Below are 57671 nucleotides of genomic sequence, written 5' to 3'. Positions count from 1 at the left end.
GGTTACCCCTCAAATTTCAAAGGCACAAAAAAGTGATAGTCCTATTTGGGCGAAATTCACCATTACAAGAGCAATAACAGGCAAGAAGGATTCCTCGAAAGAATTAGTCAAGGCCGGTGCATATACTGCATTTTATACCAAAAAAAATAACGATTCACTTTATATGGCCAATGTTTTCTCAAAGCGAAGTTCTGAAAGTTATGGCCCCATTGAGAATATTAAAATCATTCAGAAAAGCAACTTAGAAGAATATAAATATGAAGGAGTTCATATGTCCTTCAAGTGGCATTATAAAAACTCCTATGATGACAACCAAGGCATAGCGAAAGTCAGTGTTATTATGGTGAAGGATAAACCAAAAGGTTCTGCTTTTATCATGAGGATACTTGCCGATAATAATCAATTTTTAGAGTATGAAGGTGAAGTAGATGGTGTAATCAACGACCGACTATTCGAATACCTTGAAGAGAAAAACCATAGTGCTGAAAATCTATAAAGCGTTTAAACATCCCCCAGATCAGCTAAAGTTCTTTGGGTTTCTCCTTTTTCCAATTAAACATACATGGATTAACCCCTATTGGTTTTGCCGTTTCGGTAAATGATGTCTCTAGGTTTAAAAGAAGAATAGAGGCGTTTGGTTTTCAAACCAATGGCATCAACAACTGGTTGAGAAAAAAAACAGAGCCCAAAGAGTTTCAATGTAATTTTATAATGACGAACGACCCCCAGTTAACCATGAATCCGTTATTCGTTAATTGGTCAGAAAGTGCCGAACCGTCCTCCCTAGAAAGTGATGGCAGCTCTTATTTAAAATCTTTAGAACTGGCAACACCCTATAAAGAAGAGGTTGAACAATTATTTGTTTCCAATCGCACTCTTTTTCAACAGTTGAAATTTAGTAAGCACCAACAAGCGAAAATAAGATTTGCTCTACAAACCCCTAAGGGACTCATTAAATTTGGGGAGTGATGTGTTAAGGAGGTGGTTTAACCGCTTGTTAAAATAGAGATTGGTTATTGCAGGAAGTATCTTTTTCTTTAATGATTCTTATAATTAATTGTTTTTTTACTAATTACTCAAGTTTATACACTGATGCCGCACCATAATAACTATCTGTAACTTCTAAAATGCATTCTTCACCATAGCCTGCATATCCATAATAACCAATAAATGTCACAAATAAATCCGTTCCTTTTATTTCATATAAATCTCCTGGGCCATCAGTTATCTCTATTTCATATAGACCCTCATCTAAATTCAAATCTGTTTTAATAAAAATAAAATCAATATCATCGCCATCTTCATCTAGACTTTCAGAATCCAATTCTACTTTCTTATAAAAATCATCTACGGTATATGATTCTAAGTCATCAAGATTTTGTGCTTTGATACTTTGTGACATTAGTAATACAACACCTAAAAAAAGAAGCTTTATCATATCTTAATTTATAATTTAACTCGCTTGACCATCATATAACCTAGCCTGAAACCCAATAAAAGTTTCTCTAATCGATTTAATCTCCCCCAATTCTCTTTTGGCGTCCGCTATGGCTTTGTATTTCAATTCCAATAGTTCTGGAAGCTTTGAATCGTCCAACTCGTCTACACCTTCTTTTACGTATTGATCCAATACAAAATTCAAAAACTCCTGTTGCTTGGGGTTGTAGTCGTCCAGCTGAATTTTTGCTTTTTCCGCACGTTCCAATCTTAGTACAAGCTCTTTGTGATAGGCCACATAACCCAATACATCAAAAAGATCACTGTCTTCTCCGTGTATTAAGTTCCTTAAATCTTCCAGTTGACTTTCGGTATAGCCTTTATCCTTTAATTCTTCCAATAGTTTTTTTCGGGTACTAGGTAAACTCCAAATTTTACGCAATTCTTCCTCATCTTTAATGATTCCGGTAATGTCTCCAAATAACTGCTGCATAAATTCTTCTTGGCTAATTTGACTACCGTCAGAGCCCCAAAAAGTAGTTTTTACCGTGGCATCTATTTCACGTTCTTTACCATCAGACAACTTCACCTTTACTATTTGCCTTGGTGGTGTTTCGCAAACACAAGGGTCGTTTTCACATTCAGGACAAGGTTCGGAGTCCGGTTTTTTGCAAACGCAAGGTCTTTTTCCACAAACATTGCAAGGTCTTGGTGTTCCCCCTGTCGGTTCTTCTGGTTCTAAAGGTTCGCCATCCCACTCCGGGTCTTTAAAATGCTTGTGTGCCCTTACAAAATCATAAATAGTGAAATAATCTTTTCCATCAAACAAACGGGTTCCCCTACCTACGATCTGCTTAAATTCTACCATCGAATTTACGGGACGGAGCAAGACAATGTTCCGTACCTCTGGGGCATCTACACCTGTGCTCAATTTCTGTGAAGTAGTGAGGACCGTGGGAATGCTTTTTTCATTGTCCTGAAAATCCGCCAGGGCCTGTTCGCCTATTTTACCGTCTTCGGCAGTTACACGTTTACAATAGTCGGGGTTTTTGCTATCGCATTCTTGGTTAATGATATCCCGAATTGCAGCGGCATGGTCTTGAGTGGCGCAAAACACAAGGGTTTTATGGTTTTGATTAATTTCTTCAAGAAATTTTTTTACCCTAAAACGCTCTATTTGAGCTACCATTATTTTTCTGCCATAATCCTTATAGGTAAAATGGTCGCCGATCTCAGCTTCCCCACTTATTATGGTGTCATCTGCCGTAAGGGTGTATTCATCGTAGTTGGTCTGTATTTGTTTTACCCTAAAGGGCGTTAAAAACCCATCGTTAATGCCTTCTTTTAGCGCATAGGTGTAAATGGGCTCCCCAAAATAGGCGTAGGTATCGGCATTGACATCGCGTTTAGGGGTGGCTGTTAACCCTAATTGAACAGCTGGGGAGAAATGTTTTAAAATTTCCCGCCAACTGCTTTCGTCATTGGCTCCCCCTCGGTGACATTCGTCTATAATGATAAAATCAAAAAAATCGGAAGGATATTCCCCGAAGTTAAAATGATTCTTTTTGTATTCCTCTTGGGGTTCTGCAGCACGGGAAAGGTCTAGGTTTTCTTCTATTTCTTCTTCCGTTTGGGCCTCTGTCATAAAGGTTTGGAAAATGGTAAAAAAGATACTGCCATTTTTAGGGACTTTACCCGTTTTTCTGATTTCGTCAGGACTAATGCGTTTGAGGATGTTTTCATCGATATTCGCAAAGTCGATAAAGGAATTAAATGCCTGATCGGCCAATACGTTTCTATCGGCCAAAAACAAAATACGTGGACTACGTGAAGCATCTCGTTGTAAATTCCACTTGGTATGGAATAGCTTCCAGCAAAGGTGAAAGGCCGTAGCTGTTTTTCCTGTTCCCGTGGCCATGGTAAGCAGTAAGCGGTCTTTTTTCTCGGCAATGGCATCGAGGCATTTTTCCACGGCCGTACGTTGGTAGTAACGGGGTTTGTATTGCCCTTTAAACAATGGAAAGGCTTCGTTTCTAAAGCGTTCTTTCCAGTTTTCAATTTCTATTTTATACGCTTCTTTGGGTTGTGGATAGGTCATTCCCCATAGTTCATCCGGACTTGGGAATTTCGCCACATCACCTTCGGTGCCTTCTTGCAAGTCGGCTCCATAGATCTGTAAACCGTTGGTGCAATAGGTAAAGCGAATGTTTAAACGCTGGGCATAATCCTTGGCTTGCCCTAAGCCATCGGTATAGTATTTATCTCTTGCCTTGGCCTCTACTACACCAATGCGTCGGTTCTTATAAACCAAAACATAATCTGCCTTTAAAGGCTTGGTGCGTCTATTATGGCCTAATATACGCCCTTGGGTAATCGGGAACTCCAATACCAAACGGCTGCCTTCTACAACGCCCCAACCAACGGCACGCAATGCGGGCTCTATTAGATCGTGTTTGGTTTGTGCTTCGTTCATACTAATATTATTTCGTCCTTATATGGCTATTTTAATGGTGTTCAATCGGGGTGGATTATTATCCAACTCTTGCGTATATGGGGTAGGATTGTCATCCAACCCTAGATTATACCGTCCCTTCGGGACTTGGTAGCGAAATCCCGAAGGGATGTAATTTTTTAAGGTAGGACGAAGTCCTGCCGAATAGTATATAGCTTCATAAAGCCCTGAAGGGGCGATATAATTTTCAATCCCAAACATAGTCTTCATTATAATCAACGTTATACTTGGTCAAAAATGCTCGGTACTCTTCTTTAAAATCTTTTTTTCGGTGGTGCTCGTGCTGGTTTTTAATGTAGTTAATTACCACATCAACCTCACTTGGGTTTACCGAAAATGCTCCGTATCCATCTTGCCAAAAAAAGTTGGCTAAACGCGCATCTTTCGTTTTTATCCATTTACTGGAGTATGCCTTTACCTTTTGTACCAAGGTCATCAGGGCTATTTTTTTACTAAGCATGCACAAAATATGAATGTGATCGGTATAGCCACCAACGATTAAAACCGGGCAATCTAACTCCTTACATACACCGCCTATATAGGCATGTAGTTCTTGCTCATAGGGTGGAAATATAAGTTCCTCTCTGTGCTTGGTGCTGAAAACGATGTGTATGTAGTTTTGTACGAGTGACTGTCCCATACTTTTTATATCGCCCTTTCAGGGCTTTTTTTGTTGGTTATGCGTTCGGAAGCACTACGTGCTTCCTTACTATGTTTTGTTCCCTTTTTATCGGAAGCACTACGTACTTCCTTCTCGTACCGCGTCCCTTCGGGACGGGTTAACTCTCCCGAAAACGCTTTTTGTAAAATGGATTTTTTAAGCTCTTCTAAGTTGGTGAGGTTTTTTTGGTAGTGGGATTCGATGTTATAAGTTTTTTTCTTTAACTCATTTAGCGAGTTTACAATCTCAGCCTGTTTGCTTTCACTCGGTACAGGAATGCTATATTTTTTCAATGTTGAAATAGTAAGTGCACTATATGCTGAACCTTTTGACATTGAGTTAAGTTGCTCCACATAATTACTTAGGGCATATTTTAAGTAATAAGAATTCAAAGTGTCGAAGTCTTTCAACCACATGATATTTCCATCTTTAAAATAGAACTTATCATCTTTTTGCACTACATACATTTCTCCTATTGTACCAACAGCAGTAAGCAAAACATCGCCTTGTTTTGGTATGCCAAATTTTTCTTTTATCTCATTATATCTTTCTTCTGAAATAAAGAGTTCTAATGATATTTCTTTACGATTACCCAATTCCTTTATCTCTTTAGAACGATAAAAAGGAACTCCTTCTTTCACATATTCCTTTTTGAAGATTCTTTTACTGGAAGTTAAAGTTCCTATTTCTCCCAAAGTCTTCTCCTCCCATCCTTCTCCTTTCTGTGAAAATATTTCATTGAGTTTAGATTGAAACAACTCTTTGTCGTTGGCTATATTTTTCTCAATATTGGCTTTGGCTTGGTCTATGGCGGCAAAGGCTTTATCGAGTATCGCTACGATTTGTTTTTGTTCGGGAAGGGGTGGGATGGGGATTGGGAAGTTAATAACTTCATTCATGTTTGCTCTGGGCATTCTTGCCCCAGTCCAAGTAGAGTTTATTTTAGAAACCGTAGTTTCCATAATTAACCAATAAAACAGGTATTCCCTTGTTATGTTTTCATTTGTTTTGATAGGAAATATTTCAGTTGAGCAATGCCCTTCAAAATATGGAATAAGAACTTTATTCAAATAAGGTCTAAGTCGACCATATAGTATGTGATTTGAAGAAAATTTAAAAGTTGAACTTTTTACGTTAGTTATACTGAAATCACCAATGTATTTTCCAGTATTTGACTCAATATGTTCTAATCCAACATAAGGTAAATTGTTTCCTTTGTATTTGTTTTTCTCGTAAGTACAAACATCACCCAACTTTTTCATTTCCCAACCCTTCGGCAGGCTCAGTGCATCGCCTTTCTTCATATCAACTCTTTAATTTGGTTAAAAATACTAACAGAAGCCTTTTCCAATTTAGAAAAAGCAAACCATTTTTTACCTAAATCTTTAAGGCTGGCTCCTATATGGTACACTTCTGTTTGGTCTATAATTAAAAACCTATCGTGGGCATTTGCAAATTTTACTGCTTTAAAGCTTGGGTATTGTGTATTGGCTTTTGTAATATCTAATTGCAGCTTTTTACTTATCGTTTTGCTAAGCAATAAAACTTCTACACTTTTTTGTTTTTTGGTCAATTGCGTTATTACAGTATCATCTATGTAGTTATCTATAAGTATGATTTGCTTTTTGGCCTTTTTAATCAAGGTATTTATAAAATTATAGGCATCATAGGTTTGTCCGTTAAAAAAAACACCTTGTTTGTGTTCCATTTCTGGTGCTTCAAGAGCTTTAAATACTTGTTCAAATTTGTTGTCGGTTTCTAGTTTATGTTGCTTAAAATCTTGAGATAATTGCAAAAGTGTAAGGTTATTGCCTATGGTTTTACGCATTTGTACAAAGGCATTCATTATCTGTATGCTTACTTGTATGGCCACATCGCTTCGCAATACGGCAGAAAGCATGGCTACACCTTGCTCGGTAAATGCGTAAGGATTATTACTGGAATGTTTCAGTTTTTCAAACCGGTCACAATTTGTGACCAGTTCAATTCTTTCACTATCATTTAATTGAAATCTAAAGGCTTGTGGAAACCGTTCTGAATTTCGCTTCACAGCCTGATTGAGTACTTTGGTTTCTACTTGGTACATTTCTGCTAAATCCCTGTCTATCATTACAGGTTCGTCCCGAAAAGTAAAAATTCTATTTTCTATCAAAATTAAATTACTCATATCAGCTCTTTAATTTGTTAGTGTTGCCTTCGAGAGCCTCAGGCAACAAATTAGCCTCAGGCAACGGTTTCGCCTCAGGCAACGGGTTCACTTTCGAATCGGCGGCTGAGCACTTCGGTGAACTCAGCATACCAGCTCTCAAAACGGTGGCTGAGGCACTCGAAGCCACCGTTTTCAAATCCCTATACGCCAAAGAAAGTTCAGGTAATTTTTCATGAAACCCATTGATTAAGGCTTCTTTCTTTTTTCTGCTCCACCCTTGTACTTGTTTTTCTCTGTAAAAAGCCTCATCAATGCGTTGAAACTCTTCAAAGTAGACTAATTTAACAGGCAATCTTTTTTTAGTATGGTTAGCTCCTTCTCCGTTTTGGTGTTGTTGTATGCGCAAGTCCAAATTATTGGTGCTACCTGTATAGTAGCTTCCATCAGTACATTCAAGGATATACATCCATCCCCTCATATCAACTCCTTTATTTGATTCAAAATTGAGCTGGTCTCTTTATCCAACCTCTGCATTTCCTCCAAGATTTCTGCTGGGCTTCGCAGTGGTGCTTCTTCGGGTGTGTTGGGGTTTTTTGGGGATAGATCTAAGGTGTCTTCGACAAGCCCAGACACCGAGATGTTCCAACTTTTTTCGGTTTCAGCACCTTTAACGCCCGCAGAGGTTCTCGAAGCGGCCAAAGTCACGAACTCTTCCATATCCTTATCGTTCAAAGGATTGGTTTTACCCATGTTTCTGCCTGGGTCTAATTGATAGTACCAGATATTTTTGGTGGGTTCGCCTTTGGTAAAAAACAAGACAACCGTTTTTACGCCTGCTCCTGTAAAGGTACCTGCCGGCATATCCAATATAGTATGTAGGTTGCAGCTTTCCAATAAATGCTTGCGCAATGAAACAGAAGCGTTATCGGTGTTGCTCAAAAAGGTGTTTTTGATAACAATGGCCGCTCGTCCGCCCGTTTTTAAACTCTTGATAAAGTGTTGTAAAAAGAGGGAAGCTGTTTCGCCCGTTTTTATATCAAAGTTTTGTTGTACCTCTTTGCGTTCTTTTCCGCCAAAAGGTGGATTGGCCAAAATAACATGGTAACGGTCTTTTTCCTGTATGTCGCGTATGTTCTCGCCAAGCGTATTGGTGTGAATAATGTTGGGCGCTTCAATACCATGCAGAATCATGTTCATAATACCGATGACATAGGCCAAGTTCTTTTTTTCTTTGCCGTAAAAGGTGTCTTCTTGAAGTGTTTTAAGGTTATCGGTGGTTTTGTCCATGCGCTCGTACATATACTCGTAAGCTTCGCACAAGAAACCACAAGAACCTGCCGCACCGTCATATACTTTTTCGCCGATTTGTGGGTCGATTACTTGAATCATGGCACGAATAAGCGGTCGTGGGGTGTAGTATTGTCCCCCATTTCGCCCGGCATTGCCCATGTTCTTAATCTTGGTTTCGTACAAGTGGCTCAACTCGTGCTTGTCGGTACTGGCACGAAAGGGCAATTCGTCTGCATATTCTAAAATTTCGCGCAGTATGTAACCACTTTGAATTTTATTGTTCAGTTCAGAGAAAATTTCGCCAATCTTATATTCAATGGTTTTAGGGTTATCGGCTTTCTGTTTGAATCCGGCCAAGTATGGAAACAATTGGTTGTTCACAAACTGCACCAAGTCCGTTCCCGTTTTGGCCTTGTGGTGGTCCAGTTTTCCGTCTTCTCCTTTTGGCATTGCCCAATTTGGCCAACGGTATGCTTCATCTAAAATGAAGTTGTATTCCCCTCCACGCAGTGCTGCTTCGTCCGCCTTGTCTCGTTCCAATTCGTCCAAGTAGCGTAAGAACATGATCCAAGAGGTTTGTCCTATGTAATCTAATTCGCTGTCTGCTCCCGAATCTTTATAGAGCAGGTCATCTATATTTTTAAAAGTCTGTTCGAACATTTCTAGTATTTATTTCTTCCTAAAAATAGAAAAAGGCAGTCTCTTGACCTCTTTTAAACAACTCTTTTTTGAAATGGAGCACAGGTCCATTTTTAGAAACCTGTAATTTAATAAAAGATGTTCAAATGGAGTTACGGTTTTCCGTAAAGCGGCCCTACTAATTGGGGAATGAACAGTCTTGTCTTTAAAGTATTATGGATATAAATATTATATTTATTAACGCATAAAACGTATTAGCCATAATTTGATGAACGGAAATAAGAAAAAGATTCTTATTGTTTTAATTTCCATGCTGTTTATTACACTAACGGTCAATGGACAAAATTTCTTCTTTATTGGCGAAAATAGTTACCCCTGTACCGAAGAATCTTTTGCGCTACAATCTAACTCAGATGACGGGGAAGACTTGAATGTATTATTTGCCAAGGATGGCGCAACGGCTATTATTGCCCTAACCACAAAGTCATCACTATCAGGAACATTATTTAGTGGAAAACTAATAATTTATCTTGATGATGGAACTGTTATCACTTGTATGGACAGGGGAGAATCCTTCTACGTAGATGATACTGCCCAAGCAGTATACTCTTTGACAAATGAACAAGTGAATAAAATGAAAAACAGTAATATTAATACTGTTAGATATACACTAAAAATATACAATATTAAAGAAGTGAATCGGTCAGCTTCAAATAAGGCCTTCTCGACTAAGGATCTAATCTCTAAATTTTACAACAATCTTGATAGTGTCAATGAAGTTGCCGATAAAAAGGAGCAGAATCCCAAGAAGACAAAATTGGATGCCCTGATGGGAGGACTTAACAATGAAAAAGGTCAGTCAAATGGGGATTCGTACGCAACAAGTTATTATGGTAGTCCCGGATCTGGTAATGGAACCGATGGGTATGGGTTAAGTGGACGATCCTTGGTAAGTAAAGGTAAAGTGCAGCAAGAATGTAATGAATCAGGCAGGGTTGTGGTTAAAATAGTAGTAGATAGAAATGGCAAAGTAATAAGTGCAACTCCAAGTGTTCGCGGTACTACCAATAACAACCCTTGTTTATTAGAACCCGCAAAGAAAACAGCTTTTACCTATAAATGGAACACAGATTCCAATGCCCCCAATCAACAGATAGGTTATGTTGTGGTTAATTACACATTAGTAGAGTGACAGGTTGACTTTTGTTATAAATACACTAAATGCAACTAGTGCAGTCTTTATAGGGCTTAAACAAAAAAAGCAACCTAAACGATTGAATTAAATTTTTATAGAGGTAGTCCCACCTAGGTTAGCTCGCTGTGCTCGTGGACCAGTAGTGCCCGCTCCTGCAAATAGAAAACCACGCTACGCTAGCGTGAATCGTTCTTTTTCATTTCGGGGTAGAAGCCCGAGCAAGCTCGGCTTACTACCTAAAAATGAAAAACCCACACCATAGGCGTGGGTTTTCTGCTTGATGTGGTCCCACATGGGCTCGAACCATGGAAACCAATTTGTTAATATCCAACCTTTTGCAAACTAGTTAACTTAATAGGTATCCGAATTGTATGCCTTATTTTTTATTTCTTTGATATTTGAAATTACCATTACAACCTTATAATCCTAAAAACACTATTATTAACCTTCAACTGAAATTGAAACACAATAATCTTTTGGCTCCAATTTAAAATAAGATTTATTCCACAGTAATGGTGCTTTAATCAGTTTTATTTGTACTTCACACTATATCTCATTAATTATATAAATATAATAAAGAGCCAAAGATTACATTAATTGAAATTTACAATATAGTGATAGAGATTGATATAGTTCGTGTTCATGCACAAGCAGGTCATATTATCTCAATGCCCTTGTATTTTAAAAACAATATGGAAAAGGTCCTATACCTATTATAGAGAATTGTATAAAAAGCCTAACATATAAAATAGATTCTGAATTTAGTAATAACCATAATAAATACTGACATTCAAGGTTTTAAATAAATATGTTTCGATAAGTATTACATAGGACAGAACAAGCTCGGTAAATCATTTTCCAAATCTTAATATTCCATATTTTCTTTTTTATTTAAATCCTTTTTTCCATGGTATTTAAGGCGCCTCTTGAGATTCTTACCATATAAATATTAAGATTATTTAAAATAATAACATAAAGCTATAGTACGCACTGCATGATTATGCTAACTATAGTATGTAGTACAATTTGCATACTATAGGTAGCTTTATTTGTTAATTGATTTTTATGGATTTAGCGCCTGAAATACTTAAGAAATTTGGTGAAAAAGTACGCATGTTGCGAAAAAGGAAAGGAATCTCCCAAGAAGAGCTTGCGTTTAGAGCTGATTTACATAGGACTTACATTGGTATGATAGAAAGAGCAGAAAAAAATATAACACTAATAAATATTGAAAAAATTGCAAAAGCCTTAGAAGTTAAAATCGCAGAACTTTTTTAGTTGATAAATCAATACCAATAAAACTAGAATCTCTATATAATGTTTAAAAAACTAAATCAAAACGGGAATAGTTATATAATAAACAATAAACGAGTTTTCAAGCCAAGGCAAATTTCACGAGGGACCATTACAAAAGTTTTTGAATTTGCATATCAAATGACATTTGGCAAGAAAGGTGAACACCGTGGTTATCGAACAGGTGGCCAATACTCAAGGAGAAATGGTGAATTGTTCTGTAATACTTTTCAAGGAAAACTTGCTGAATTTGTTGTTTACAAATACCTGAAAGAAAATGGGATATTTACAAATGAACCTGATTTAGAGACATGGAAATTAGGGCTCTGGGACGACACTGATCTAACCTATAAAGGCTTTAAAATAAGCATAAAGTCAGCTGCCTTTTTTTCAAACTTGTTACTTCTAGAAACTAATGATTGGTCTAGAAATGGCATGTATCTACCCAATAATTGTATTTATGATTTTACATTATTAGTAAGATTAAAACCAGATATAAAAAAAGTCTTTAAGCAAAAAAGAATATTTTTTTCAGACACTATTGCTTTGCAAGCATTAAAAGAGATCGTTTTAAATCAACTTTTTTCCGCTGATATATGTGGCTTTATTACAAATACTGATTTCGTTGAAATCATTGACAAAGGACATATTCTTCCTCAAAATAGCTTATTAAATGGCAGAATATCAATGGATGCTGAGAACTATTATATACAATCAGGTGATTTAAAAGAAATCGAAGAATTAATTCCTTTGTTAAAATAAATGAGTTTTTTAAAAACAAGGTCAAAAAAAGATATTGATCAATACTGTAGTTATTTAAGAGCAATTGGAGCATTTTCTAATCTTTATAGTTCATCTGACAAACCTTTTATTCAATATAGAGTTGCTGAGAATGCCTTTTGTAAGGCTTTTGATGCTAAAAATTTGGCTAGGGCTGATGTCGCCTACGATGCTGTTATAAGTGGCTTTGGCATTGGGATCAAAACATTTATATTGTCTGGAAACTCTAAAATTGAAAAAGTTGCTGAGTTCAATTCATTGAGTATAGAATTAAGAAACCTTAAGGGCCTTGAACTAGCTAACCGCCTTTCAGATTATCGGAATGAAAGAATATCATTTGCGGATAGAGCATATGGAATTGATAAACGGATTTATCATATTGTGGGACGAGATAAAGGAGTGATCAAAATATTTGAAGTTGGTTATGATTTAATTGACAAAGCATCCATTGAAATTATAAGTGAAAATAAAAGTTCTTTAAAATTTAAAGATTTAAATAATGAATATAATTTCAATTTTTCTAAAAGTGTTTTAATGAAACGCTTTGTAGTGCCAGAAGATTGTATTGAAATTGATGTCGAAATTATAGATGAGCCCATTGAAGCACTGTTAGATTTAACATCTAAAAAGGTTGAACTACTAACAGATAATTTGCGGGTATCTAATTTGACATTATTAGAAGATGAAGAACTTATCCCGGGTAAAGATTATGTAATCTTGCCTTTATACTCTCCAAATGCTAAAAATAAAAACAAGGAGCCTATTGTTCCTTTAAAGAGTCAATTGAATCAGTGGAATGCAGGAGGTAGAGATAGAGATCCAGGAGAAGTTTATATAGCTATCCCTAAAATAATTCATGAATTAGCACCAGGCTTTTTACCAAAAAGTAATGTTGTTTTTACACTAAAAGTTCCGAGTGGTGAAGCTCTAAACGCAAAAGTTTGCCAAGCTGGTGATAAGGCTTTAATGACAAACCCTAATAATGCAATGGCTGATTGGATGTTAAGAAAAGTCCTGAATCTTCAGCCAAGAGAATTGTTGACATACAGCAAATTAAAAAATGTTGGCTATGATTCAGTAAAAATTACAAAAATAACGAATGCGGAATTTTTAATTGATTTTGCCCAATTGGATGAATATGAAAATTTCTTAGACAAAGCAATAAATCATGTATAAGGAACAGTTAATGTACGCATTTATTGAGTGGTTTTATAAATCATAAAACTTTAAAAAGAGTTATAATTCTTATATAGCACCAAAGAATCTAGAATACTGGGATTCAACTTATTTTGATGGGAAGATGGAATATATTTGATAAAACATTTACATCGGGAGGTACATTCATACCAGATATTACTAGTGAAGATTCCGAATCATGTAAATTCTTCCTTTTTGACGCAAAATATTATTCTTTGAAATTTAAAGAAGGCCTTACAGTGTAACACGTTACAAGGACATTCTAAAACTACTTCTATACCAGTCACATATTGAAAAGGGGATTGAAAAACCGATAAGTAATGCCTTCCATTTACCTGTCCATGATGTTGACTTCGATAGATTAATAGACAATCAAGACACAATATTTTTAATAATAAAACCGCTGTTATTGGCTCAATAGAATATAATCTTTATCCTGATAAAAAAATATGGGTGATAATGTGTCCTTTTACTTAATGACAAACCAGGTATATTCAAAATAATTCGATTGAATATTTTGAAATGTTCTGGAAAGTTTAAGTATTAAGTTTTTGATACTTTAGGAAATTTCTATATTGAAATAGTTTTCAATAATAATTACTTCTCGAGCTTATCCAATTACTATAAAATAGAAAAAGGTGACTTGTAAGAGTCGCCTTGAATAAAAAAATACTTTTAAGCTATTTTTTTTAGGGATTCTTGTTCTTTTTTTTCTTGTTCCACACATCTTAGAACTGACATTATATTACGAGCAACACCCCTTACCACGGGTACGCTGACCGAATTTCCAGATTGTTTATACAAATGCGAATTGGCTAACTTCGGTAATTTAAAATCTTCTGGAAAACCTTGAAATCTAAAACATTCCCTTGGGGTTAATTTCCTAAATCCGTATCGTGTTTTAACAAGTGGCACATTATGTCCACCAGTGCCCATATTTGCAGTTAGGGTAGGACACACATTCGACTTATTCTCTCTAACATATTGTCGACGAAATTGGTATACAGTATCTTCCCTTGTCATGCTTTTTTGTAGCATTTCATACATATACTTATCAGGGCCATAGTAGAAGTATTCATCAACCTTTTCCTTAATAAGCAAGTCTTCGATAGTCTTTGTAAGTTTTTCCTTTTTAGGAAATTCAAATGAGGAAATTTCCCTCTCTAAATAAAGTTTGTCGAAAGCAACTATAAAGATTCTTTCCCTATTGTGGGGGATATTTCCGAAATCCTTGGTGTTCAGTATTTCTTGATTGAATGTGTATTTTCTTTTATCCAGTTCATTATGTATAACTTTAAACGTGTTTCCATTATCGTGACCCACCAGATTCTTTACGTTTTCAAGAAAAACAACCTTGGGCCTTATTTCATCAATAAAATCGAGTATTCTAAAAAAATGATTTCCTCTATTGTCATCGAACCCTTTTCTATAACCAGCAACGGAAAAAGGTTGACACGGAAAACCCGCGGTTAATACGTCCACTTTATTCAATTCAGAAATATCAACATCCATTACGTCACCTTCTAAAAGATGATGGTCAAAGTTTTCCCTATATGTAATGCAGGCATTCTTGTCATACTCGTTGGCCCATTCCATTTCAAAACCGGCTTGTTTAAATCCTAAACAAATCCCTCCAACACCAGCATAAAGACTGCCTACGGTAAATTTTTCCTTTTTCATTTTATATAATAAATACTGGAATTGCGTACTATCGGAAAACTAATTTTCAACAATTAGTTCCTTGAGTTCTTCAATGTTACTGAAATATTTTAATTTATTAAATCCTGTAAAAGTTGTTTTTGATTCAATGTTTCGCGTCATAACCCCTTTAATGTATTTATCATCTTGATTATTATCTAATATTTCAATACTAGCATAACCACATATCCAAATATTCTGTTTGTCCCTTTTACAAGCAAATATTGCAGGCTTTGAACTTTTCTTATCAATGACAGGAAATTCCCCATATTCGAAATTAATAACATCAATTAATTTGCCCTCTATACTGACAATTGCTTCATAATTCCTGGGTTCAATCTCATCCCAATTTACTAAATCTATTTTTAACAGATTACCTAGTGCGATGACACCAAAAGATTTTAGGGTAAAAGAATCATAAAATTTAAGACCCTCAAATTTATCTCTGAGGTCTTTTAAATTCGTTAGATTTAAAGTGGTCATTACGGCTTTTTCAATTTTCTTAATATCCGTGTAACTTATATAAATATTAGTGTAATTTTCTCTGGATGATAGCACATGGGTAATAAAATCTCTCATTTATATTACAATAATTAATTAATTGGAGCCAAAAATACAAATTAATAACCTGTGGTTAAATACAATGAAAAGTTTGAAATAAAAAATATGAGCATAAATGAAAAAAGGGCAACATTTCTGTCGCCCTTTTTAAGTTATTATATAATTAAAGAAAACAACGCCCTCTCTAATTACTTATATAAGAAAAAGCAACCGTGTAAACATAGGTGTCTCCACCATCTGTATATGCCGAAGTAACGGTAGCCGAAGTAGGGTAGTCCCCGTCATACACATAGCTTATGTTCACAACATATTCTACTTCCCCTTCTTCATTCTTATAAATAATCTGTGATGGGTTGTTATTGGGGAATAAAGCCTTTGCCTTTACTATATCCTGAGATTGAGGTGCTATGTTAAAATTAAAGCGAACACCATCCATTACCTCTATTAAGCCACCTGCTTCCGCGGTCTTGTAAAATAAGTTTGGTTTGTCATCATAGGTCACTTGTGCCGTATAATAATATGGTTCCATATCCCGTGTTTCATAATTATACTTTTCTTCTATAAATTGTAGTTTATAGGGGTTTCCGTTATCATCATATTCCAACACTTCACCGTACTCAAAAGCATCATACGGTGAATGATATAATTCTTCTATGGATACATTGTCACTGCCACCGGTAATATTTGCTAACTCTCCGTTCTCATAGGTAAAAATACTGGTCTCGTTGCCATCGGTAACCGTGGTAAGTTTATTATCGCCATCATAAAGAAAAAGAACATTGCTATTTTCATCTGAATCTTGTGCGGAAACTACAGAAATAGCGCTCAATAATCTAGTTTCAACATTTCCGTTCACCTCTTCAAATTCATCTGAGGTAGATTTATCACAACTATAGTTGAATACAGTAATCAATGACAATAAAATCAGTTGCTTTTTAAAACTCATAATTAAGGTTTTTGGTTTGTAAGATTTATTATTGGTCGCAATTTAGAACAGAAGAATCATTGTGTTTTACGGTTTTCCGTAAGGCAAAAAAAAAAGGGCAACATCACTGTCGCCCTCTAATTTTAGGTGTATTTCCAAAGAAACCCACCCGATTGTTCTCTCTCACCCCTACAACATCTTGAAATACAAGTTTTTGAATTTCCTGTAATCCGAGATGCTTCAGAAACAGATTTAAATTCTGCAATCAAATCTAAATCTAATGAGTACTGAAAAACTTTCTTTTTTCTTTTATCAAAATCACCACTGTATACATCTTCCTTGCAATAACTCCAATAAAAACCTTTTGCTGTTTTAGTGTAGTTCAAACATGCATTACTTATGGTAGTAATACCCGCATTAACTGCACTAGCTGCACTTTTTAGGTTTTTAAAGGAATTTATCAATTTGCCAGTTAGAATATCAAACTGATAAACCGTTTTGGCCATACCACCACCACTGTCAGAATTGTAGCCATTTTGGAAACAATCATATTTTAAAATATAAGTTTTTTCTTTTTTAGCTAATTCATCAAGATTCATAGCGGTGTCTATTTTAGTCCACTCAAATGACCCCACTCCATAAGTAGCTATAGATTCTTGAAAATAGCTTCCAGTATCATTACGCGCCTTTTGAATATGGTCATTCTTACGTTCCTCAATAGATTTCGATGTTGCCCCTATGTAGATTTCACCAGTTACAATGTTTTCGGCTTTATAAATAATATGATTACTATTCATTATTCACTCGATTATTTGGTGCCACATAATTGACCGAGCAATAAATACCTCCATCTAAACTTTGGATTTTGTTACTTCGGGTTATTTCGGAAAGGTAGGTTTGAGCCTGCCTTTTCTTAACGCCCACTAAATCCATAACGTACTTCAAAGCTTCAGGACTCGTATACGTAGTTTGATAATTCTTGTCGAAGAAATTTACAATAACATCCCTTTTGTCATCTTTCCTTCTTCTATCGCTTCGTTGGATAATTTCATTCTCATCCACTTCTTCAATATACTCCAGCCATGTGCTTTCGGGGGTAATAAACTCCTTTACAAATTCATCATCATCACTCGCATATCTGAAAAATACATTTTTCATGTATCGGTAATTCTTGTCCGTGCGATTAATGCCAATTGCAAAATCAGCCTCCTGAGCAAATGTTGAACTTCCCTTTATGCTGTCAATACCTATTGGTTTTCCAAACATTTTAGGAGTGTGGTGTATTGCAAATAAAGTAATGTTTAACTCTTGTGCAATTGTGCGCAACCTAACCATTATCTTTTCTGCCGTAACACTATCCTCTAAATTACCATGGTTCATTCTGGTGATACTATCTATAAAGACTACTTCGGCTCCAGAATCAGCTATAGTTTTACGAAGATTTTTCCAGTCTTCAGGCTTTACAACTAGTTTAGAGAAGTCTATGGATTGATATAGGTAATTCGTTTCCATAACCAGTTGTTCCTCTTGATTAAGAGTTTCAAACTGTTTAATGTTGCGTTCAACCCTGTTTTCCCAATGCTCCTCAAGTCCAATAAACAAGACCTTTTTTGGAATACCTTCCAAAGGATAATCAAAAAACTCTTTTTTTCCGACTGCTATTGATATTCCCAAGTTTTCACAGAAAATTGTTTTCCCTGATTTACTTGGTCCAAAAACAAGCCCAAAAGACTTTTCCTTTACACCACTCCACAACATTTTTTTAGGTGGCATTTCACGATACAATTTCGTGATTTCTTTAAAATTAATAATTTTTCTCATAATTTTATTCATGAGACAATTACGCTCAAAATTATCTCTCCTTTTTTAATGAAAATTTGAAAAACAGGAGCGTATCTCTAAGAAATAAATCAGTATATCAAAGAACGACATGTTCTCTACTTCAATACTTCCAAGGCTGTTATCCGTCTTTCCATTAAGGATAATTCTTGAAGTAATGCTCATAAAAAACACTTGCTTACCAAGTTACATTAAAACAACTTATTTATGAAATTTTATAATGTAGTTAATGCACCTAGTGCAATTAACAATGAGCTCAATTCATTTTCAGGGGTTTCTTTTTAAAGAAGGAAACCGTCTCAAAACATACTAATATTTAGTATGGAAAATTCAGCATAGACTTCTCTTAGTTTAGATGACTATATCAAAATGATAATAGTGATATGCCTTTTTTTGTATGATGTAAACGGTAACCAAATGCTTAGTAACCTTCACTTCTTCTACCCAAACTAAATTTCCCTTTCTTAAACTACCTACGGAATACGCTACTTTCACTTTAAAAGGACAAAAAAGGACTTTTAACAGGTTGTTCCATGCGACGATATAAAGTTCTTTAGGAGAACTATACTTTAATAATTCAGCAAGTTCATTATCTTTCATTCGTTAACTATTTAGATTAATTTGAAATGTGTTGATTACTCCCTAAGTTCTCATAATAGCTATGTATTAATGTTGGAGAAACCAATTAGAGATATTATTTTCTATGCAATAACTTAGGTTTTTTACTAGTTCATATGCGCAAACATTACGCTCCAAATTTTTATCTATATAGGATGATTTGTTAGCCTCCGTGAACAAATTGTACAATCTCCAAAAATCAATAGAACCATCCACATCTCTATTAAAATTTGGACACTTATAATAATTCTCCACCACATTGTTGATTTGACCATCGTTTAATTGAATAGGGAATAGCTCCTTTTGTTTTGCTTTATCCATATGGTGATACATCCTTAACTTACCTATAAAATGAGCAAATTGGCTTTCCGTTAACCTGTAGCTTTTCATATCCGACATCACCTCAAAGTGTTGCTCTTGATTATAGGAAGAAAATAAGTTGGTGATTTGTTCCTTTAAATCGCCAATGGTCGCGCTTCTGATTTCATTGGAAAATCCATCCGTACTGATGCATAAGTTTGTACATACTAAATTTTTGAAACCTATAAAAACCTTAAATTTCTCCAATGTTTTATTACTATAAAGGTTCTCTTGATTTAGGGACCTAACCCCTCCAACTGAAAGGTTTAAGGTGTTTCCATTTATGGTTTGAGTAATGTCTGGCAAATCAATTATAAAGGCACAGCGTTCATAATAAATCGTCTTTTCATTTTCCAGTAATTCTTTTGCAGGTTTTCCTATTGCCGAAGGAATCCTGCCTTTTACCACATGACTTACCCTAATCTCTGGTTGCCGTACATCTATTTGAGGAAAAAGTTCCTGTGCCGCTTCATAAGCCTTTCCTATAAATTGTGAATGGCTAATAGTTGATTCATTATCCTTTGAGAAAACAGGTATTATGCAGTCCTTTTTTAAATGCTCCAAGGTAACTTGTTCTGTATTCGCCTCAATAAAAGGACTTTTTGAAATTGTGATGGGCTCAACAATATCCTGTATCATAGATTGGAGATTTTGATTAGTTACTAGTTCCATGTTCTTTTGTTTTTGATGGGTTGATAATTTGTTTGTTGGGTACCACTTGACGGGTAATGGATTCCAAAACGGCCTTTCGTTCCAGAATTAAAGGGTGCACTTTTTCTTTCAACCCTATGTATTTCTGATATAAGTGACGCAACCCTTCTATAGTTGAACATGACTCTATTTCTTTACTAGCTTGGTCCATGGACAATCCTTGATTGCACCACTGCATTAACTTTCTGCCTGTTGATGAGTTAATAACAAACTCGGGTTTATTCATAAACAATCCCGTTCTGTCCTTTGAAGCCTTTGCCATATGATTCTCATTTATAAGTTCAAAATTTGCTGTTAACTCATACTCAAACCCTTCTCTTGTAATGGATTTTAAACCGTGTTTAACCACTTTTGTCTTTCCGTTGGAACTTGTGTCCATTGAATAGTCTATTTTGCTTCTAACGGTCGTTATAACATGTGCTTTAGAATGTAGAATCGCATCAATAAAAGCTTGATGTCTTGGAGATACTTTAGCCCAATCTTGGAACCTACCTCCTAATTGCTCATGAATGTGTAAGCACCCACCTGTACCTTGCCATTCATGGGTGATACTATCACAGATTATTACTTCCATATTGGCTTCTTCACAAGTATTGATAGCCCTGATATAACGTTCTGGACTATATGGCTCACTAAAGGTTATCACATTATAATTTCCAAGATCAGAGTACAAGCTAGCACTGTTGTTTTCTGTATCTATTATGGCAATCTTTGTCCAGTCATTGGTTATACCATAAGCCAGTAACAATGCTGAATAGGTTTTCCCGAATCCGCTTGCCCCGCTCAGGCCTATTCTAAGTTTTACTTGATGTCTTTGTGCTGTTTGTAGTTTCATGTTTTTAATATTTGATTAATAGTTTTTGTTCATTTTTGAGCATAAAAAAAGAGGCTCAATATGAGCCCCTTGTTCGATACTACTTGAAAGTGGTTAAGCTACTACCGTTTCTGAAACCAGATGATTGTCCAATGTTTCTTCCTCTGCACCGATATACTCATACCTATGCGAAAGTGTCATAATCTCACCTGTTTCCGGATTGATATATTCATAAGGTTCCACTTCAATTCGTTTCACTTTCCCATCAATTTCATTTCCAATCAATGATTGGCACATTTCCGAATTGAACGTACATGCAACTTGGGCTTTCTTTGCAGTAAAATAGGTTCTGCCTGTCTCTTTGCTTTTTATGGCTTCCATTCCTCCTTGCACGACTAAAGCGCAGAAATTTGTCCCATCTTCCTTTTGATACTCCTTGTAATCCACAATTGTAACCATGGTTTTAATAATTTAAGATTAAACAATAATTATGGGGGGACTCCCCAAAATTGAAAAGGAGTGGGGGCTGATTCATAGGTTATCAAGCATGCTAGATTGAAAAAAACCTGAAAAAAATCTGAAAAAAATTTTTTTTCAATCAACTTCATTTAGCCACTTTTAAAACAATGTAAATTATAAATGCAGCAATGGGAATAAGGACTATGTTAATCCAAACCTCTTGGAGTCCTCCCATAAAATTTCCTCCGGAATGTATAAGACCCGAAGTAAACCATAATAAAACGGGTATTGAGAATACTACAACCAAAGCTCTAAACGGTGTTGCTTCTTTCTTTGTTTGTAGGTGGTTTTTCAATTGTTCATGATTATTCTTTTGTGACTCAATATTTGACATTAACCAAGTTTCATCGTCTAAATCTAACAAAACCTCAATGTATTCTAAAAAAGCATCCTGGTTTTCTATTTCATTGTTCTCAATAATTTCAGATGATTGATAATCATTTTCAATGAAATCATATTTGAAATAATTCAGGTAAGACTCGTTTAAAAATATCTCGTTATTTTCCTCATTTATATTTTGTAGATAGGAGAGATTTCGATTATTATATTCCTCAACGTAGGCATGGCCCGTCAATTCACCTTCCAATAAAATCCTTAAAATAATTTCACAACCTATTAAATTCTCAAAACATAAAATATCCTCAGATTTTATCATTGCTTTCAAATAATCATCAGAACCATCATTGTAAAGTACATGACAAATTGCCAACCCATATTCATGCCAAACTCCAACATCGTTCTCATATTCTTTAACTATGTAGTTTTCAAGAACAGCGGGGATTAAAACAGTTTTTATGCCTGAATTATAGTAATCATCAAACGTTTTATAAAAAGTCCATTTTGTAGTGCCGTTACGATTATTTTTCAAGACATTTTATATTATCCCTAATTACCCATTCATTTTCATTTACAGTGGCTCCTACTAAATCTGTTCCTACTCTCACAACTATACTTTTGAGGTATGTTTTTTTAAAATATTCCAGCATTGAGCCTTCTATTTTATAAAGTCCAACTGCTACATCTCTTCCATTCATTTCTACTAAATCAAAAATTATCGGTTCAAGAGATATACCTCTCTCACCACTTGTTTGAATAATAGCATTACCATTTAAACTATTTGGTTTTTTCCCTAAGAACAATACTGAGACATTAAGCATAGTAACATCGGTAGTCACATTTTTATAAACAGAAACTCCTATCTCATAATTTGACTGTCTTATAACAGGCTTAGGATTAAAATAATTTAATAAACTACCATCATATCTAGTGGTAGTTTTTAATTCACATTGTGAGATTGCCGAATGTGAAATAATCAACATTAGAACTATTAGTATTTCTCCTTTCATTGTTTAACTGTTATAAGAATATCTTAAAAATAGGCAAATATGCCTACTTAATAATTGGTTGTCTCTACGAGTTTTAAACGGCCTTCGGGAAAAACCGTATAAGATTGAGAAAGTTAAGAGGTTTTACCCAGGAACAATTGGCTAATTAAATAGACGTTGAGATATTCCAAATAAGCCGATTTGAAAGAGGCATAATAAGTACTTTTATAACAAATTCTAATGCCTTTATCTAAGGCATTGAAAATTTCAATAAAAGCATTGTTTGAATTCCGTCACTAGTCCTATTTTTTAAAATAAGTTCTTTTCAAAATAGAACTCCAAATGCTTCCATTTAAGAGGAAAGGAAAACCTATGGTTATGATGTTTGGAAACTGTAAAATTAAACATTAAAGTGCCGTCGAACTGAATTGGTACATGTTTGTACATAACCGAGACATATTCATTGTAGGTGATAACCATTATACAGTCTTGTATGTATTCGTCTGTCCATTTTAAGTGTCTATCGACCATAGCCATTTCAACCAAATCCATTAAAGATTCTGGCATATACTTTTTAATGGCCAGACCCTCAATGATATCAAGTCTCCGCTCGCCAATATAAAGCGTTCTGACATCTTGGTTCCCTTTTAACTTAATACACATCTTATCCATCCAGTTTCGGGTAGCTTATAGTTTTCTAGTTTCATAATAATTCTTTCTCCAAAGTTCGGATATTTATACTTTAAAAAGTGAATTGCTCATCCGTTTCCAAATAGAATAGATTGATGTTATTAGGTTTGTTTAGTTTTTTGGTCCAGCATTCTCCGTTAAGGGCATTCTCACCTATTTCTATTACTAGTTTTCTTAAAACGTACCTATCCCTAGGTCTGAAAACAACCTTTTCACCTATCATAATATTGGATATTTTCCTATTTTTTGGATTTTTTCCAAATTTATTAATTGTATGAGATAAATTAGAATCTTTAACAGTTTTTCGTTAATTTCATTTTGATTGAAAATCATTTTCAATGTGTTATAACACCAGAGTCAGCCGAAAGGTTAGAGAATTAGAAGACTACTATAGCGTTGAAAGGCTTTTAGGAGAAGAGCTAGATGAACAGGCGGAATTAACCTACAATCATGCTAATGGATTTGCGCACCCAAATATGTGGATAATCCCTCAAGAAAGGCCTAAAAACTTAATTCCAGTTAAATGGGGCCTGATTCCTCATTATAAAATGGGGGCTAATGCCGAAGAATATTATAAGGAAACAATAAGGTGGGGTTCTGGATTAAATGCTCAATCAGAAAAGCTGTTTGACTCTAATAATTATAAATCAAGTGCTTTGAAAAGACGTTGTATTATTCCTGTGGATGGCTTTTTTGAACCTCATCGAATACAACACGTCAAAAAACCATATTCAATTCCATTCTACTTTGAAAGAGAAAATGGAGACCCTTTTCACCTAGCAGGAATCTATGCAGTTACTCCAGATAAAATGGTTACTTTTTCCATTTTAACTAAAGAGGCAACTCCCTTATTTGCTAAAATCCATAATAAAAAAAATAGACGCCCTGTAATAATACAGGACAATGACATTCATGTTTGGTTAGACAACAACCTTAAAGAGGAGGAAGTTTACAAGGTTATAGAGGACGATTTATCCGATAGCGATATAAACACATACCCCATAAGCAAAGACCTATACAGTAGGTCTATTAATAGTGATAGGCCAGATATTATTGAAAAGGTGGTATATGAAGATTTAAAAATAACTTTTTAAATCGGTTATAATAAAAAAGCCAAGGAGCAAATAAATAATAAATTCATATGGAATCTGATTATAATAAAATAGTTGAGGGTGTTACGGAGAATTTTCTCAACACCTTTATACCATTAAAGATTCATGACATTAAACAATAGTCAGTAGGGTATAATTTTACTGATGTTGTATTGCTTGGTTGGTCTTATTTTATTTCAGATAGAATTAAGTTAAAGATACTAGTTGCAAAAAAATTATCTTTTTTGTGTTCATTATGAGAATGCTTTAGAATTTATTCTTGAAGAAATAAAAAAAGATAGTTGATGGGTATCTTATGATGGAATCGGAATTAACGTCTATGGAGAAGAGTATCCAAAACTTTTTTTGACTTTTAAATAACGTAGATTTGATTGATGCCCTTCTCCTTTTAATAATCTTATCTAAGTTTTTTAGTAAGATTGCTGATTTCTAAACCAACTCTTTTTTGAACCACTTTTCCGTAATATTCTTGAGTAATCTTTATACTTGAATGCCCAAGTAATTCACTTACTATCTCCATAGGAACATCATTATATAAGAGAACTGTAGATGCAAAAGTTTTTCTTGCCATATGGTGGGTAATAACCTTATTGATTCCTACGATTGCAGCTATCTCCTTCAAATAAGAATTAATTTTTTGATTGCTCATCCTTGGAAGTAAAGAACTCGTAGTCGCCAGATATTTTTCTAGGATATCTTTAGCCTTTGGTAATAATGGAACAGAAATGGGTTTGTTTGTTTTCTTACGCTTCATCTGAATCCATTGGTTTCCATCAAACCCATTAACAATATGCTCATTGTCTAGGCTGTTCATCTCATTAAACGCTAGTCCAGTGTAACAACAGAAAATGAACAGGTCTCTTACTATCTGCAACCTTGGTTGTATAATATTAAATGTTTCAAGTGTTTTAAGTTCGTCGACTGTTAGAAAAACAACCTCTTTCCTAACCTTTCCTGGCTTGTAAAGAGCAAACGGGTCCTTGTCCACATACCCCTCTCCTAAGGCCTCCTTAATCGGTTTCCTAAAACGCTGGATGCACTTATTAATGGTTACTTGAGATTGTTTCCGTTCTGTTTTAAGATAGTATTCAAAATCATGTAAGAATTGGAGTTTCAGTTTACTCAATGGTTGGTCATTCTTCCCAAACTTCCATTTTATAAAATCTTGTGTTTGGGAACAGGCATAGTTAAACTTCTTCCAAGTGGCTAGCTCAATATCTATTCCTATGAGTTTCTCCTTTTTGTCCAAAAATCTCTTAAAATATTTAATTACACCAACCTCTTTGACGATTGATTTTCCAATATAGAAATTTAAAATATCTTCAGCAGTAAATTCAACCATTGACAATTGCAATTGTAAATAAGCTTTTTTAATGTTAGCTGATATAATTTCTATTTGCAAGTTGATTTGTTGATTAGCAATAGTTTTAGAGCTGGTCTTTTGCTTTTTGGCGTTCCATTCCAATGGATTAATAAACTCTCCGGTTGAGAATTGTTTTCTATTCTTTAAATAAGTAATCCTACAATAGATTGGACAAGTTCCCTGTTTGTTGGTTTTATCTTTTTTTAAAAAAAATAGGACTGACAAATTGTTTTGTTTCATAACCAATTGATTTAATGTTAGACAATTGGCATACAATTCAGAAAGTGGGGTACCTTGAATTAAAATAGGGTCCCGAATGGGGTACCTAATTTCAACTCATAAGTTGACAAGTTGACTTTTTGTTATAAATACAATAAATGCAACTAGTGCAGTCTTTATAGGGATTAAACAAAAAAATCCAACCTATACGAATAGATTGGATTTTTATAGAGGTGGTCCCACATGGGCTCGAACCATGGACCCCCTGATTATGAGTCAGGTGCTCTAACCAGCTGAGCTATAGGACCCGCAATTTGCGGATGCAATATTACCACTTATTTTTATTTGGCACAAGCAAAAACGTACCTACTTCTTTATTTCTTGACATAGCTCTACCAAAACCCCGTTCGTAGTCTTGGGGTGTACAAAAGCGACCCATTTATTGTCGGCCCCTTTTTTTGGGGTCTCGTTCAAGATATGGAAGCCTTCTTTTTTTAATCTGGCGATTTCAGAAACAATATCATCTACCTCAAAAGCGATATGGTGTACGCCCTCTCCCTTTTTCTCTAAAAACTTGGCAATGGGCCCGGTGTTGTCCAAAGCTTCCAATAATTCTATTTTATTGGGTCCGTTCTGAAAGAAAGAGGTCTTCACTCCCTCCGATGCCACTTCTTCTTCTTTATAAGGCCCACCACCCAATAATTTGTGGAACAGCTCATTGGATTCTTCCAAATTTTTGACGGCAATACCAATATGTTCTATCTTTTTCACCTTCGTAATTTTTTGTGCGTATCCGAGAAAGAATCGGATGCTTTTCTTTATTTTACTAAAATACATACTATTCTATGTATTTTTGTCCTATGGAAACGCAAAGACAACGTAAAATAGCCGGAGTAATACAAAAAGACATTGTGGATATTCTGCAAAAGGCAGCCATTGAAGGCGGTCTTAGAAGCACCTTGATATCGGTATCGAAAGTGTCGGTAACCACCGACCTGTCTATAGCAAAGGTGTACGTTAGCATTTTTCCTAACGAGCAGGCCGCAGAACTTTTAGAGGGCATTAAATCTAACCAGCCCCTTATTAAGCACGAACTGGCCCAACGTACCAGAAACCAATTGCGAAGGGTGCCAGAACTTCTCTTTTACCTGGACGACTCTTTAGAGTACATCGAAAAAATAGAAAAGTCGTTAAAAAGAGAGGAGAACCCGATCGAGAACCGAGATTTATTGCCTAAAAGAAAAAAATCCTGATTCTTGAACTTTCCATTATATATCGCTAAAAGATATGTGCGCTCTAAGAGCTCGCAGAATGCGGTAAACATTATAAATTTCATTACCTTTTTGGTAATCGTAATTGGATCGGCCGCACTGTTCATTGTATTGTCCGGTTTCGCCGGACTTAAAACGTTTAGCCTTTCCTTTACAAATTCGTTCGACCCCGAACTAAAGGCCCTGCCCGTTACCGGTAAGTTTTTTACCATTACCCCAGAGCAGGAAACCCAACTTAAAAGCATTAAAGGCCTTGCTTCCTATTCTAAAGAAATAGAGGAAAAGGTATATCTGGAACATCGGGGCAAAAACCATATTGCCTATATCAAGGGAATCGACTCCAATTACACCAAGGTGATCAATACCGATAGTATCTTGTACATCGGCGACTGGACCATTAATGAGCAACAAGTGGTTTCGGGCATCGGTATCGCCAATATTCTGGGGGTTACGATCAACCAATTTATTAGTCCGATGCAGATTTATGCCTTTAAGCCCGGGGAAGGGTCTATCTCGCAGCAGGGGGTAAGTTCGCTTTACAACCAACTACCCGTTGTAATAGGCGGTGTATATGCCGTAGAGGCCGATCTGGACAACAAGTATGTGTTCGCGGACCTTTCGTTGACACAGGCCCTACTGGAAAAAGGTCCGGATCAAATTTCAGGCATTAATTTTAAGGTAGACAGCACCGCCGATATTGCCCAACTGCGATCTGACATACAATCGGTGCTGGGCGACAATATTGTTTTAAAGAACAGGCAAGAACTGAACAGCACGCTGTATAAAATGCTGAATACCGAGAACATGGCGACCTACCTTATTTTTACCCTGGTACTCATCATCGCCTTGTTCAATGTTGTGGGGGCCATTATCATGATGATTTTAGACAAGCAACAAAATTCTAAAACACTGTACAGCATGGGTACTACCATTAAAGAGCTTCGGCATATCTATTTTGTGCAAGGGCTATTGGTTACAGGACTTGGGGGTGTTATAGGTGTGTTGTTGGGCTCTCTACTTATTTGGACACAGCTAATGTTCGGGTGGTTAAAAATTACCCCATCGTTACCCTATCCCGTAGAATATAAATTGATCAACGTGCTTATTGTTTTGGCCACCATTTTGGTGCTGGGGGTTATTGCCTCTAAAATTGCCAGCAGTAGAATCAATAAGAAACTGGTGGTCAATTAAGTAGTACCGCACTTCTTTTTAAATGGTGTTTTTCATCTAGACAAAAACCCTTACTGCCTAGTTTTTAGACTACTACAATTGTTATTTGTCAAAAAAATTATACCTTATTCACAAATAGGAATTCTTATTTTTTTGAACAAAGTCGAAAACTGTTTAGTCCCCTTATTACAATGAAATATTATATTCTTCTTTTTGCCTTCTTCTCTTTTATACAATCACAGGCACAATCTTTAAAAACAAAAGGAATTACGGTTACCATGCCAAATTACGCCAACCAAGTGGCCCCAAAAGATGTGGAAACCTATTGGGCAGAATTGGTACTTGGCACCGGTGAGGTTATGAACTTTAGCAATGATGAATTTAAAAAAGAGCTGCAGCTAGAAGGTTTTAGAAAAATCAAGGGTGATGAGGCACCGGATATATTTGTGGCGGTAAGCGGTATTTCTGTTGATGTACTCGATGTTAAGGGTACCATTGCCCCTGCCGATGACAAGACCTATACTATAGATATTTTACCCAAAGAAAGGGCAAGTGTAAAACTGCTCTTTTATTACAACGAAGAACTGACCCAGTTCTGGGAGATCCCTATTTTACCAAAAGCGGATGTACGTGGCACAAAAATACCTACCACTATAAGTTTTCCTGTTAAGGAAAAAGAAAAGTACTTGGATTTGGAAGGGGATCCCGTGGTGCCGGACATAAGTGCGTATACCATCAAAAAATATCTGGACATAAAACTGGGTGAAAATTTTCTAAAAAAAGTTACCGGTACGATCAAGGATATATACGATAACCATATGGCTAAAGAATACCAAAGTTTCTATTATATAAAGGACAAGAAGAACAAAGCCCTTACCAACGAGACCGAAGAACAATTAAATAATTTGGTCTCTTTATGCGACGCTAGTTTTAGCTCCATTAAAGATCTAAGGGCCAACAAACAGCAAATAAACGCTCACCTTGATTATTGGAAAGGTCTTTTGTCCGATTATGTCAGCCCGGACAAGAAAATAAAAAAGATAAAATGGGGCATTTTAATGAACTTGTATAACCTGTCTATAATGACCGAAGATTTCAACAATGCCCAAAGCTATTTGAAGAAGGCTTTGGAGTTAGATATAAAGTCGGCCGCAACAAAAGGGGCAAAAAACAATTTGTTACAACAATATGGGGGCTATTTAGAGAATTATAGGGAAGATACCGGTGAGAGAAAATTCTCCAATGGCTATGTAAAACATCTTTCGGCCCAAATATTGAAAGCTCTTTAAAAAGAATAATCCCTTTTTTTAGAATGAAGGGCTACTGGGAAACGAACTCGTAGTCGCCAAATTTGTCCAACACCTCATCAAAGGCGGCGAACACATCGGCCGCATCGTCACTGGTGACCATTTTCATACGGTATTCCTTAAAGTTGGGAATGCCCTTAAAATAATTGGTATAATGCCTGCGGGTCTCAAAAACCCCCAGTTTTTCCCCTTTCCAATCAATGGCCATTTGCAAATGCCTTCTTGCGGCTTCTACCCGGGCTTTCATATTGGGCGGTGCCATATGCTCTCCCGTTTTAAAATAGTGCTTTACCTCGTTAAAAAACCAAGGGTAACCAATACTGGCACGGCCGATCATGGCCCCATCCAATCCGTATTCGTCCCGCATTTTCTTGGCGGCCTCGGGCGTATCTACGTCCCCGTTGCCAAATACGGGAATATGCATCCGCGGATTGTTCTTTACCTCTGCAATAGGCCGCCAGTCCGCATTACCCTTGTACATCTGTGCTCGGGTACGGCCGTGAATGGCAATGGCCTTGCACCCCACATCTTGCAAACGCTCGGCGACCTCAACGATCTTGATCGAGCTTTCGTCCCATCCCAAACGAGTTTTCACGGTAATGGGCAGCTTGGTGCGTTCCACCATGGCCTTGGTCAAAGAGACCATAAGCTCTACATCCTTTAAAATACCGGCTCCGGCACCCTTGCTCACTACTTTTTTCACAGGGCACCCAAAATTGATATCTATGATGTCGGGGTTCGATTTCTCCACAATTTCTACCGATTGCAACATAGAATCGAGGTTGGCACCAAATATCTGAATGCCTACCGGACGCTCTTTTTCATAAATATCCAACTTCATGACGCTCTTTGCGGCATCGCGAATCAACCCTTCCGAAGAAATAAACTCGGTATACACCACATCGGCACCGTTCTCTTTGCACAGGGCACGAAAAGGTGGATCGCTTACATCTTCCATCGGTGCAAGCAATAAAGGAAAATCAGGTAATTCTATGTCGCCTATCTTGGGCATATAATAGTTTTGATTTTAAGGATGCAAAAATACGCTTATTTAGAACGTAATTTTCGTAGTTATCTTTTCTCCGTTTCGGTCTACCGTTACTTCCGTTTCGTTTCCTTCCTCAAAAATCGAAAGTGCCCGCATATAGCTCATCATATCCACTACGGTACTGTCGCCCAATTTAACCACGACATCGCCCTTTTGTAGACCTGCAGCTGCTGCGGGTTTTCCTTTGGTGACCCCATCGATACGCATGCCCTTTCCGTCGAACAAATAATCGGGCATTACACCTAGGGCCACCTTGAACCTAGGGGTGTCCTCGCTTTCGTTCTTGGTTTCGCGAAAGGCAAGTTTGGCATCGTCGTCAAGGTCAGCGATAACATCCAAAATATAATCACTGATCATTTCCATGCCCTTGTAGTTCAATTTGTCGGAATCGTCGGAAGGTTTGTGATAATCTTTATGTTGCCCCGTAAAAAAATGCAACACGGGAATATTCTGCAAATAAAATGAGGTATGGTCGCTAGGGCCTACACCAGACTCGCTCAAGACCAGCTTAAACCCGGGGTTATTGGCATTTAGTACCTGAGGCCAAATAGGGGCGGTACCTGTTCCACTAATGGATAGGGTCTTGTCTTCCCTTAGCCTGCCCACCATATCCATATTGATCATGTAGTTCACCTTTTTCAAATCGATGGTCGGGTTTTTAGAAAAATAATTACTTCCCAAAAGTCCCATTTCCTCGCCCGAAAAAGCGATGAACAAATAATTGCTTCCCGTAACGCTATCCTTAAGTTTTTTTGCCAGGTCCAACAATACGGCCACTCCGCTGGCATTGTCATCGGCCCCGTTATGGATTGCCTCTCCATCGGCATACAATGAACCTTCGCCCCCCATGCCCAAATGATCGTAATGGGCGCCTATAATCACTGTTTTATCCGCTTTATTATCTACATACCCGATTACATTGGTTCCAGTAATGGTGCTATCGCCAGCTACAAACTGCACTTCGGAATGCGGGTCTTTCTTGGGTTTAAAGCTAAATGTCTGAAAATAAGTACCCTTGTTTCCTTTTGGTGCCAATCCGATCTGCTTCATACGCCCTTGTAAATAATCTGCCGCCTGTATTTCGTAGGGGGTACCTGTTTCACGGCCCTGTAGGCTATCACTTGCCAAAAAGACAACATCGTCTTGCATACTTACGGCTACCTCTTTTTCCTGTTTACAGGATAACAGCACCGCAAAAAAGATGTATAAAAATATTTGATTGCGTAACATAGCGTGTATTTTTGACAAAAATACACATACTCCATGAGACTTTTATTTATTTTAGGAAGCCTATGTTTATTGGGAAGCTGCAAGTCGGAACCCAAGAATACCGCACCCCAAAAAGAAGAATCAACCTCTATTATGGCCGGTGCCGATACCCTGATCTACCCCGAGGAAAAACATTTTAAGAGCATCCGTCAGATTACCTTTGGGGGAGACAATGCCGAAGCGTATTGGAGCTGGGACGATAAACAATTGGTCTTTCAATCGAACAACGAGGCTTGGGGTTTAAACTGCGACCAGATGTTCTTGATGAATGTGGACCAAAGCTTCAACGATAGCATTAGGCCCCCTATGATAAGTACTGGTTTTGGCCGTACGACCTGCGCCTATTTTTTACCCGATAACAAACATTTTGTCTACGGCTCTACCCATTTGGCGGATAAGGAGTGCCCCGAGGTTCCCCTGCGTAAAAATGGAAACTATGTATGGCCCGTTTACGATACCTTCGATATTTTTGTTTCGGACCTCGAAGGAAATATTACGGCCCAATTGACCGATGAGCCGGGTTACGATGCCGAGGCTACGGTCTCGCCCAAAGGCGATAAAATTGTCTTTACCTCTGATAGAAGTGGTGACCTAGAGCTGTATACCATGAATTTGGACGGTTCGGACGTGAAACAGATCACCAACGAGCTGGGTTACGACGGTGGTGCCTTCTTTTCTCCCGATGGAACCCAATTGATCTTTAGGGCATCTCGCCCAAAAACGCCCGAAGCCATAAAAAAATATAAGGACCTATTGGCAGAAGGCCTGGTAGAACCTACCGAAATGGAGCTTTTTATATGCGATGCGGACGGAAGCAACCTAAGGCAACTCACCTTCTTGGGCAATGCCAATTGGAGTCCGTTCTTTCATCCATCCGGAAAAAAAATATTGTTCTCAAGTAATTTTGAGGCCGAGAAAGGGTTTCCGTTTAACCTATACCTAATCGATATCGATGGTAAGAACCTGGAGCGCGTTACCCACGGTAAAACCTTTGATGCCTTTCCCGTGTTTTCAAACGATGGCAAATATTTGGCCTTTTCGAGCAATCGCAACAATGGGGGCAATAGGGATACCAATTTGTTCATAGCCGAGTGGCAAGAGTAGCAGACCCTTCTTAAAAGGAACATAAAGGATGACTATTCCCTACGAGCCTATACTGTTCGGCACCAAGGTGAATGTACACCTAGTGTTGGAATACCTGGCTTTTTTCATCGCTTTTAGGTATTACGTTTTCTTACGGAAAAGAAGCAATGATCCCATATCATCGAACAATCGGCTGTCCATAATTATAGGGGCCATTTTTGGGGCCTTGTTATTTTCACGCTTGGTCGCCTTTTTCGAAAACCCCGTATTGCACTGGCAACAAGGCTGGTTGGCCATCTTGAACAACAAGACCATTATGGGCGGTTTGTTCGGTGGTCTCCTAGGAGTGGAACTCGCCAAAAAGATAATAGGCGAAAAACAGTCATCGGGCGACCTGTTTACCCTACCCATTATTTTAGGAATCATCATCGGTCGTATCGGTTGTTTTTTATTGGGTGTAAAAGAATTTACCTACGGAAAACCCACTACTTTCTTTATGGGGATGAATCTGGGGGACGGTGTTGCAAGACACCCCATTGCCCTATATGAGGTTGTTTTTATGGTTTTCTTGTTCATCACCATGAAGTATGGCCAAAAGAAATTCGTTCCCCTTGAAAGCGGGGCCTATTTTAAGTTTTTTATGGTCAGCTACTTTACTTTTAGATTCTTTATAGAGTTCCTAAAACCCAATACGTTTTTCATCGCAGGACTCAGTAGCATTCAAATATTATGTTTAATTTGTCTTCTTTACTATTTTAAATTCATCCGTCAAGGACTGTCCTATGCCCGAAAAAAATTACGTGTATTATGATTTTACACTAAGCCTTTGCCCTGAGTGTTTAAGAAGGGTGGATGCCAAGATTATTTTTGAAAATGAAAAGGTATATATGCTAAAACGTTGCCCTGAGCACGGAACCTCAAAAGTGCTTATTGCCGACGATATCGAATATTACAAAAACATACGAAACTACAACAAAGCATCGGAGTACCCGAAAACCTTTAATACGAAAACACATTACGGTTGCCCCTACGATTGTGGCCTGTGCCCCGATCACGAACAGCACTCATGCCTAACCGTGGTGGAGCTAACAGACCGTTGCAACCTTACCTGCCCTACCTGCTATGCCGGGTCATCGCCCACCTATGGCAGGCACCGTACATTGGAAGAGGTAAAATCGATGTTGGATGCCATCGTAAAGAACGAAGGCGAGCCCGATGTGGTACAGCTCAGCGGTGGCGAACCCACCCTACACCCCGATTTCTTTGAAATTCTGGACTACTGTAAAACTTTGCCCATTCGCCATTTGATGGTGAACACCAACGGTATAAAAATTGCGAAGGACTTTGGATTTGCCGAGAAACTGGCGACCTATATGCCAGATTTTGAGATTTACCTGCAGTTCGATTCCTTGAACAACGAGGTTTTACAAACCCTACGAGGGGCAGATTTGGCCGACATTCGTTTAAAGGCACTGGAGCACCTAAATAGGTTGAACCTTTCCACAACCTTGGTGGTTACGCTTCAAAAAGGCCTTAACGACCATGAAATGGGTGAGACCATAGACTTTGCCCTTCGTCAAAAATGCGTGCGGGGAGTTACCTTTCAACCTACACAGATCGCCGGGCGTTTAGAGAATTTTGATGTCGATGAAAATAGAATTACCCTAACAGAGGTGCGTAGAAAAATACTGGAGCAGTCCCCTATTTTTGAACCCGACGATCTAATACCGGTACCCTGCAACCCCGATGCCCTGGTCATGGCCTATGCCTTAAAGATAGATGATGAAGTAAGCCCTTTGACCCGATATATCAACCCCGATGATCTATTGAACGAAGGAAAAAATACCATCATCTACGAACAAGACGAGCAACTGCACGGAAAAATGATTGCCCTTTTTAGTACCGGTAACTCGGTAGAGAAAGCATCGGAAAACCTACAAAGCATCATGTGCTGCCTACCCGAAATAGATGCCCCCGAATTGGGGTACGACAATCTTTTTCGTATCATCATAATGCAGTTCGTAGACGCCCACAATTTTGATGTGAGGGCAATCAAAAAATCATGTGTCCATATCGTGAACAAAGACAATAAAATAATCCCGTTTGAAACGATGAACCTTTTTTATAGGGATGATAAAATTAACCGATTGAAAGAACTACAAAAAGAAATACCATGATCCATTTACCCTTAGAAGTTGGAAGTATGGACGGCCTGTTCATCTTCCTTTTTTTAATCATGTTCGGCCCCGCGATTCTTTTTCTTATCATCGGGGTGGTCTTATTGTTAAAACATAAAAAGAAGGCCGGTAAGATATTCGTTATCCTTGCCGGAGTCTACTTGCTTATTAGCTTAGGTGTTTGCGGCACTATTATGATCGGTATGCCATAGCCCTATATTCTGCTATCCTCCTCTGTACCCTTTCTCTTTTGGTTGTCACGAATTTTCGTGTTGCCGAACTTATACCTAAAACCAAAGACAAAAAGTCTTTTTTCGCTTCTAGAGAATGTACTGTTGTTCTGGTTTAGATAGTTTCGGGTAGAAAAAATATTACCGTCATTGAAAATATCTTCCACCCCTAAAGAGATACTAGCCTTTTTGTTCCATATCGTCTTTCGAAAAGATAGCCCTAGCTCACTGGTAGACTCTCTTTCAGAATTGCCATAGACCGTTGGTGCCAAATACCTAAAAGTAATATCCGCAAAAAGCGATTTATCTTTTAAAAGGGTAAAATAGTTATTGGCAACAAAATACGCGGTCATGATATTATTCTCTAACAGATTTCCGGTATCCAGGTCTGTAAAACCATTTTCCTTATAGAAGTAACTTAATAAAACATAGGTGTCCCAGAAATTCGTCCATCTTTTGTTTACCCTAAAATCTATACCATAGCTTTGGTTAGACTCTAAATTGGTACTTACGAACCTCAGCAGGTTACTTTCGTTATCTTGAACCACTTGCTCAAAAAAATCATCTTTTTTGACCAAATAAAACAGTTCTACCGTATAAGATTTGTCGTAGGTATAGCCAAATGAAATATAATTTCTGGTCGTTGGTTTTAGGTAAGGGTTTCCTTCAACAACGGCATTGTTGCTCTGAAAATATTGAAACGGATTTAAATCGTCATATCTAGGTCTTGTAATTCTACGGTAATATTTAAGGTTTAAATCGTTTTTCTCACTTAATTCATGCTGTACTGATATAGATGGAAAAAATTCTAAATATGAGTTTTTAATAGGGGCAAGGTTGGTTGCCAAATTACCCTTTGTTTCGGTATATTCTGACCTTAGACCCATATTAAGTTGCCATTTTTCCCAATTGTTGTTTAAACTTACATAGGCCGCCATAATACTTTCGTCATACGAAAACAAGCCTTCTTCCGTAGGGTCTATTCCTGGTTGGTTACGATCAAACCCTTCTTGCAACACCCTTGATTCTGAATTAATGCCGGCATAGCGCAAACCTGTTTCTAATTTTGATGCTTTTTTAATCGGTGTAGCATAGTCCAATTGAAAGGTATAAAGTGCCGTTTTTTGTCCAGAATTCGTGGTAAAGTCATTGGATCCGGTAACGGTTCCGTTCAAATCATAAAAATCGGTGTTTATTTCCTGTCCCCTATCATAATCATAATAGGTAAAATGGTTGCTAAATGAAATTTCGGCCCCTTTTCGTTTTAATTTATGTGTCCAATCCAAATAATAAGAGGTGTTATAGACTTCATAATCGGAATTGTTGTCGGTAGAAAAGCTAGAACTCAATGCTCCGTTAGGGTCGGCAATTAGCGTTTGTGAGGTTATATACCTATTGGCCGGTGTTGAAAAAGAGTTTATCGTAGATATACTAAGGTTGTTTCTATCATTTATCCGATAATCAAAAAAGGCATTTACATTATGGTGCTTGCCCTTAGAAACCGTACTCTGCTCGGCGGTCCAAATCTCATCGACGGCATTGTCCTCAAAAAAATTGGTGATATCCGTATACCGGTTCAATCTTTTATCGTTCCTAAAACTGTAGGTTAAGGAAAAATCGGTCTTTTCTCCCTTAAAAAAATGGTCGGTGCCCAACATGTGTTTTGGAAAAACTCCCTGGGTATATCTGTTGTATACCGATCCATTATAACCGGCGATCAGGTTCTTTTTCATTTTTATATCCAACAACATTCCGCCTTCGGCACTATATTTTGCCGGCGGATTAAGTACCACCTCTATCGCCTCTACATTACTTGCAGAACTCCCCGATAGTAGGTTAATAATATCTTCTTGGGGAATATTTACCTTTTTACCATTAATCATTACCCCAATATTGGTACTGCCCTTGATGCTTATCTTGTCGTTTACGATAATTACGCCCGGCGTTCTCTTTATCACACTCCAAATATCACTATCGGAAAGGGAGGTGTTCTCTATATTAAAAACCACACGGTCCGCTTTTTGCTCTATTGTGGGTTTTTTGTAGCTCACCACTACCTCATCTAAAACCTCTTCGGTCTGTTCTATTATCAATCTATCCACATCTATATCGGTAGTGACCGATATTTTTTTTATTTCAGAAACGTTGTCCAAGTAACTTGCCGACAATAAATAGGTTCCTTTTTGAACATTGTTCAACTCAAAAAAACCATCTTCGTTCGTGGCCGTACCCGCCAGCAAAACAGTGTCTGTAGATTGAAGTAAGACATTCGCAAAAACCAAAGGCTGCTCCTTAGAATCCAACACCCTTCCTTTAATACTATATTCCTGGGCCTTGGCAGAAAAAAACAGCAGAGAAAAAATTAAAAATAAACTAAAATTCCTGTTCATAAATTAATAGAGGGTAAAGGCCTAAAAATATAAAATATTCGGAAATTACTTACGCAAAAATGTATCTGATATATTACAAAAAAGAGGGGTTGATATTATTCTGACCCCAATCGGTCCCTTTCTTCCTTCTCTATTTCTCGTTTGTTGTCATCCAACCTAAAGTTTCCAAAATTATAGGTAAACCCTATTCTAAAATTTTGGGTTTCCTCAACCGGCCTATACATGTTATTCTGATTCAGGTATTTAGATGTGTTCCATGGATTGGCCTTGCCTAAAATATCGTTAACCGACAAACTGATCTGGGCTCTTCTGTTCCATAAAGATTTTTGTAGACCAAGGGTAAGGTTCGTGGATTCCGCCTGTATATAGGAACCTACCAAATAACCGGATAGGTAAGCCACTCCTAACTCGCCCTTGAACGTACCGTCTTGCGACAGAGTTATATAATTGGTGAGATCTACGTAAAAACCATTGAAATCGTTTTTGGCCGATATCTCATCGCTCTCCAAGGCCAAGAAAGTCTCCTCTTCATGAAAAATGGAAATATAACTGTATAGATACCAATAATTGGTGATGGATTTTCCATAATTAAAATCAAAGCCATAAGAGGTGCTTTCCAAGACATTCTGAGACATGTCTATTAGCACTTGGTTATCGTTGTCCTGAAATGACAATGTAGAAATATAATTGCCATTGTCCCGGTAATAAAAGTCAAAGAAGTATTCTTGGTTCAGGGTATAGTTCAGATTAAAATTGTTACTGAAACTGGGCAACAAATAGGGGTTTCCCTCATAAAAAATATTTTCGTTTATAAAGGTTCTAAATGGGTTTAGATCCTCATATCTGGGCCGCTTTATTTTTCTTGAATAATCGAAGGACAAACTATGGTGCTCGTTTATGGAGTGAAGCAAATAAAAGGTGGGGAAGAGTTCAAAATAGTCCAAATTATTAACCTTTGACAACACTAGGGAATTTCCTGAGCTTTCTGTCTGCTCTGCCCTAAGACCTGCCTTTATGCTCCATTTTTCCCAATCTTTTGAAAAACTGATGTAACCGGCATATACATCTTCATCGTACAGATAATCGTCCGATAGGGCAGAAACGTATTCCCTTCCATTGTTCTGGGTATAAAAACTAAGCTGGCTTTGCGAATTTATCAGAGATGTCTTAAGACCGGCCTCAACACCAATTTCGCCCAACTGACTATTATAGTCTACTTGTGCGGTAATTATTTCAATGTCTTGCTTTTCGTCTGTAAAAAACGCGTAATCGCGTATGAATGACCCATCCGGTCTAAAATAATCGGATCTGGCATCTTGTGTTCTCGCCTGATCAAAATTGGTATAATGGCCATTAATACGAATAGAACCATTTTCATTAAAACTATGTTTAAAGGTAAGGTCGCCAGAAATATTGTTTTTGTCCTCGTCCAGCATACTGGTGGTTGTTGAGGTAGAATCTAACACCCCTTGCCCATTTTCCATAGAGGTATACTGAAAATTGTCATATTTCCTGTCCGGGGATATCTGTGCATTGGATGTGAAATTTATTTCATTTCTATCATCAAACTCATAGTCTACCACAATACCCGCATTATGGGTCTTAAATCTGTTGATCTTATCAAAATCGGTATCCCACCTAGAAAAAATGCCAGAATCGTTTATAAAATTGGTTTCGTTTCTTACGTCTTTGAAGTCTTTTCGTGGAGCATATGAATAACTGGCGTTAAGATTTAGTTTTTTTGTTTTATAAAAATGGGAAGTGCCAAAATTATACTTAGGAAAAACACCTTGTGTATAATTGGTGTTTACATTGCCCTTATAGCCAAGAGAAATGTTTTTGCTGGTAACAATGTTCAGTACGGCACCGCCCTCTGCATCATACCTGGCCGGCGGATTGTTAATTACTTCTATAGATTTTATGTTCTCACCTTGGTAGTTTTCCAACAGGTTTCTTATTTCTTCGGAAGACAGCTGAACCTTACGGTCGTTTATGTAAACAACGGCGGGCTGATTCCTTATTTGAAACTCATCTCTAATGGTAATTACACCGGGTGTCTGACTTAAGATATCCCAAGAACTGCTCTGTGATAGCACAGAATTTTCTACATTGAACACCAAACGGTCTACCTTACGCTCTACCTTGGGCCTATTACTGAAAACAACGACCTCATCCAGCTCTTCCACCTGTTGTGGTATCACCAAGGCCCCTATTTTTATATCCCTATCAATATCCAAAGGAAGGTCTTTAGACACTTGCCCTATATAACTGGCCTTTAGCAAATAAAGCCCGGGTTGAATATTTTCAATGATAAACATTCCGTTCTCATCGGCCGAAGAACCGTTTACCATGGTACCGTCCTCGGGATGAAGCAGAAAAGCCGAAGCAAACGCTATAGGAGTTCCTGACTCGTCCTTAATAGTTCCGGAGAGCTGAAAAGACTGACCCATCGCTTCTTGAAAAAATCCTATAGCAATGATAAAAAATAGGAGTAATAGCCTCACTTATAATCTGGTTGAACATCAAATCTAACAAAATATTACGGTTTTTCTTTACAAATTTTGTAATCCATTTATTAGGTGTTATATCTTCAACATTTTTATTTCCACTTACCTACATTCAATGTCCATTTAAATTAGATTATATTTGCAGTTGCTTTTAAAAACCCTCATTAATCCTGTTTTTATTAGCTTTATCCTTTTTGTCGATTGCTATGAAAAATATTCGTAATTTTTGCATAATTGCCCATATAGACCACGGTAAAAGTACCTTGGCGGACAGACTTTTGGATTTTACCGGTTCGGTGACCGAAAGAGAAAAGAAAGAGCAATTATTGGATAACATGGACCTGGAACGTGAGCGGGGCATTACCATTAAGAGCCACGCCATACAAATGGACTATATATACAAGGGAGAAAAATATATCTTAAACCTTATCGACACTCCAGGACATGTCGATTTTTCATATGAGGTTTCCCGTTCTATTGCCGCCTGTGAAGGAGCGCTTTTAGTGGTAGATGCTGCCCAGAGCATACAGGCACAGACTATTTCTAATTTATACTTGGCCCTTGAGAACGATTTAGAGATCATTCCTGTGTTGAACAAGGTAGATTTACCAAGTGCCAATCCAGAAGAGGTCACCGACGATATTGTTGATCTACTGGGTTGTGATGCCGAAGAGGTGATTCCTGCCAGTGCCAAGACCGGTATTGGAATCGAAGAAATATTGAGTGCCATTATAGAACGTGTGCCCGCCCCAAAGGGCAATTCGGAAGAGCCCTTGCAAGCTTTGGTCTTCGACTCTGTATATAATCCCTTTCGAGGGGTAGAGACCTACTTTAGGGTCGTAAACGGAGCGATCAAAAAAAATCAGAAAATTAAGTTTGTCGCAACCGGAAAAAGCTATTATGCAGATGAAATAGGTACTTTAAAACTAACGCAACACCCAAAACAGGTCATTAATACCGGTGATGTAGGATATTTGATTACCGGAATCAAAGATGCCAGGGAAGTAAAGGTGGGTGATACCATTACCGATGCCGACAACCCTACAAAAAACCCCATCGCAGGCTTTGAAGATGTAAAACCCATGGTTTTTGCAGGTATTTACCCCGTGGACACCGAAGATTTTGAAGAGCTGCGGTCTTCTATGGAAAAACTGCAGTTAAACGATGCTTCTTTGGTCTTTGCTCCAGAAAGTAGTGCCGCCCTTGGTTTTGGTTTCCGTTGTGGCTTTCTGGGAATGTTGCACATGGAAATTATTCAGGAACGTTTAGAGCGCGAGTTCGATATGACCGTAATCACTACCGTTCCGAACGTTAGTTACCACGCCTATACAAGAAAAGATCCCGATACACCTTTAATAGTAAACAATCCTAGTGACCTTCCCGACCCATCTACCATAGACAGGGTAGAGGAACCTTATATAAAAGCGACCATTATTACCAAATCTGACTTTGTGGGCAACGTTATGTCTCTTTGTATCGAAAAAAGGGGACAGATTACCAATCAGACCTATTTGACCACAGAACGGGTAGAGTTAAATTTTGATATGCCATTGGCCGAAATAGTTTTTGATTTCTACGACCGCCTAAAGACCGTATCAAAAGGGTATGCCTCTTTCGATTATGCCCCCATTGGTATGCGGGTATCAAAATTGGTTCGTGTAGACATTCTGCTCAATGGACAAACAGTGGATGCCCTCTCGGCACTGATACATTTTGACAGTGCTTCTACCATTGGTAAAAAGATGTGCGAAAAACTGAAAGAACTGATTCCAAGACAACAGTTCGATATTCCGATACAGGCCGCTATAGGTTCTAAGATCATTTCTAGGGAAACCATAAAGGCGCTTCGTAAAGATGTTACCGCCAAGTGTTACGGTGGAGATATTTCAAGAAAAAGAAAATTATTGGAAAAGCAGAAGAAAGGGAAAAAACGTATGCGCCAAGTAGGTAACGTAGAAATACCACAAGAGGCATTTATGGCCGTATTGAAACTAAACGATTAAACTAGGCAAATACTGCATCGGCATTTTTTAAGGTCTCTAAAAAACACTGGTTGTAGGTTTTTGTCCACCTACACGCAGTGCGTGCTTATAAGGGTCGAATAACCGTTATTCAATAGAATCAGCCCCATTAACAATATCGAACATCTTCCCCAAATAGACCAACTTAGAACCCTTTTCAATATCGGTGAACTTTTTACTATGGGCAGGAATAATCTTTAAATCACCATCGGGGGTTTTAAGAAATAACGGTATAATTTCCGGGTCCGCTTTTGTTATCTCTATTAAGCCCTCGTAGTGTTCCGTATCGTTTAGTTCAATTTCATGGATCACAGGGTATTTTCTGGCCGTTTCGGATAGTTTTATGAAATCGTCCGTATGGGAAAACAACCCTTCCTTCGGATTGTTCTCGGGGTCGTTCATTTCATCGGAATCTACCAATCTAAACGAACCGTACTCCCCAAATTGTTTCTTAAACTTATCAATGGCATACTTGTTTATTTCCGAGTTTCCTGTAAGGGCCATAAGATAGCCTACATCGTTTAACTCTATATTGTCCGACAACGTATCTGAGTAGATGTTGGCCACAAGGGCTTCCAGCCCCTGTTTTTTGGCTTTTTCTATATTGGTCTGGTTGTTGTCGATGAGCACCACATGGCGGTTGTTCCTATGCAGATAATCTGCAATTAACCTAGACACCTTAGAGGCCCCTATGATTAGAACCCCCTCCGATTTTTCTAAGAACACCCCTAACAGCTTTGCCATAAAGCGGGCGGTGGACGCGTTTAGCAAAACGGTGCCTAAAACGATCATAAAAACCAATGGTGTTATATATTCCGCTCCTGGCTCGCCCCTTAAGATCAATTTAGACCCAAAAAGTGAAGCAATACCCGCAGCCACTATTCCTCTTGGGCCTACCCAACTTATAAACAGTTTTTCCCTAAAATTAAGGTTAGACCCCATCGTACTTAAAAACACACCCAATGGTCTCACGACAAAAACAACAATAGCAAAAAGAATAAGTGTATTAAAGCTGTACAATAGTTCAAGTTCGGGTAAATTCATACTTGCGGAAAGCAGAATAAAGAGCATCGAAATCAAAAGTATGCTCAGCGACTCTTTAAAATAAAGCAGCTCTTTAATATTGGGTAATTGGGTATTTCCCATGACCATACCCATAACGACCACGGCCAATAAGCCAGATTCGTGTGCGAACAATTCAGAAATAACGAACACGGAGAGTACCACAGACAAGGATACCACGTTTAGCAAATAATGGGGAACGTAATTCTTTTTTATCGCCAAAGTAAGTGCATGGGCAAAAGAAAAACCAAAGGTAAAGCCCAGCAATAAAACCTTTACAAATTCTAATAGGCCTGTTTGGGTATACCCTTGTCCTTCACCAATACTAATAAACTCAAACACCAATACCGCAACCAAGGCCCCGATAGGGTCTATAAGTATTCCCTCCCATTTTAATACGGCAGAAAGATCTTTTTTTAAAGGAATATTTCTAAGAATAGGTGTAATAACGGTTGGTCCGGTAACGATGATAAGGGCTGAAAACAAAAAGGATATTTGCCAAGTAAGTCCAAAAATAAAATGTGCCGCGGTACCCGCTAAAAAGAAAGTCACCGCACTACCTATGGTGATAAGCTTGGTAATTACGGGGCCTACCCTGGTTACTTCCGAGCGTTTTAGGGTGAGTCCCCCTTCGAACAATATAACCCCAATTGCCAAGGAAACAAAGTGGTATAGACTTTCCCCAAGAAAAAGACCTTCTTTTTCGTTCCAAATAGGTCTAATCAATTTTGTGCCGTCTTCCGTAAACAATGTAGATATTGGCCCAACTAACAAACCTATTAGAATAAGAGGTAAAATGGCCGGTAGTTTAAATCGCCATGCTACCCATTGCGCAATGATTCCAAGAATAATAATCCCAGCTAATTCTACCATAAAAAAAATTTAAAGCAAGATAGGTTTTAATATAGAAAAAAATCATCTATGAAGAAAAACCTTGCCCAATAGAGCGTTCAAATAGTATATATGATAAACTATTTACGATAACATTATATACTTAATCCCTGCTATAGTCTTTATCCTCCATTATTCAATCACTGTTCGTTTATAGGTTTGTATACCACAAACAGCTCTTGTTCATTTCTGTACCCGAAACAGCCTTTTTATGTATAAAAAAGGTGTGTTCGAATAAAAATCCTACTTATTGTACAGAAAATCTTTCTTTTAAAGAAGACTTTTTTACCTTTGCGGTTTGTTCCCTCCATTAAAAATATTTTAAACAATCTATAAGACTTCTTCTCTAAAAATCCTTAAAAAGTTTATAACTTAAAATCAATAAATTTTTAAGTGAAATTTTATTTTACCATATAAATATGTTGATGGATTTTACCGGTTTTTTTGATTTAAAAACAATTGATGTTAATTTCATAGAATGATCCGTCCTCTTAAACAAAACATCTTAAAAAGGCCTTTTTTGGTAGGTTTTACGGTTTTCATAATTGTATTGTGTTTTACCCAATTTTTTGTGTACCAAAGGTTTCTGTTGTTAAAAAGCGGGGATCAAGAAGAAATAACCCTTCAGGCCTTACGGGTAAAAGAAGGTTTACAGAATATTTTTAACCAAAGTTACGCCACCACACAATCTTTATCTTTTATCATTGGCAATTACGGGGTTCCGTCCGATTTTGACAGTATTTCACAATTATTGTTGGACTCGAACGATAAAATAGATGCTTTAGAGCTCGTAAACAAAGAAGGAATAATTACCCATGTATATCCATTAAAAGGTAACGATTTAGTTGGATTTAACATCTTGCAAGACTCTATTGGAAAACAAGGGGCTCTTAAAACAATAAAGCAAAAGGACTTTTTTCTAACGGGACCTATAAAATTAAAACAAGGCGGATCTGGGTTTGTTGGTAGAACCCCAATATTTAAAAACGGTTCCTTTGAGGGGTTCTCCGCCGCGGTAATCAAATTGTCCAGCTTTTTGAGCGCCCTACCTTCCGACTCTTTGCGGAACGGAAGGTTTGTATATCAATTGGCAAAAATTAACCCTGACAAATCGGAAGAAGTATTTTTTTCCTCTAAAAAAATTAACATTAAAAATGCTCATAGTGTGCCTATTACAATAGGCAAAGGGGAATTAAAACTCTATGTAATCTCCAACAACAAAACAACAATAGATACGACGCTAATATTTAGTGTTTTAGGGTTTTTGCTAGCTGTTGTCGCTGGTCTTTTTGTTCTTTTTCTCATAAGACAACCTGAAAAACTCAACAAAATGGTTCAAGAAAAAGTTGATCTTTTCAAAGAAAGTGAGGAAAAATACAAAACGTTGATAGACCAAGCTTCTGACGGCATTTTTATTACAACACACGACGGTAAAGTATTAGAAACCAATATTATAGGTTCACATATGTTCGGGTACAATAAAGATGAAATGTTGCACAAACATTTGTCAGAATTGATAGCTCCCGGAGAATTAGAAAAAAAACCCTTTCTCTTCCCTAAACTTATGGAAGGGGCTACTTTACGAACAGAACGCAAGCTCCTTAAAAAAAACGGCACCACCTTTTACGGAGAGATAAAATCTAAAATGCTCCCCAACAATACGATATTAGGTATTGTAAGGGATACCACCGAGAGAAAAAAGCTAGAGCTAATAGCACAAAACAACCTACAAAAGTTTAGTATGGCCTTTAATACCCGTACGGTAGGTATGGCCATTTTTGACCAGCAACTAACGTTTGTAGATGCCAATGCCTACTTTTTGGACATGATCGGGTATGGGCTACAAGAAATAAAAGGAAAAAGAATACGGGAAGTCGGCCCTCTTGTCAAAGACCAGGATTCTAAACTGGAAGAGGCACTACAATCATTAAAATTACATGGTCGATTCTCTTCGTTGGAAATTGAGCTCCTTCCAAGAAATAGTACTATAATTCATTTGTTAGCTTCTGCGGAAACCTATACTTATAACGGGGAAACACATATTTTAGCCACTTACGTAGATAGAACAGAGGCAAAAAAAGCTCAAATAAAAATGGCTCAAAGTGAAAATAAGTACAGAGAGCTAACAGAGCGGATCTCTGATGCTTATGTGGCATTTGACAAAGACTGGAACTTTGTTTATGTAAATGCCAGAGCGGCAAGAATAATAGATAAAAAGCCAGATGATGTATTGGGAAAAAACATGTGGGAAGAGTTTCCTGAATTTGCCGATTCACCTGCTTTCTCAGTGTTCAACGATTCTTTAAAAAACCAGAAATATGCCTATTTAGAGCATTATAACAGAGAATTCAATAGTTGGCTCGCCATTCATATATATCCGTCCCCAAGTGGTTCTACCGTTTACTTTAGAAACATAACCAGAAAAAAATTAGCCGAAAAAGAGAACCAAAAATTATTGTCCATTATAGAGAACAGTCTTGGTTTTATAGGCTCTTCTGACCTAGAGGGCAAATCTGTTTACATAAACGATGCCGGCAAAAAATTGGTAGGCCTAACTCCTAAAAGCGACCTATCTAACATATCTGTTTTCGATTTCTTTCCAGAAGAATCAAAAGATATCATCTATAATGAGTACCTACCTCTTATTCACGAAAAAGGTTCTTGGAACGGAGAAGTATATCTTAAAAACCTTAAAACGAACAAGTACGTACCTGTAGAGTTTTCTGCCTTTATAATTACGGACAGAGAAACCAAAGAGCCTATAGGTATAGGGGCGGTAGCCTTTGACCTATCTGAAAGGAAAAAAACGGAAAAGGAGATTTTGTCCTTACAATCTAAAATGGATGCCGCAATACGCATAGGTAAAATAGGTTATTGGAGCTGGGACATAAAAACACAAATCATAGATTGGTCAGAAAGAATGTACCAAATATATGACGTTGAACCAGGTAGGGTAATAGATGTGCCGTTTTCCCGAAAATTGATTCATAAAGAAGACCTGGAGTTTCATGATGAGATGTTGGCCCGTAATATTGAGATGAAGGACCATTCTCCTTTTAGCTTTAGAATTGTTCATAAAGACAACACGATAAAACATGTGTTGGTACAAATGGAAGTAGTGTTGGACGAGAACAATGTTCCTATCAGATATCAAGGTACCGCGGTAGATATAACATCTCAAAAAGAAGCAGAAAAGGCACTGCGGGAAACCCAGGAAAAGTTCTCAAAAGCTTTTTATACCAACCTGATAGGAATGTTCATCCTCGACAAGGACAAAAAAATAGTAGAGTTAAATTCCAGGGCCTGTGCCATTTTGAACAGCACTAGAGAGAACCTCTTGGGCAGCACTATACTGGAGTCGGAAGCCCTAATCGTTAACGACGAAATTTCTTCGATGTCCGAACAACTATGGGAGGTCTTTCTAAAAAACAATGAGCTCAAAAACGAGGTGTTTAATGTTACCCTCAAAAACGGCACTACACTATCCTTGTTGTTATCCATAGAATCTTTAATGCTAGAGGGTGTGGAGCATTATTTGATTACCATAGTGGACAACACCAAGCGAAAAGAGGCAGAAGAACTACTTGAGCAACAAAACCTAGAACTTAAAAAAACAAATTCAGAACTAGATAGTTTTGTGTATAGTGCTTCCCATGAATTAAGGGCTCCGTTAACTTCTGTTCTAGGGTTGATACAAATTATGATGGATGAGCAACAAGAGTCTCACTGTATTCATCAATTGCAAATGATGGAAAACTCCATTACTAGATTAGATGATTTTATTAAAGAAATAATAGAGTTTTCCCGTAATAGGAACCTAGAAGTTAATTTGAGTAAAATAGATTTTCACGATTTAATCGACGAGGTTCTAGAAAGTCTTTGGTACCTGAAAAACATACGGGGTATAACATTTGTCAAAGAAGTAAAAAACAATATACCCTTTGTCTCTGACAAAAAAAGGGTCTTGGTATTATTGAACAATCTGGTTTCAAATGCCATTAAGTACCATGACACGGATAAGGACAACCCTACCGTTTGGATCAATATTACGACCTCTCAGCAAAATGCCGTCATAGAAATAAAGGATAATGGACCCGGTATTGAAAAAGAGCTTCAAAACAAAATATTTGATATGTTTTACCGAGTATCGTCAAAAGTAATGGGCTCCGGTATCGGATTATATATTGTTAAAGAAATTTTGAATAAATTAGAAGGCAGTATAAGTGTAGAGTCCAGCCCCAATAAGGGTTCGTCTTTTGTAATAACTATACCTAACAAAACCAATTAAATTATGGGTTCTAAAAGAGTACTCTTAATAGATGATTCTGAAATAGACAACTACATTAATAAAGCGGTTCTTTCAAAATCAGAACTGGTTTCGGACATTATAACGAAAACCTCTGGAGCCGATGCGCTTAAATATTTGGAAAATGCCAACGAAAACTCTTTTCCAGACATTATTTTCTTGGATATAAGAATGCCGGGGATGGATGGTTTTGAGTTTATGGAACACTATATTAAACTACCCGAAAACCTGACGGAACAGTGCAAGGTATTTGTGCTGAGTTCCTCTATAGACCCAATAGACATAGAACGGTCCAATAGCTATAAAGAAATTGAAAAGCACTTGACCAAACCTCTTGCACACCACTCAATAGAAAAATTGGTGTAATACCATATAAACTAACCCCTTATAAAAAAAGTGTTGTCAATTATATTCTTTCAATATTGATTGTAAGCAATCTATTTCTTTGAGTTAAAAACTCTTAAATAGTACCTGATTATATTCATTTTGGTTAATTTTCCGAATTTATTATTCTTTTTACGAAATGCATCTATACCCCATAGAGACAGGTAATTTTAAATTGGATGGAGGCGCCATGTTCGGTGTGGTACCTAAAACCTTATGGCAAAGAACAAACCCCGCAGACAACAATAACCTTATAGACATAGCCGCGAGAAGCCTTTTGATAGAGGATGGCGACCGACTTATTTTGATAGACACGGGGTTGGGAAACAAGCAATCGGACAAGTTTTTTGGATATTACCACAGGTGGGGAGATTTTTCGTTGGATGATTCCCTTGCCAAGGCCGGTTTTCACCGAAATGATATTACCGATGTGTTTATGACCCATCTTCATTTTGACCATTGTGGGGGCAGTATTCAATGGAACAAAGACCGTACAGGTTTTGAACCGGCTTTTAAAAACGCCTCTTTTTGGACGAATAAAAAACATTGGAAATGGGCAACGGAGCCAAACGCTAGGGAAAAAGCCTCATTTTTAAAAGAGAACTTGATACCTATGCAAGAAAGCGGTCAGTTAAAATTTATTGGCACCCCAGAAAAAACAAACACTTTTGTCAAGAGTACAGAATTCAATTTTAATATTTTATTTGTTGACGGCCATACCGAAAAGCAAATGTTGCCCCAACTACACTATAAAGAAAAAACCATTGTTTTTGTAGCAGATCTCATTCCTACCGTTGGTCATATTCCATTACCATATGTTATGGGCTATGACACAAGACCCCTGAAAACACTTTCAGAAAAAGAAATGTTTTTAAACGAAGCGGTGGACAAAAACTACTATCTGTTTTTTGAACACGATGCGCACAACCAATTGTGCACCCTAAAAAGAACAGAAAAAGGCGTTGTTCTGGACAAGACCCATACCTTTGACGAAATTTTTAATTAACAACAAACATCTTTAATCACTTTATATGACACGTATATTTCCTAAATCCTTATTAATTCTATCTTTCTCCATCCTTATATCTTGCGGTGGTTCTGGCGGGTTAATTTTAACCCCTGTAGAAAATATAGATACCGTTCCCATTAAGGTTTCTGAATTAACAGAAAAAGAAAAGAAACACTGGGGACATCTAGATCTGGCCACCGATACCATCCCAGGTATGAGTGTAGACAAAGCCTATGATGAAATTATAAAGAACAAAAAAGGGACCAAGGTTATTGTAGCCGTGCTAGATTCTGGCATCGATCTAGACCATGAAGACCTAGATGGTGTTATCTGGACCAATACCGATGAAATACCAGGAAACAACATAGATGATGACAACAATGGCTATGTAGACGATATTCATGGCTATAACTTTTTGGGAGAATCTTATAACGAGCAACTAGAATATGTGCGCATGCTTCGATTAAATATCGGAGATCAAGCCACATTGTCAAAAGCACAGGCAAAATTAGACTCCGAATATGCCGAGGCTCAGCAGAACAAGCAACAGTACGAGCAAATTTTACAAGCCGTTAAAAATGCCGACAGCGAGGTTAAAGCACACTTAGGCAAAGACAGTTATACCAAAGAAGATGTTGCGGGAATTAAAGCAACTACGGAGAGTTTGCAGAGAAGCCAGGCCATTCTTGCCCAAATGTTCTCTATAAAAGAGACTATTCCTGAGGTAATCGAAGAATTGGGCGATGGCATCAATTATTTTACCGAGCAACTAAATTATAACCTCAACAAAGATTTTAACGGACGTGAAATTGTAGGCGACGATCCTTATGATTGGAACGATACGGATTACGGAAACGGAAATCCTAATAACAGGGTCGATGACGAAAGTCACGGAACACATGTTGCCGGTATTATAGCTGCAGAAAGAAACAATGGAAAAGGGGCCAACGGTGTTGCCAACAATGTTGCCATTATGAGTATCAGGGCCGTACCGAACGGGGACGAATATGATAAGGATATTGCTCGTGGTATCCGCTATGCGGTTGATAATGGGGCAAGGGTAATTAACGGTAGTTTTGGCAAAGCATTTTCGCCCAATGCAGAATGGGTATATGATGCCATTAAGTATGCTGCCGAAAAAGGAGTGCTTTTTGTACATGCGGCAGGTAACGATGGTGCGGACCTTGATGATCCATCTAACCCAAATTTTCCGAACGATCAGATCAACAATGGTCCTGAATTTGCGGACAATGTAATAACCGTGGGGGCCTTAGATCCCAAATATGGTTCTGAACTGGTTGCTTCCTATTCAAATTATGGTAAAATTAACGTAGATGTCTTTGCTCCTGGAACAGATATTTACTCTACATTTCCAAACAACAAATATGAGTTTTCTCCAGGCACATCAATGGCGGCCCCAGCGGTAGCGGGTGTAGCGGCTTTATTGTTCTCTCAATATCCAAATTTAACCGCCTCACAGGTAAAGAAAATTATTCTTAATTCTGGGCTATCCATTAAAACTAAGGTTATTTTAGGGGGAGATAACTCAAAAAGTGCTTCTTTATCGGAAATATCCACCTCCGGTAAAATAGTAAATGCCTATAATGCTTTAATTATGGCAAGCAAAGTAAGTGCCGGCCAACTACAATTGTAATAAATAAAGACACCTAAAAATGAAAACGTTATTTCTTTCGCTATTAATGGTTACGGGTTTCGCTTGTTCTATAAATGCCCAAAACCAAGCCAATTATTGGCAACAGCATGTAGACTACACCATGGATGTGAACATGGATGTGGAGAGCTATCAATATACCGGAACACAGAAATTGGTATACACCAATAATTCTCCCGACGAGCTTACAAGAGTGTATTACCACCTGTTCTTCAATGCTTTTCAACCAGGTAGCGAAATGGATATTAGGTTACAGAATATTCAGGACCCTGACCGTAGAATGATCACGGAGGACAAAAAAAGTCGTATTGCAGCGCTCAAAGAAGATGAAATTGGGTATTTGCACGTAGAATCATTGACACAAGATGGCCAAAAGGTGTCTTTTAACGAAGAAGGTACGGTCTTGGTTGTAGACCTGGCAAAACCAATCCCCTCTGGAGGTAAAACTACCTTTGAAATGACCTTTAAGGGCCAAGTACCTGTTCAAATAAGACGTTCTGGCCGTAATAATAAAGATGGTGTTGCCCTCTCTATGAGCCAATGGTATCCAAAGCTTGCCGAATATGATTTTGAAGGGTGGCACGCAGACCCGTACATTGCCCGTGAATTTCATGGTGTCTGGGGAGATTTTGACGTAAAACTGACGATAGATAAGGATTATGTTGTTGGAGGAACCGGGTATTTACAAAATCCGCAAGAGATTGGCCACGGCTATGAAGCTCCGGGAACCAAGGTTAAAAAACAAAAGGGCAAAACACTTACTTGGCATTTTAAAGCACCGATGGTACACGATTTTATGTGGGCCGCAGATCCAGACTATGTACACGACACCCTAAAAATGGAAAACGGTACTACACTGCATTTTCTATATAAGAACGATCCTAAGTTCGAAGAAACATGGAAGGCCGTTCAGCCGATGACAGCAAAGGCCATGGACTTTTTTAACAAGAACATCGGACCATACCCGTACGACCAATATTCCGTTATACAGGGTGGAGACGGCGGCATGGAATACGCCATGGGAACTTTAATTACAGGTGGAGACAGGCCTGGTAGTGTAATAGGTACTATGATCCATGAACTTGCACACTCTTGGTTTCAGCACGTCTTGGCCACCAACGAATCTAAGCATGAGTGGATGGACGAAGGCTTCACTTCCTTTATTTCTGCCCTTTGCAGTAATGAGATCAGGGAAAGCAACAAAGACAATCCGTTCGAAAATTCCTATAAAGGTTATTACAATCTAGTACAATCAGGAAAAGAACAGCCACAAAGCACCCATGCGGACAGGTATGAGCTAAATTTCGCCTATAGTATCGCAGCCTATAGCAAAGGAGCTATATTCTTGTCACAATTAGGTTATGTGATAGGTCAGGATAAACTGATGGAAACCCTTAGAAAATATTATGCCGATTTTAAGTTTAAGCATCCTGTTCCCAATGATATTAAAAGAACGGCTGAAAAAGTGTCGGGGATGGAGTTGGATTGGTATTTGACAGATTGGACACAAACCACCAATACCATAGATTACGGTATAAAATCTGTAGAGAGCAATGGTAATGGAACAAAAATAACCCTGGAGCGTATAGGTCTTATGCCTATGCCACAAGATGTATTGGTCGTTTACAACGATGATACCCGAGAAACTTTCTATGCTCCGTTGAGAATGATGCGCGGTGAGAAGGACAACCCTTATCCACAAATAAAAAGAACGGTTTTGCCAGACTGGCCATGGGCTTTTCCAACTTATGAATTTACGATAGACAAGCCTGTTTCCAGCATCAAAGCCATACTTATAGATCCTTCGCAATTAATGGCGGACGTGAACGGGGAAAACAATATCTGGCAAGCCGAATAAGGTCAATTATAAAACTAATGGAGGAGACGGGTACTAAAAAAGATTTTTCCTTTGGGAAGAAAGAAAAACTGAAAAGCAATAAGCTGATTGGTAAATTATTTCTCGAAGGAAAAAACTTGTCCGTCTACCCCTTAAAATTGATTTACCTAAAAACGGATATTCAAGAAACACAGATCAAGACGGCGGTTACGGTCCCAAAAAAGATATTTAAACGTGCCGTTCATCGAAATAAGATCAAAAGACTGCTACGAGAGTCGTACAGGCTCAACAAAGCCATTGTTTTTAACAATACTGAAGACAAGTTTGCGTTTCTATTTTTATACCTTGGAAAAGAAATACCGGCTTTTGTTGATGTTGAATCAAAAATGAAGCTGCTTTTACAAAAGTTTAATGCCCAAATCAATGAAAAAAATAATGCGTAAAAGAGTACTTGTTCCCATTCTTGCAGTAACTTTTCTTGTAATTGGAAGTAGTTTTAAAAGTGACTTCTTTGAAATAGCAAAACAGATAGAAATCTTTACGACCCTTTTTAAGGAACTTAACATGAACTACGTGGATGAAACAAATCCGGCGGAGTTGATGGATACGGCCATCAAAAACATGTTAGAGGAACTTGACCCATATACCAAGTTTTTAAACGAGCAAGATGTAGAATCTTATCGCATTAACAATGCGGGCGAATATTCTGGTATAGGTGCCCTTGTAAGAACCTATAAAGATCGTTTGTTGATCATAGAACCGCACCAAGGATACCCCGCAGATAAAGCCGGGCTAAAGGCGGGAGACCAAATCATACAAATTGGCGATGTAAAAGTTGCGGATTTTAAGGACAATGCCAGCGAACTATTAAAAGGTGCCAATGGCTCAGAGATATCCATAATCTATAAAAGACAAGGTAAGATAAGCAGTACTACCATAACCCGTGAGGGCATAGAGGTAGATGCCGTGCCTTTTTATGAAATGGTCGATGATAAAACTGGCTATATTGTATTATCAAAGTTCAACGCTAAAGCCTCTTCCCAAACCAAGGATGCCCTGTTAGACCTAAAGGGAAAAGGAGCGGAACGCATTATTTTAGATCTTCGTGATAACCCTGGCGGATTATTATCTGAAGCCATCAACGTTACCAATCTGTTCGTGCCTAAAGGAGAATTGATCGTTACCACCAAATCGAAAGTAAAAAAGTTCAACAAGGAATACAGAACCACAAAAAATGCCGTAGATGCTGAAATTCCTCTTGTGGTGCTAGTGAACGGAAGCAGTGCCTCAGCAAGTGAAATTGTTTCCGGAAGTTTACAAGATTTGGACAGGGCCGTAATCATGGGCGCCAGAAGTTTTGGTAAAGGGTTAGTCCAAAGACCCTTAAAATTGACATATGGCACTCAACTGAAAGTAACCATTTCTAGATATTATACCTCTTCGGGTAGATGTATCCAAGCATTGGATTATTGGAACAGGGATGAAAAAGGCAATGCTACCCGCCATACAGAGTTTAATGACTTTACCACCAGAAATGGCCGAAAGGTACAAGATGGTGGCGGTGTATTGCCCGATATTGAAGTCGCTACCGTAAAAACGAACGACCTTACCATGGCCTTGCTTCAGAACAATGTAATTTTTGATTATGCCACCAATTATTACTTTAACCACAACATAGAGAACGTTGACAATTTCAAGTTCACCAATTCTGATTTTAACGAGTTTAAAGCCTTTGTAAGACAAAGTAATTTTTCTTTTGAGACCAAGGCCGAAAAAGCGATTAAAACGGCATTGTCGGGAGAAGAAAACGACTTTTTGGGGCAAGAAGTAAAAGATAGTTACAAAACACTTTTGGCCAACATACAAAAAGGAAAAATCAGTGCTTTGGACAAATACCAAAACGAGATTCAAAAAAACCTTGAGGACGAAATCGTTAAGCGTTACTTTTATCGTAACGGACTTTATCAATATTATTTAAATAATGATGATGCCATCTTGGCCGCTACAGAGTTGTTGGGCAACAACAATAAGTACAAATCCATTCTTCAATAAAAGTACCGTCTAAACTCCGGTTAAATGCAGAAAGGGTTCAGAGCCTGTAGTAGCAACTTTCTACATACGGACAAACCTTTTTTATAATACTTATTCGTATTCACAGCTGTTGTTGTCGGCCACTTTATAATACGCCTTATAATTAATGGCCTTGGGATCCATACAGCCCTTAAGGTTCCTGATTTTAATGTTTTTAAAGTCTATCGGCTGACCCTCGCTCTGTAAAGCGATTAAACCCTCTTTTAAAGGTTTGCCGTCCACTTTTTGTTTTGGGTCATATCCATTGACCACTCCTCCTCCTATTTGTGGCTTTGTATATTGAAGTACGGTTTTACCGTTAATGATATGGGTCACCAAAGAATCGTGTAAAACAATAAGCTCTGCAGTTACCCATTGGTCTCCAAAATACGTGTCAGATGATGAGCTAATACAATGCCTAGGGTCTATTTTACCTTGATATACCACATCTGTGCCGGGCGAACACATATTTCCAGTAGGACGTTTTTTGCCTTCTTCAATGCCGGCTAAAAACTGCATTTCTACAGAAATAGGCCAATCTTGTTCTTTTAACATGGTTCTAGGGTCTTGGGAATGAAACATTATGCCACTGTTCTTTAAAGTATATTCTGGGGCTCCGGGAAACAATTCGCCCACAAACCTATACTCCATTACCAAGTGAAAATCAGAATATGGTTGGTTATAGTACAAATGCCCAAAACGGTCGTTGAACTGCCCCTCGTAATTATCGTATCGAACTTTGATCATACCATCTTCGGCCCTAAAAGTATCACCATAATTATCATTTACCTCATAATGGTGGATTTTGGTGGTCCACCCTTCCAAATTAGTGCCGTTGAACATATTTTTCCATCCGTCGTTGGTTTGCTGAGATAAAACAGCACCACATCCTAACAGTACCAAAAATACCGTTGCCAATTCTTTTTTCATTATAAATGCTTTCACAGAAAAATTACGTTGATTGTAATTCATGTCAGTTTTTGTATTTTTTTATCTTTTATGTGTCCTTAAATTATATTAAAATGATAATATTATTCAAATATCGAATTGGTGTCGTTTTTTGGAGCTTCAAATTTTCTTAAATAAACGACCCTTCCGTTCTTACTTTTTCTAGCAACAAAATCCTCTTTGGTCATATTTGGGTCTATTTGAGAATAATGACATTTGTAAGAGTCATAGGCCCTCTCCAGATTTTCTTTTGTATACGAAATTTTAGTTCTTAAAAACTTACTTGCCTGACCTCTTAATAGTTTGCTTTCAGCATCATCTAAAAATGCCGTAGGGGTGCCATAATAAAAGAGAGACATGGGTTTTTCGTAATCTTTGCTTAGATAAACCTGGGTTACCGAGGCCCCTACCAACCTATGGTCCATATGTGTAGACCCCCCATCCGGACCCCAAGTAATAATCGCATCTGGTCGTATGTTGTCTACAATCTCGCCTAAATCCCTTATCATCTTACGGGCGTGTGGTACATGACCATCATATCCTTCTCCGGCCTTTAATTGATCGTGATAATCTAAATGTATCAGCTCGGCCCCCAGTTGTGAAGCGGCACATTTCATTTCTTCCTTTCTTGTGGCCACTAGTGCTTCACCGGCCTTATGATCATGATAATCATTGGTGCCATACCTACCATCGGTTACAATTACAATATGCACCTTGGCACCTTCCCTATGGTATTTCGATAATATTGGTGCTACTGTACTTTCATCGTCCGGATGGGCAAAAATGGCCAATACCACTTTGCCTACATGTTTCCTTTGACCAAAAGTTTTTTGTGTATAGCCTCCTAATAACATTAACAACAATATTGACGTAAAGAGTCTGTGTGTTCTTTTTTTCATGACGATACTTTTTTATACCGGATGTGATTAATTTAGGAGTAATACACCGGGGTTCATTTATAAGAAAAATCAAATACATTGAATAAAAGCCATTTAAATGTACAGGAATTAAATGAAAAAAACACCCGTTCAAATATTATCATTAATTTTAAATGAACATTATGAAACTATCTTAGACCAAACAATGAAATACCGACTGCTTTTATCCACCTG

The 57671-nt window shown here is 37.6% G+C and carries 54 protein-coding genes and 1 tRNA gene (2 of these 55 running past the window's edge); 23 read left to right on the top strand and 32 right to left on the bottom strand.

Going from position 1 to position 57671, the window contains the following annotated elements:
• Both AB657_RS13370 and AB657_RS13365 read left to right on the top strand, forming a co-directional pair.
• Window positions 1-496: the 3' portion of a hypothetical protein gene (locus tag AB657_RS13370; RefSeq protein ID WP_157491743.1), read on the top strand. The gene continues 38 nt to the left of window position 1, outside the view; the window shows 496 of its 534 coding nt (coding positions 39-534); its start codon lies off the left edge, out of view; its stop codon occupies window positions 494-496.
• A gap of 35 nt (window positions 497-531) precedes the next feature.
• Entirely contained in the window at window positions 532-969 is a 438-nt protein-coding gene (locus tag AB657_RS13365) for a hypothetical protein (RefSeq protein WP_047246943.1), read from the top strand.
• A 103-nt stretch (window positions 970-1072) separates the two neighbouring features.
• On the opposite strand, the gene AB657_RS13360 is transcribed toward AB657_RS13365, so the two are convergent.
• The 8 genes from AB657_RS13360 to AB657_RS13325 are packed head-to-tail and all read right to left on the bottom strand — an operon-like array spanning window position 1073 to window position 8709.
• The gene (locus AB657_RS13360; protein ID WP_232304886.1) at window positions 1073-1438 is read right to left on the bottom strand and encodes a hypothetical protein; all 366 of its coding nucleotides are present in this window, start codon (window positions 1436-1438) and stop codon (window positions 1073-1075) included.
• 15 nt (window positions 1439-1453) lie between these two features.
• A complete protein-coding gene (gene hsdR / locus AB657_RS13355; RefSeq protein ID WP_047246941.1) occupies window positions 1454-3910 on the bottom strand; it encodes an EcoAI/FtnUII family type I restriction enzme subunit R in 2457 nt (818 codons plus the stop codon).
• Window positions 3911-3928: 18 nt separating this feature from the next.
• Window positions 3929-4159 (bottom strand): hypothetical protein, encoded by a 231-nt coding sequence (locus tag AB657_RS13350; RefSeq protein WP_157491741.1) that lies wholly within the window; start codon window positions 4157-4159, stop codon window positions 3929-3931.
• Window positions 4137-4589: an IS200/IS605 family transposase gene (gene tnpA, locus AB657_RS13345; protein WP_047246939.1), complete on the bottom strand. Its 453-nt coding sequence runs from the start codon at window positions 4587-4589 to the stop codon at window positions 4137-4139. The genes AB657_RS13350 and tnpA overlap by 23 nt, the downstream gene beginning before the upstream one ends.
• A gap of 5 nt (window positions 4590-4594) precedes the next feature.
• Entirely contained in the window at window positions 4595-5914 is a 1320-nt protein-coding gene (locus AB657_RS17735) for a restriction endonuclease subunit S (protein ID WP_052958709.1), read from the bottom strand.
• The gene (locus AB657_RS13335; RefSeq protein ID WP_047246938.1) at window positions 5911-6777 is read right to left on the bottom strand and encodes an ORF6N domain-containing protein; all 867 of its coding nucleotides are present in this window, start codon (window positions 6775-6777) and stop codon (window positions 5911-5913) included. Before AB657_RS13335 ends, AB657_RS17735 begins: the two co-directional genes overlap by 4 nt.
• Before the next feature lies 1 nt (window position 6778).
• Window positions 6779-7237, bottom strand: a complete 459-nt coding sequence (locus AB657_RS18250; RefSeq protein WP_084696432.1) for a GIY-YIG nuclease family protein — start codon at window positions 7235-7237, stop codon at window positions 6779-6781.
• A complete protein-coding gene (locus AB657_RS13325; protein ID WP_047246937.1) occupies window positions 7234-8709 on the bottom strand; it encodes a class I SAM-dependent DNA methyltransferase in 1476 nt (491 codons plus the stop codon). The genes AB657_RS18250 and AB657_RS13325 overlap by 4 nt, the downstream gene beginning before the upstream one ends.
• Before the next feature lie 247 nt (window positions 8710-8956).
• On the opposite strand from AB657_RS13325, the gene AB657_RS18190 reads away from it, so the two are divergent.
• From AB657_RS18190 to AB657_RS13305, 4 genes are all read left to right on the top strand, one after another.
• A complete protein-coding gene (locus AB657_RS18190; RefSeq protein ID WP_232304885.1) occupies window positions 8957-9880 on the top strand; it encodes a hypothetical protein in 924 nt (307 codons plus the stop codon).
• Between the two features lie 1068 nt (window positions 9881-10948).
• A complete protein-coding gene (locus AB657_RS13315) occupies window positions 10949-11161 on the top strand; it encodes a helix-turn-helix domain-containing protein (RefSeq protein WP_047246936.1) in 213 nt (70 codons plus the stop codon).
• A gap of 39 nt (window positions 11162-11200) precedes the next feature.
• The gene (locus AB657_RS13310) at window positions 11201-11938 is read left to right on the top strand and encodes a hypothetical protein (RefSeq protein WP_157491739.1); all 738 of its coding nucleotides are present in this window, start codon (window positions 11201-11203) and stop codon (window positions 11936-11938) included.
• Window positions 11939-13132 carry a restriction endonuclease gene (locus AB657_RS13305; protein WP_047246934.1) on the top strand — a complete coding sequence of 398 codons (1194 nt, stop codon included), beginning with the start codon at window positions 11939-11941 and terminating at the stop codon, window positions 13130-13132.
• Between the two features lie 696 nt (window positions 13133-13828).
• Here the strand turns inward: AB657_RS13305 and dcm are convergent.
• From dcm to AB657_RS18010, 14 genes are all read right to left on the bottom strand, one after another.
• The gene (dcm, locus tag AB657_RS13300) at window positions 13829-14833 is read right to left on the bottom strand and encodes a DNA (cytosine-5-)-methyltransferase (protein WP_047246933.1); all 1005 of its coding nucleotides are present in this window, start codon (window positions 14831-14833) and stop codon (window positions 13829-13831) included.
• Window positions 14834-14872: 39 nt separating this feature from the next.
• Window positions 14873-15430 carry a hypothetical protein gene (locus tag AB657_RS13295; protein ID WP_047246932.1) on the bottom strand — a complete coding sequence of 186 codons (558 nt, stop codon included), beginning with the start codon at window positions 15428-15430 and terminating at the stop codon, window positions 14873-14875.
• A gap of 166 nt (window positions 15431-15596) precedes the next feature.
• On the bottom strand, window positions 15597-16358 hold the full coding sequence (locus tag AB657_RS13290; protein ID WP_047246931.1) for a hypothetical protein: 762 nt from the start codon (window positions 16356-16358) through the stop codon (window positions 15597-15599).
• 122 nt (window positions 16359-16480) lie between these two features.
• A complete protein-coding gene (locus AB657_RS13285; RefSeq protein WP_047246930.1) occupies window positions 16481-17134 on the bottom strand; it encodes an NUMOD1 domain-containing DNA-binding protein in 654 nt (217 codons plus the stop codon).
• Window positions 17127-18158 carry an AAA family ATPase gene (locus AB657_RS13280; RefSeq protein ID WP_198146908.1) on the bottom strand — a complete coding sequence of 344 codons (1032 nt, stop codon included), beginning with the start codon at window positions 18156-18158 and terminating at the stop codon, window positions 17127-17129. Before AB657_RS13280 ends, AB657_RS13285 begins: the two co-directional genes overlap by 8 nt.
• 45 nt (window positions 18159-18203) lie before the next feature.
• Entirely contained in the window at window positions 18204-18341 is a 138-nt protein-coding gene (locus AB657_RS18095) for a hypothetical protein (RefSeq protein ID WP_198146907.1), read from the bottom strand.
• Between the two features lie 186 nt (window positions 18342-18527).
• Window positions 18528-18776, bottom strand: coding sequence for a hypothetical protein (locus AB657_RS13275; RefSeq protein WP_047246928.1), 249 nt, complete (start codon window positions 18774-18776; stop codon window positions 18528-18530).
• A gap of 66 nt (window positions 18777-18842) precedes the next feature.
• Entirely contained in the window at window positions 18843-19826 is a 984-nt protein-coding gene (locus AB657_RS13270; RefSeq protein ID WP_047246927.1) for a DUF3871 family protein, read from the bottom strand.
• Entirely contained in the window at window positions 19810-20700 is an 891-nt protein-coding gene (locus AB657_RS13265; protein ID WP_047247995.1) for an AAA family ATPase, read from the bottom strand. Before AB657_RS13265 ends, AB657_RS13270 begins: the two co-directional genes overlap by 17 nt.
• 93 nt (window positions 20701-20793) lie before the next feature.
• Complete coding sequence (locus AB657_RS13260) at window positions 20794-21138, bottom strand: hypothetical protein (RefSeq protein WP_047246926.1); 345 nt, start codon at window positions 21136-21138, stop codon at window positions 20794-20796.
• A gap of 145 nt (window positions 21139-21283) precedes the next feature.
• A complete protein-coding gene (locus AB657_RS13255; protein ID WP_047246925.1) occupies window positions 21284-22066 on the bottom strand; it encodes a hypothetical protein in 783 nt (260 codons plus the stop codon).
• Entirely contained in the window at window positions 22056-22544 is a 489-nt protein-coding gene (locus tag AB657_RS13250) for a hypothetical protein (protein WP_047246924.1), read from the bottom strand. Before AB657_RS13250 ends, AB657_RS13255 begins: the two co-directional genes overlap by 11 nt.
• Before the next feature lie 288 nt (window positions 22545-22832).
• Window positions 22833-23186, bottom strand: a complete 354-nt coding sequence (locus AB657_RS13245) for a hypothetical protein (protein ID WP_157491737.1) — start codon at window positions 23184-23186, stop codon at window positions 22833-22835.
• A 79-nt stretch (window positions 23187-23265) separates the two neighbouring features.
• Window positions 23266-23436, bottom strand: coding sequence for a hypothetical protein (locus AB657_RS18010; RefSeq protein ID WP_157491735.1), 171 nt, complete (start codon window positions 23434-23436; stop codon window positions 23266-23268).
• Window positions 23437-23551: 115 nt separating this feature from the next.
• Here AB657_RS18010 and AB657_RS13240 point away from each other — a divergent pair, with 115 nt between their 5' ends.
• A complete protein-coding gene (locus AB657_RS13240; RefSeq protein WP_047246922.1) occupies window positions 23552-24307 on the top strand; it encodes an SOS response-associated peptidase in 756 nt (251 codons plus the stop codon).
• Between the two features lie 415 nt (window positions 24308-24722).
• On the opposite strand, the gene AB657_RS13235 is transcribed toward AB657_RS13240, so the two are convergent.
• From AB657_RS13235 to mce, 3 genes are all read right to left on the bottom strand, one after another.
• Complete coding sequence (locus AB657_RS13235) at window positions 24723-25928, bottom strand: site-specific integrase (protein ID WP_047246921.1); 1206 nt, start codon at window positions 25926-25928, stop codon at window positions 24723-24725.
• 213 nt (window positions 25929-26141) lie between these two features.
• Window positions 26142-26215, bottom strand: a tRNA-Ile gene (locus AB657_RS13230).
• A gap of 58 nt (window positions 26216-26273) precedes the next feature.
• On the bottom strand, window positions 26274-26678 hold the full coding sequence (mce, locus tag AB657_RS13225; RefSeq protein ID WP_047247994.1) for a methylmalonyl-CoA epimerase: 405 nt from the start codon (window positions 26676-26678) through the stop codon (window positions 26274-26276).
• Between the two features lie 89 nt (window positions 26679-26767).
• On the opposite strand from mce, the gene rbfA reads away from it, so the two are divergent.
• The 3 genes from rbfA to AB657_RS13210 all read left to right on the top strand — a co-directional run bounded on the left by rbfA (window position 26768) and on the right by AB657_RS13210 (window position 29637).
• Window positions 26768-27160 carry a 30S ribosome-binding factor RbfA gene (gene rbfA / locus AB657_RS13220; protein ID WP_047247993.1) on the top strand — a complete coding sequence of 131 codons (393 nt, stop codon included), beginning with the start codon at window positions 26768-26770 and terminating at the stop codon, window positions 27158-27160.
• Between the two features lie 3 nt (window positions 27161-27163).
• On the top strand, window positions 27164-28369 hold the full coding sequence (locus AB657_RS13215; protein WP_047246920.1) for an ABC transporter permease: 1206 nt from the start codon (window positions 27164-27166) through the stop codon (window positions 28367-28369).
• Window positions 28370-28539: 170 nt separating this feature from the next.
• Complete coding sequence (locus AB657_RS13210; protein WP_047246919.1) at window positions 28540-29637, top strand: hypothetical protein; 1098 nt, start codon at window positions 28540-28542, stop codon at window positions 29635-29637.
• 31 nt (window positions 29638-29668) lie between these two features.
• On the opposite strand, the gene dusB is transcribed toward AB657_RS13210, so the two are convergent.
• Window positions 29669-30667, bottom strand: coding sequence for a tRNA dihydrouridine synthase DusB (gene dusB / locus AB657_RS13205; RefSeq protein WP_047246918.1), 999 nt, complete (start codon window positions 30665-30667; stop codon window positions 29669-29671).
• Window positions 30668-30706: 39 nt separating this feature from the next.
• Complete coding sequence (locus AB657_RS13200) at window positions 30707-31933, bottom strand: M28 family peptidase (RefSeq protein WP_047246917.1); 1227 nt, start codon at window positions 31931-31933, stop codon at window positions 30707-30709.
• A gap of 33 nt (window positions 31934-31966) precedes the next feature.
• Between AB657_RS13200 and AB657_RS13195 the strand changes: the two genes are divergently transcribed.
• Genes AB657_RS13195 through AB657_RS13180 form a run of 4 tightly spaced genes read left to right on the top strand, consistent with a single transcriptional unit; the run spans window position 31967 to window position 35444 of the window.
• Window positions 31967-33076: a TolB family protein gene (locus AB657_RS13195; protein ID WP_047246916.1), complete on the top strand. Its 1110-nt coding sequence runs from the start codon at window positions 31967-31969 to the stop codon at window positions 33074-33076.
• 28 nt (window positions 33077-33104) lie between these two features.
• Window positions 33105-33866 carry a prolipoprotein diacylglyceryl transferase family protein gene (locus tag AB657_RS13190; RefSeq protein ID WP_047246915.1) on the top strand — a complete coding sequence of 254 codons (762 nt, stop codon included), beginning with the start codon at window positions 33105-33107 and terminating at the stop codon, window positions 33864-33866.
• Window positions 33838-35232 (top strand): radical SAM protein, encoded by a 1395-nt coding sequence (locus tag AB657_RS13185; RefSeq protein ID WP_047246914.1) that lies wholly within the window; start codon window positions 33838-33840, stop codon window positions 35230-35232. The genes AB657_RS13190 and AB657_RS13185 overlap by 29 nt, the downstream gene beginning before the upstream one ends.
• Window positions 35229-35444, top strand: a complete 216-nt coding sequence (locus tag AB657_RS13180) for a hypothetical protein (RefSeq protein ID WP_047246913.1) — start codon at window positions 35229-35231, stop codon at window positions 35442-35444. Before AB657_RS13185 ends, AB657_RS13180 begins: the two co-directional genes overlap by 4 nt.
• A 2-nt stretch (window positions 35445-35446) precedes the next feature.
• Here AB657_RS13180 and AB657_RS13175 read toward each other — a convergent pair whose 3' ends face one another.
• On the bottom strand, window positions 35447-37852 hold the full coding sequence (locus AB657_RS13175) for an outer membrane beta-barrel family protein (protein WP_047246912.1): 2406 nt from the start codon (window positions 37850-37852) through the stop codon (window positions 35447-35449).
• Between the two features lie 95 nt (window positions 37853-37947).
• A complete protein-coding gene (locus AB657_RS13170) occupies window positions 37948-40356 on the bottom strand; it encodes an outer membrane beta-barrel family protein (RefSeq protein WP_232304884.1) in 2409 nt (802 codons plus the stop codon).
• A gap of 209 nt (window positions 40357-40565) precedes the next feature.
• On the opposite strand from AB657_RS13170, the gene lepA reads away from it, so the two are divergent.
• A complete protein-coding gene (lepA, locus tag AB657_RS13165; protein WP_047246910.1) occupies window positions 40566-42362 on the top strand; it encodes a translation elongation factor 4 in 1797 nt (598 codons plus the stop codon).
• Between the two features lie 105 nt (window positions 42363-42467).
• Here the strand turns inward: lepA and AB657_RS13160 are convergent, their stop codons facing one another.
• Window positions 42468-44315: a cation:proton antiporter gene (locus tag AB657_RS13160; RefSeq protein WP_047246909.1), complete on the bottom strand. Its 1848-nt coding sequence runs from the start codon at window positions 44313-44315 to the stop codon at window positions 42468-42470.
• A gap of 496 nt (window positions 44316-44811) precedes the next feature.
• Here AB657_RS13160 and AB657_RS17730 point away from each other — a divergent pair, with 496 nt between their 5' ends.
• The 7 genes from AB657_RS17730 (at window position 44812) to AB657_RS13125 (ending at window position 55593) form a co-directional block, all read left to right on the top strand.
• A complete protein-coding gene (locus AB657_RS17730) occupies window positions 44812-48621 on the top strand; it encodes a PAS domain S-box protein (RefSeq protein ID WP_052958708.1) in 3810 nt (1269 codons plus the stop codon).
• Between the two features lie 3 nt (window positions 48622-48624).
• Window positions 48625-49005, top strand: a complete 381-nt coding sequence (locus AB657_RS13150; protein WP_047246908.1) for a response regulator — start codon at window positions 48625-48627, stop codon at window positions 49003-49005.
• A gap of 157 nt (window positions 49006-49162) precedes the next feature.
• Window positions 49163-50029: an MBL fold metallo-hydrolase gene (locus AB657_RS13145; RefSeq protein ID WP_047246907.1), complete on the top strand. Its 867-nt coding sequence runs from the start codon at window positions 49163-49165 to the stop codon at window positions 50027-50029.
• Window positions 50030-50054: 25 nt separating this feature from the next.
• Window positions 50055-51686 carry a S8 family peptidase gene (locus AB657_RS13140; protein WP_047246906.1) on the top strand — a complete coding sequence of 544 codons (1632 nt, stop codon included), beginning with the start codon at window positions 50055-50057 and terminating at the stop codon, window positions 51684-51686.
• 19 nt (window positions 51687-51705) lie between these two features.
• The gene (locus tag AB657_RS13135) at window positions 51706-53562 is read left to right on the top strand and encodes a M1 family metallopeptidase (RefSeq protein WP_047246905.1); all 1857 of its coding nucleotides are present in this window, start codon (window positions 51706-51708) and stop codon (window positions 53560-53562) included.
• Window positions 53563-53579: 17 nt separating this feature from the next.
• On the top strand, window positions 53580-53984 hold the full coding sequence (locus tag AB657_RS13130; RefSeq protein ID WP_047246904.1) for a ribonuclease P protein component: 405 nt from the start codon (window positions 53580-53582) through the stop codon (window positions 53982-53984).
• Complete coding sequence (locus tag AB657_RS13125) at window positions 53965-55593, top strand: S41 family peptidase (protein WP_047246903.1); 1629 nt, start codon at window positions 53965-53967, stop codon at window positions 55591-55593. Before AB657_RS13130 ends, AB657_RS13125 begins: the two co-directional genes overlap by 20 nt.
• A gap of 90 nt (window positions 55594-55683) precedes the next feature.
• On the opposite strand, the gene AB657_RS13120 is transcribed toward AB657_RS13125, so the two are convergent.
• Both AB657_RS13120 and AB657_RS13115 read right to left on the bottom strand, forming a co-directional pair.
• Window positions 55684-56583, bottom strand: coding sequence for a 3-keto-disaccharide hydrolase (locus AB657_RS13120; protein WP_232304883.1), 900 nt, complete (start codon window positions 56581-56583; stop codon window positions 55684-55686).
• A gap of 59 nt (window positions 56584-56642) precedes the next feature.
• A complete protein-coding gene (locus AB657_RS13115) occupies window positions 56643-57458 on the bottom strand; it encodes a PIG-L deacetylase family protein (RefSeq protein WP_084696431.1) in 816 nt (271 codons plus the stop codon).
• 112 nt (window positions 57459-57570) lie between these two features.
• On the opposite strand from AB657_RS13115, the gene AB657_RS13110 reads away from it, so the two are divergent.
• On the top strand, window positions 57571-57671 hold the start of the coding sequence (locus AB657_RS13110) for a S10 family peptidase (RefSeq protein ID WP_232304882.1). It continues 1477 nt past the right edge of the window; only the first 101 of its 1578 coding nucleotides appear in the window; the start codon lies at window positions 57571-57573; the stop codon falls past the right edge of the window.

It is taken from the genome of Maribacter thermophilus, assembly GCF_001020565.1.
Lineage (GTDB): Bacteria > Bacteroidota > Bacteroidia > Flavobacteriales > Flavobacteriaceae > Maribacter > Maribacter thermophilus.
This window is presented reverse-complemented; position numbering and strand designations above follow the sequence as displayed.

Bases quoted from the DNA above. Each gene is read 5' to 3' on its own strand.
- AB657_RS13360 (WP_232304886.1), bottom strand. From the start codon at position 1,438: ATGATAAAGCTTCTTTTTTTAGGTGTTGTATTACTAATGTCACAAAGT.
- hsdR (WP_047246941.1), bottom strand. From the start codon at position 3,910: ATGAACGAAGCACAAACCAAACACGATCTAATAGAGCCCGCATTGCGT.
- AB657_RS13350 (WP_157491741.1), bottom strand. From the start codon at position 4,159: ATGAAGACTATGTTTGGGATTGAAAATTATATCGCCCCTTCAGGGCTT.
- tnpA (WP_047246939.1), bottom strand. From the start codon at position 4,589: ATGGGACAGTCACTCGTACAAAACTACATACACATCGTTTTCAGCACC.
- AB657_RS17735 (WP_052958709.1), bottom strand. From the start codon at position 5,914: ATGAAGAAAGGCGATGCACTGAGCCTGCCGAAGGGTTGGGAAATGAAA.
- AB657_RS13335 (WP_047246938.1), bottom strand. From the start codon at position 6,777: ATGAGTAATTTAATTTTGATAGAAAATAGAATTTTTACTTTTCGGGAC.
- AB657_RS18250 (WP_084696432.1), bottom strand. From the start codon at position 7,237: ATGAGGGGATGGATGTATATCCTTGAATGTACTGATGGAAGCTACTAT.
- AB657_RS13325 (WP_047246937.1), bottom strand. From the start codon at position 8,709: ATGTTCGAACAGACTTTTAAAAATATAGATGACCTGCTCTATAAAGAT.
- AB657_RS18190 (WP_232304885.1), top strand. From the start codon at position 8,957: ATGAACGGAAATAAGAAAAAGATTCTTATTGTTTTAATTTCCATGCTG.
- AB657_RS13315 (WP_047246936.1), top strand. From the start codon at position 10,949: ATGGATTTAGCGCCTGAAATACTTAAGAAATTTGGTGAAAAAGTACGC.
- AB657_RS13310 (WP_157491739.1), top strand. From the start codon at position 11,201: ATGTTTAAAAAACTAAATCAAAACGGGAATAGTTATATAATAAACAAT.
- AB657_RS13305 (WP_047246934.1), top strand. From the start codon at position 11,939: ATGAGTTTTTTAAAAACAAGGTCAAAAAAAGATATTGATCAATACTGT.
- dcm (WP_047246933.1), bottom strand. From the start codon at position 14,833: ATGAAAAAGGAAAAATTTACCGTAGGCAGTCTTTATGCTGGTGTTGGA.
- AB657_RS13295 (WP_047246932.1), bottom strand. From the start codon at position 15,430: ATGAGAGATTTTATTACCCATGTGCTATCATCCAGAGAAAATTACACT.
- AB657_RS13290 (WP_047246931.1), bottom strand. From the start codon at position 16,358: ATGAGTTTTAAAAAGCAACTGATTTTATTGTCATTGATTACTGTATTC.
- AB657_RS13285 (WP_047246930.1), bottom strand. From the start codon at position 17,134: ATGAATAGTAATCATATTATTTATAAAGCCGAAAACATTGTAACTGGT.
- AB657_RS13280 (WP_198146908.1), bottom strand. From the start codon at position 18,158: ATGAGAAAAATTATTAATTTTAAAGAAATCACGAAATTGTATCGTGAA.
- AB657_RS18095 (WP_198146907.1), bottom strand. From the start codon at position 18,341: ATGAGCATTACTTCAAGAATTATCCTTAATGGAAAGACGGATAACAGC.
- AB657_RS13275 (WP_047246928.1), bottom strand. From the start codon at position 18,776: ATGAAAGATAATGAACTTGCTGAATTATTAAAGTATAGTTCTCCTAAA.
- AB657_RS13270 (WP_047246927.1), bottom strand. From the start codon at position 19,826: ATGGAACTAGTAACTAATCAAAATCTCCAATCTATGATACAGGATATT.
- AB657_RS13265 (WP_047247995.1), bottom strand. From the start codon at position 20,700: ATGAAACTACAAACAGCACAAAGACATCAAGTAAAACTTAGAATAGGC.
- AB657_RS13260 (WP_047246926.1), bottom strand. From the start codon at position 21,138: ATGGTTACAATTGTGGATTACAAGGAGTATCAAAAGGAAGATGGGACA.
- AB657_RS13250 (WP_047246924.1), bottom strand. From the start codon at position 22,544: ATGAAAGGAGAAATACTAATAGTTCTAATGTTGATTATTTCACATTCG.
- AB657_RS13245 (WP_157491737.1), bottom strand. From the start codon at position 23,186: ATGTGTATTAAGTTAAAAGGGAACCAAGATGTCAGAACGCTTTATATT.
- AB657_RS18010 (WP_157491735.1), bottom strand. From the start codon at position 23,436: ATGATAGGTGAAAAGGTTGTTTTCAGACCTAGGGATAGGTACGTTTTA.
- AB657_RS13240 (WP_047246922.1), top strand. From the start codon at position 23,552: ATGTGTTATAACACCAGAGTCAGCCGAAAGGTTAGAGAATTAGAAGAC.
- AB657_RS13235 (WP_047246921.1), bottom strand. From the start codon at position 25,928: ATGAAACAAAACAATTTGTCAGTCCTATTTTTTTTAAAAAAAGATAAA.
- rbfA (WP_047247993.1), top strand. From the start codon at position 26,768: ATGGAAACGCAAAGACAACGTAAAATAGCCGGAGTAATACAAAAAGAC.
- AB657_RS13210 (WP_047246919.1), top strand. From the start codon at position 28,540: ATGAAATATTATATTCTTCTTTTTGCCTTCTTCTCTTTTATACAATCA.
- dusB (WP_047246918.1), bottom strand. From the start codon at position 30,667: ATGCCCAAGATAGGCGACATAGAATTACCTGATTTTCCTTTATTGCTT.
- AB657_RS13200 (WP_047246917.1), bottom strand. From the start codon at position 31,933: ATGTTACGCAATCAAATATTTTTATACATCTTTTTTGCGGTGCTGTTA.
- AB657_RS13195 (WP_047246916.1), top strand. From the start codon at position 31,967: ATGAGACTTTTATTTATTTTAGGAAGCCTATGTTTATTGGGAAGCTGC.
- AB657_RS13190 (WP_047246915.1), top strand. From the start codon at position 33,105: ATGACTATTCCCTACGAGCCTATACTGTTCGGCACCAAGGTGAATGTA.
- AB657_RS13185 (WP_047246914.1), top strand. From the start codon at position 33,838: ATGCCCGAAAAAAATTACGTGTATTATGATTTTACACTAAGCCTTTGC.
- AB657_RS13180 (WP_047246913.1), top strand. From the start codon at position 35,229: ATGATCCATTTACCCTTAGAAGTTGGAAGTATGGACGGCCTGTTCATC.
- AB657_RS13175 (WP_047246912.1), bottom strand. From the start codon at position 37,852: ATGAACAGGAATTTTAGTTTATTTTTAATTTTTTCTCTGCTGTTTTTT.
- lepA (WP_047246910.1), top strand. From the start codon at position 40,566: ATGAAAAATATTCGTAATTTTTGCATAATTGCCCATATAGACCACGGT.
- AB657_RS13160 (WP_047246909.1), bottom strand. From the start codon at position 44,315: ATGGTAGAATTAGCTGGGATTATTATTCTTGGAATCATTGCGCAATGG.
- AB657_RS17730 (WP_052958708.1), top strand. From the start codon at position 44,812: ATGATCCGTCCTCTTAAACAAAACATCTTAAAAAGGCCTTTTTTGGTA.
- AB657_RS13150 (WP_047246908.1), top strand. From the start codon at position 48,625: ATGGGTTCTAAAAGAGTACTCTTAATAGATGATTCTGAAATAGACAAC.
- AB657_RS13145 (WP_047246907.1), top strand. From the start codon at position 49,163: ATGCATCTATACCCCATAGAGACAGGTAATTTTAAATTGGATGGAGGC.
- AB657_RS13140 (WP_047246906.1), top strand. From the start codon at position 50,055: ATGACACGTATATTTCCTAAATCCTTATTAATTCTATCTTTCTCCATC.
- AB657_RS13135 (WP_047246905.1), top strand. From the start codon at position 51,706: ATGAAAACGTTATTTCTTTCGCTATTAATGGTTACGGGTTTCGCTTGT.
- AB657_RS13130 (WP_047246904.1), top strand. From the start codon at position 53,580: ATGGAGGAGACGGGTACTAAAAAAGATTTTTCCTTTGGGAAGAAAGAA.
- AB657_RS13125 (WP_047246903.1), top strand. From the start codon at position 53,965: ATGAAAAAAATAATGCGTAAAAGAGTACTTGTTCCCATTCTTGCAGTA.
- AB657_RS13120 (WP_232304883.1), bottom strand. From the start codon at position 56,583: ATGAATTACAATCAACGTAATTTTTCTGTGAAAGCATTTATAATGAAA.
- AB657_RS13115 (WP_084696431.1), bottom strand. From the start codon at position 57,458: ATGAAAAAAAGAACACACAGACTCTTTACGTCAATATTGTTGTTAATG.